At 34.2% G+C, this 57,671-nt stretch carries 52 protein-coding genes and 2 pseudogenes (2 of these 54 running past the window's edge); 21 read left to right on the forward strand and 33 right to left on the reverse strand.

Annotated elements, in window-relative coordinates; genetic code table 11:
- Positions 1-82, reverse strand: partial view of a glycosylasparaginase gene (locus tag GKR88_08560; GenBank protein QMU64332.1) — the 5' portion only. Its footprint begins 911 nt before the window's first position; the window shows 82 of its 993 coding nt (coding positions 1-82); it begins with the start codon at positions 80-82; its stop codon lies beyond the left edge, outside the window.
- A 427-nt stretch (positions 83-509) separates the two neighbouring features.
- Here GKR88_08560 and rimO point away from each other — a divergent pair, with 427 nt between their 5' ends.
- Positions 510-1,823, forward strand: coding sequence for a 30S ribosomal protein S12 methylthiotransferase RimO (rimO, locus tag GKR88_08565; protein QMU64333.1), 1,314 nt, complete (start codon positions 510-512; stop codon positions 1,821-1,823).
- 35 nt (positions 1,824-1,858) lie between these two features.
- Here the strand turns inward: rimO and GKR88_08570 are convergent, their stop codons facing one another.
- Positions 1,859-4,354, reverse strand: coding sequence for a zinc carboxypeptidase (locus GKR88_08570; protein QMU64334.1), 2,496 nt, complete (start codon positions 4,352-4,354; stop codon positions 1,859-1,861).
- A 601-nt stretch (positions 4,355-4,955) separates the two neighbouring features.
- Positions 4,956-5,177, reverse strand: coding sequence for a hypothetical protein (locus GKR88_08575; GenBank protein ID QMU64335.1), 222 nt, complete (start codon positions 5,175-5,177; stop codon positions 4,956-4,958).
- A 60-nt stretch (positions 5,178-5,237) separates the two neighbouring features.
- Between GKR88_08575 and GKR88_08580 the strand changes: the two genes are divergently transcribed.
- Positions 5,238-7,430, forward strand: coding sequence for a hypothetical protein (locus GKR88_08580; protein ID QMU64336.1), 2,193 nt, complete (start codon positions 5,238-5,240; stop codon positions 7,428-7,430).
- A 25-nt stretch (positions 7,431-7,455) separates the two neighbouring features.
- On the opposite strand, the gene GKR88_08585 is transcribed toward GKR88_08580, so the two are convergent.
- The gene (locus tag GKR88_08585) at positions 7,456-8,451 is read right to left on the reverse strand and encodes a transposase (protein QMU64337.1); all 996 of its coding nucleotides are present in this window, start codon (positions 8,449-8,451) and stop codon (positions 7,456-7,458) included.
- Between the two features lie 341 nt (positions 8,452-8,792).
- On the opposite strand from GKR88_08585, the gene GKR88_08590 reads away from it, so the two are divergent.
- The 3 genes from GKR88_08590 to GKR88_08600 are packed head-to-tail and all read left to right on the forward strand — an operon-like array spanning position 8,793 to position 11,960.
- Positions 8,793-9,383: a hypothetical protein gene (locus GKR88_08590; protein ID QMU64338.1), complete on the forward strand. Its 591-nt coding sequence runs from the start codon at positions 8,793-8,795 to the stop codon at positions 9,381-9,383.
- Between the two features lie 5 nt (positions 9,384-9,388).
- A complete protein-coding gene (locus GKR88_08595) occupies positions 9,389-11,287 on the forward strand; it encodes a hypothetical protein (GenBank protein ID QMU64339.1) in 1,899 nt (632 codons plus the stop codon).
- On the forward strand, positions 11,226-11,960 hold the full coding sequence (locus GKR88_08600; protein QMU64340.1) for a hypothetical protein: 735 nt from the start codon (positions 11,226-11,228) through the stop codon (positions 11,958-11,960). The genes GKR88_08595 and GKR88_08600 overlap by 62 nt, the downstream gene beginning before the upstream one ends.
- On the opposite strand, the gene GKR88_08605 is transcribed toward GKR88_08600, so the two are convergent.
- Complete coding sequence (locus GKR88_08605) at positions 11,936-13,189, reverse strand: IS3 family transposase (protein ID QMU64341.1); 1,254 nt, start codon at positions 13,187-13,189, stop codon at positions 11,936-11,938. The genes GKR88_08600 and GKR88_08605 overlap by 25 nt on opposite strands.
- 33 nt (positions 13,190-13,222) lie before the next feature.
- On the opposite strand from GKR88_08605, the gene GKR88_08610 reads away from it, so the two are divergent.
- On the forward strand, positions 13,223-13,879 hold the full coding sequence (locus GKR88_08610; GenBank protein QMU64342.1) for a hypothetical protein: 657 nt from the start codon (positions 13,223-13,225) through the stop codon (positions 13,877-13,879).
- A gap of 25 nt (positions 13,880-13,904) precedes the next feature.
- On the opposite strand, the gene GKR88_08615 is transcribed toward GKR88_08610, so the two are convergent.
- On the reverse strand, positions 13,905-14,900 hold the full coding sequence (locus tag GKR88_08615; protein ID QMU64343.1) for a transposase: 996 nt from the start codon (positions 14,898-14,900) through the stop codon (positions 13,905-13,907).
- Between the two features lie 380 nt (positions 14,901-15,280).
- On the opposite strand from GKR88_08615, the gene GKR88_08620 reads away from it, so the two are divergent.
- Together GKR88_08620 and GKR88_08625 are read left to right on the forward strand one after the other, a co-directional pair.
- Entirely contained in the window at positions 15,281-16,324 is a 1,044-nt protein-coding gene (locus tag GKR88_08620; GenBank protein QMU66677.1) for a hypothetical protein, read from the forward strand.
- Positions 16,308-16,862, forward strand: a complete 555-nt coding sequence (locus GKR88_08625) for a hypothetical protein (GenBank protein ID QMU64344.1) — start codon at positions 16,308-16,310, stop codon at positions 16,860-16,862. The genes GKR88_08620 and GKR88_08625 overlap by 17 nt, the downstream gene beginning before the upstream one ends.
- Positions 16,863-17,003: 141 nt before the next feature.
- Here the strand turns inward: GKR88_08625 and GKR88_08630 are convergent.
- The 9 genes and pseudogenes from GKR88_08630 to GKR88_08670 all read right to left on the reverse strand — a co-directional run bounded on the left by GKR88_08630 (position 17,004) and on the right by GKR88_08670 (position 26,518).
- A pseudogene (locus GKR88_08630) lies at positions 17,004-17,979 on the reverse strand (DDE transposase).
- A gap of 1 nt (position 17,980) precedes the next feature.
- The gene (locus tag GKR88_08635; GenBank protein QMU64345.1) at positions 17,981-18,328 is read right to left on the reverse strand and encodes a transposase; all 348 of its coding nucleotides are present in this window, start codon (positions 18,326-18,328) and stop codon (positions 17,981-17,983) included.
- Positions 18,329-18,357: 29 nt separating this feature from the next.
- Positions 18,358-18,624 (reverse strand): hypothetical protein, encoded by a 267-nt coding sequence (locus GKR88_08640; GenBank protein ID QMU64346.1) that lies wholly within the window; start codon positions 18,622-18,624, stop codon positions 18,358-18,360.
- A 1,170-nt stretch (positions 18,625-19,794) separates the two neighbouring features.
- The gene (locus GKR88_08645) at positions 19,795-20,349 is read right to left on the reverse strand and encodes a hypothetical protein (GenBank protein ID QMU64347.1); all 555 of its coding nucleotides are present in this window, start codon (positions 20,347-20,349) and stop codon (positions 19,795-19,797) included.
- Positions 20,333-22,039: a hypothetical protein gene (locus tag GKR88_08650; protein ID QMU64348.1), complete on the reverse strand. Its 1,707-nt coding sequence runs from the start codon at positions 22,037-22,039 to the stop codon at positions 20,333-20,335. The genes GKR88_08645 and GKR88_08650 overlap by 17 nt, the downstream gene beginning before the upstream one ends.
- A 319-nt stretch (positions 22,040-22,358) precedes the next feature.
- Entirely contained in the window at positions 22,359-22,538 is a 180-nt protein-coding gene (locus GKR88_08655) for a hypothetical protein (protein ID QMU64349.1), read from the reverse strand.
- Positions 22,539-22,999: 461 nt separating this feature from the next.
- Positions 23,000-23,899 (reverse strand): tyrosine-type recombinase/integrase, encoded by a 900-nt coding sequence (locus GKR88_08660; protein ID QMU64350.1) that lies wholly within the window; start codon positions 23,897-23,899, stop codon positions 23,000-23,002.
- 54 nt (positions 23,900-23,953) lie between these two features.
- A complete protein-coding gene (locus tag GKR88_08665) occupies positions 23,954-24,877 on the reverse strand; it encodes a tyrosine-type recombinase/integrase (GenBank protein ID QMU64351.1) in 924 nt (307 codons plus the stop codon).
- Between the two features lie 105 nt (positions 24,878-24,982).
- Positions 24,983-26,518 (reverse strand): hypothetical protein, encoded by a 1,536-nt coding sequence (locus tag GKR88_08670; GenBank protein QMU64352.1) that lies wholly within the window; start codon positions 26,516-26,518, stop codon positions 24,983-24,985.
- Positions 26,519-26,666: 148 nt separating this feature from the next.
- Between GKR88_08670 and GKR88_08675 the strand changes: the two genes are divergently transcribed.
- Complete coding sequence (locus tag GKR88_08675; protein ID QMU64353.1) at positions 26,667-27,023, forward strand: helix-turn-helix domain-containing protein; 357 nt, start codon at positions 26,667-26,669, stop codon at positions 27,021-27,023.
- A gap of 15 nt (positions 27,024-27,038) precedes the next feature.
- On the opposite strand, the gene GKR88_08680 is transcribed toward GKR88_08675, so the two are convergent.
- The 5 genes from GKR88_08680 to GKR88_08700 all read right to left on the reverse strand — a co-directional run bounded on the left by GKR88_08680 (position 27,039) and on the right by GKR88_08700 (position 30,382).
- Positions 27,039-27,230, reverse strand: coding sequence for a hypothetical protein (locus tag GKR88_08680; protein QMU64354.1), 192 nt, complete (start codon positions 27,228-27,230; stop codon positions 27,039-27,041).
- Between the two features lie 98 nt (positions 27,231-27,328).
- Complete coding sequence (locus tag GKR88_08685; GenBank protein ID QMU64355.1) at positions 27,329-28,051, reverse strand: hypothetical protein; 723 nt, start codon at positions 28,049-28,051, stop codon at positions 27,329-27,331.
- Between the two features lie 4 nt (positions 28,052-28,055).
- Complete coding sequence (locus GKR88_08690) at positions 28,056-29,042, reverse strand: hypothetical protein (GenBank protein QMU66678.1); 987 nt, start codon at positions 29,040-29,042, stop codon at positions 28,056-28,058.
- 378 nt (positions 29,043-29,420) lie between these two features.
- A complete protein-coding gene (locus GKR88_08695) occupies positions 29,421-29,675 on the reverse strand; it encodes a hypothetical protein (protein QMU64356.1) in 255 nt (84 codons plus the stop codon).
- Complete coding sequence (locus GKR88_08700; protein ID QMU64357.1) at positions 29,672-30,382, reverse strand: hypothetical protein; 711 nt, start codon at positions 30,380-30,382, stop codon at positions 29,672-29,674. Before GKR88_08700 ends, GKR88_08695 begins: the two co-directional genes overlap by 4 nt.
- Positions 30,383-31,681: 1,299 nt before the next feature.
- On the opposite strand from GKR88_08700, the gene GKR88_08705 reads away from it, so the two are divergent.
- The 4 genes from GKR88_08705 (at position 31,682) to GKR88_08720 (ending at position 34,310) form a co-directional block, all read left to right on the forward strand.
- Positions 31,682-32,392 carry a hypothetical protein gene (locus GKR88_08705; protein QMU64358.1) on the forward strand — a complete coding sequence of 237 codons (711 nt, stop codon included), beginning with the start codon at positions 31,682-31,684 and terminating at the stop codon, positions 32,390-32,392.
- A complete protein-coding gene (locus GKR88_08710) occupies positions 32,389-32,643 on the forward strand; it encodes a hypothetical protein (GenBank protein QMU64359.1) in 255 nt (84 codons plus the stop codon). Before GKR88_08705 ends, GKR88_08710 begins: the two co-directional genes overlap by 4 nt.
- Positions 32,644-32,904: 261 nt before the next feature.
- The gene (locus GKR88_08715) at positions 32,905-34,023 is read left to right on the forward strand and encodes a hypothetical protein (protein QMU64360.1); all 1,119 of its coding nucleotides are present in this window, start codon (positions 32,905-32,907) and stop codon (positions 34,021-34,023) included.
- 2 nt (positions 34,024-34,025) lie between these two features.
- Positions 34,026-34,310 (forward strand): hypothetical protein, encoded by a 285-nt coding sequence (locus GKR88_08720; GenBank protein QMU64361.1) that lies wholly within the window; start codon positions 34,026-34,028, stop codon positions 34,308-34,310.
- A gap of 361 nt (positions 34,311-34,671) precedes the next feature.
- Here the strand turns inward: GKR88_08720 and GKR88_08725 are convergent, their stop codons facing one another.
- Complete coding sequence (locus GKR88_08725) at positions 34,672-35,667, reverse strand: transposase (protein ID QMU64362.1); 996 nt, start codon at positions 35,665-35,667, stop codon at positions 34,672-34,674.
- Positions 35,668-36,126: 459 nt separating this feature from the next.
- Between GKR88_08725 and GKR88_08730 the strand changes: the two genes are divergently transcribed.
- Positions 36,127-36,462, forward strand: a complete 336-nt coding sequence (locus GKR88_08730) for a hypothetical protein (GenBank protein ID QMU64363.1) — start codon at positions 36,127-36,129, stop codon at positions 36,460-36,462.
- Positions 36,463-37,956: 1,494 nt separating this feature from the next.
- Positions 37,957-38,952 carry a transposase gene (locus GKR88_08735; GenBank protein QMU64364.1) on the forward strand — a complete coding sequence of 332 codons (996 nt, stop codon included), beginning with the start codon at positions 37,957-37,959 and terminating at the stop codon, positions 38,950-38,952.
- A 361-nt stretch (positions 38,953-39,313) separates the two neighbouring features.
- On the opposite strand, the gene GKR88_08740 is transcribed toward GKR88_08735, so the two are convergent.
- The 5 genes from GKR88_08740 to GKR88_08760 all read right to left on the reverse strand — a co-directional run bounded on the left by GKR88_08740 (position 39,314) and on the right by GKR88_08760 (position 45,383).
- Positions 39,314-39,598: a hypothetical protein gene (locus GKR88_08740; GenBank protein ID QMU64365.1), complete on the reverse strand. Its 285-nt coding sequence runs from the start codon at positions 39,596-39,598 to the stop codon at positions 39,314-39,316.
- A 2-nt stretch (positions 39,599-39,600) separates the two neighbouring features.
- Positions 39,601-40,548, reverse strand: coding sequence for a hypothetical protein (locus GKR88_08745; protein ID QMU64366.1), 948 nt, complete (start codon positions 40,546-40,548; stop codon positions 39,601-39,603).
- 631 nt (positions 40,549-41,179) lie between these two features.
- The gene (locus tag GKR88_08750; GenBank protein ID QMU64367.1) at positions 41,180-42,109 is read right to left on the reverse strand and encodes a tyrosine-type recombinase/integrase; all 930 of its coding nucleotides are present in this window, start codon (positions 42,107-42,109) and stop codon (positions 41,180-41,182) included.
- Positions 42,106-43,053, reverse strand: a complete 948-nt coding sequence (locus GKR88_08755) for a tyrosine-type recombinase/integrase (protein QMU64368.1) — start codon at positions 43,051-43,053, stop codon at positions 42,106-42,108. The genes GKR88_08750 and GKR88_08755 overlap by 4 nt, the downstream gene beginning before the upstream one ends.
- 170 nt (positions 43,054-43,223) lie before the next feature.
- Complete coding sequence (locus tag GKR88_08760; GenBank protein ID QMU64369.1) at positions 43,224-45,383, reverse strand: helix-turn-helix domain-containing protein; 2,160 nt, start codon at positions 45,381-45,383, stop codon at positions 43,224-43,226.
- 289 nt (positions 45,384-45,672) lie between these two features.
- Between GKR88_08760 and GKR88_08765 the strand changes: the two are divergent.
- Positions 45,673-46,667, forward strand: a pseudogene (locus GKR88_08765) (transposase).
- Positions 46,668-47,245: 578 nt separating this feature from the next.
- Here the strand turns inward: GKR88_08765 and recJ are convergent.
- Positions 47,246-48,931 (reverse strand): single-stranded-DNA-specific exonuclease RecJ, encoded by a 1,686-nt coding sequence (gene recJ, locus GKR88_08770; protein ID QMU64370.1) that lies wholly within the window; start codon positions 48,929-48,931, stop codon positions 47,246-47,248.
- A 465-nt stretch (positions 48,932-49,396) separates the two neighbouring features.
- Between recJ and GKR88_08775 the strand changes: the two genes are divergently transcribed.
- Positions 49,397-50,392 carry a transposase gene (locus tag GKR88_08775; protein QMU64371.1) on the forward strand — a complete coding sequence of 332 codons (996 nt, stop codon included), beginning with the start codon at positions 49,397-49,399 and terminating at the stop codon, positions 50,390-50,392.
- Positions 50,393-50,417: 25 nt separating this feature from the next.
- Here the strand turns inward: GKR88_08775 and GKR88_08780 are convergent, their stop codons facing one another.
- Complete coding sequence (locus GKR88_08780; protein ID QMU64372.1) at positions 50,418-50,714, reverse strand: hypothetical protein; 297 nt, start codon at positions 50,712-50,714, stop codon at positions 50,418-50,420.
- Between the two features lie 250 nt (positions 50,715-50,964).
- Here GKR88_08780 and GKR88_08785 point away from each other — a divergent pair, with 250 nt between their 5' ends.
- A complete protein-coding gene (locus GKR88_08785; GenBank protein ID QMU64373.1) occupies positions 50,965-51,555 on the forward strand; it encodes a carboxymuconolactone decarboxylase family protein in 591 nt (196 codons plus the stop codon).
- Positions 51,556-51,660: 105 nt separating this feature from the next.
- Here the strand turns inward: GKR88_08785 and GKR88_08790 are convergent, their stop codons facing one another.
- From GKR88_08790 to GKR88_08800, 3 genes are read right to left on the reverse strand one after another with little or no spacing between them, the layout of a single operon-like run.
- Positions 51,661-52,233, reverse strand: a complete 573-nt coding sequence (locus tag GKR88_08790) for a uracil-DNA glycosylase family protein (GenBank protein QMU64374.1) — start codon at positions 52,231-52,233, stop codon at positions 51,661-51,663.
- Between the two features lie 60 nt (positions 52,234-52,293).
- On the reverse strand, positions 52,294-52,965 hold the full coding sequence (gene rsmI / locus GKR88_08795; protein QMU64375.1) for a 16S rRNA (cytidine(1402)-2'-O)-methyltransferase: 672 nt from the start codon (positions 52,963-52,965) through the stop codon (positions 52,294-52,296).
- Position 52,966: 1 nt separating this feature from the next.
- The gene (locus GKR88_08800; protein QMU64376.1) at positions 52,967-53,326 is read right to left on the reverse strand and encodes a cupin domain-containing protein; all 360 of its coding nucleotides are present in this window, start codon (positions 53,324-53,326) and stop codon (positions 52,967-52,969) included.
- A gap of 253 nt (positions 53,327-53,579) precedes the next feature.
- Here GKR88_08800 and aspS point away from each other — a divergent pair, with 253 nt between their 5' ends.
- The 3 genes from aspS to hflX are packed head-to-tail and all read left to right on the forward strand — an operon-like array spanning position 53,580 to position 56,825.
- Complete coding sequence (aspS, locus tag GKR88_08805) at positions 53,580-55,334, forward strand: aspartate--tRNA ligase (protein ID QMU64377.1); 1,755 nt, start codon at positions 53,580-53,582, stop codon at positions 55,332-55,334.
- Between the two features lie 14 nt (positions 55,335-55,348).
- Positions 55,349-55,585 carry a hypothetical protein gene (locus GKR88_08810; protein ID QMU64378.1) on the forward strand — a complete coding sequence of 79 codons (237 nt, stop codon included), beginning with the start codon at positions 55,349-55,351 and terminating at the stop codon, positions 55,583-55,585.
- 34 nt (positions 55,586-55,619) lie between these two features.
- Positions 55,620-56,825 carry a GTPase HflX gene (gene hflX / locus GKR88_08815; GenBank protein QMU64379.1) on the forward strand — a complete coding sequence of 402 codons (1,206 nt, stop codon included), beginning with the start codon at positions 55,620-55,622 and terminating at the stop codon, positions 56,823-56,825.
- A gap of 55 nt (positions 56,826-56,880) precedes the next feature.
- Here the strand turns inward: hflX and GKR88_08820 are convergent, their stop codons facing one another.
- Entirely contained in the window at positions 56,881-57,465 is a 585-nt protein-coding gene (locus tag GKR88_08820) for a bifunctional phosphoribosyl-AMP cyclohydrolase/phosphoribosyl-ATP diphosphatase HisIE (GenBank protein QMU64380.1), read from the reverse strand.
- Positions 57,462-57,671, reverse strand: partial view of an imidazole glycerol phosphate synthase subunit HisF gene (gene hisF, locus GKR88_08825; GenBank protein QMU64381.1) — the 3' end only. Its footprint extends 543 nt past the window's final position; only the last 210 of its 753 coding nucleotides appear in the window; its start codon lies off the right edge, out of view — the gene reads right to left on this strand; the stop codon is at positions 57,462-57,464. Before hisF ends, GKR88_08820 begins: the two co-directional genes overlap by 4 nt.

Consider the following 57,671-nt stretch of genomic DNA (forward strand, 5'->3'; position numbering starts at 1 on the left):
TCTCACAGCCTATCACACTTACTGCCGTGACCACTCCTAAGGTTGATAAAGAGGTATTTTGAAGGAATTTTCTTCGTTTCATTGTTACTTAGTTGCCGGCAACCCACTCAAGGTATCTGGCATTTTGTAAATATATCTATATTTTTTATTAAAACAGGTTTTCTCAAAAGTTTAAATGAGTTCATTTTTAAATGAATTGTTATGGAGAAAATAGAATGTTAATATCTTTGCCTTCCGGTATTTTATACCATGAGACCTTTGCAGAATTGATTTGACAAAAAAATTCGACGCCCGAAGAACATTTTCAACCGGAATAACCCATTGGTTTTGAGGATTTAAAATTTTCGGGAAGGAAGAAATTTGAAGTCAAATCGATTCAAATACGGAATATATCACTATTTTGCAAAGGTCTCACCATTTTAATTTTACTCAATGAAAAACGATTGTTTTCTTAGTATCGCTACGATTGCTTTACATACTTTAACTTTCAAACTTGAAACAATATAAACATGCGTACGAAATCAGTAAAAAAGAATAAAATTAATGTAGTTACTCTGGGTTGTTCTAAGAATATTTATGATTCTGAGGTATTGATGGGGCAGTTACAAGCAAGTGGAAAAGAAGTTGTACATGAAGATGAGTATGATGATGGAAATATTGTGGTGATCAATACTTGTGGCTTTATAGGAAAAGCAAAAGAAGAATCTGTAGACACTATTTTGCATTATATAGAAAAAAAAGAAGCAGGAGAAGTAGATAAGATATATGTAACAGGTTGCCTGAGCGAGTGCTATAAACCTGATTTGGAAAAAGAAATCTCCGAAGTAGATCAATATTTCGGCACACGTGATTTGCCTAATCTGTTAAAAGTTCTGGAAGCGGATTATAAGCATGAATTAATAGGAGAGCGATTAACGACAACCCCGCCACATTATGTCTATTTAAAGATTGCAGAAGGTTGCGACCGCCCTTGTTCATTTTGCGCAATTCCGTTGATGAGGGGAAAGCACAGATCAACTCCAATAGAAGCTATTATTGCCGAAGCAACCCACCTGGCAAAAAAAGGAATCAAAGAAGTGATGCTCATTGCCCAGGATCTTACCTACTACGGATTGGACATTTATAAAAAGAGAGCATTAGGCGAGCTGTTGCAGGCACTTGCAAAAGTAGAAGGTATTAAATGGATTCGCATGCATTATGCCTTTCCTACAGGATTTCCGATGGACGTACCGGAGGTGATGAAAAAAGAACCTCATGTATGCAATTATATAGATATTCCGCTCCAACATATCAATACGGAAATTTTAAAATCCATGAAACGTGGAACCACGCATGAAAAAACAACCGAATTAATCCGTAAATTTCGAGAAACGGTTCCGGGGATAGCCATAAGAACTACACTGATTGTAGGCTATCCGGGCGAAACAGAAGCACATTTTCAGGAATTAAAAAACTGGGTAGAAGAGATGCGTTTTGAACGCCTGGGAGTTTTTGAATACTCACACGAAGAAAATACCGGAGCATATGCTCTAAAAGATGATGTTCCTGCAGATGTGAAATTTCGGAGAGTAAATGAAATTATGGAATTGCAATCCCGGATTTCCTGGGAGATCAATCAGAAAAAACTTGGAAAAACCTATGCTTGTTTATTCGACAGAAAAGAAGGGAATTATTTTTACGGACGTACGGAATTTGACTCCCCCGACGTGGATAACGACGTTTTGGTAGATACCGGAAAATACAATATTAAAATCGGTGAATTTGCAAACATTAAAATTTACGAAGCCGGTGATTTTGATTTGTATGGAGTACCTGTACTATAGTTTGAAAATATTCTCGGTAAAATACAGATGATAGCTTATCGTTTTATGATAGCTGAATTTCTAAAAAAAACAGCATTTACAAAAAACAGTTTTCCATTCTCCCAAAAAGATCTGAATAAAGGATTATCTACCATATAAATAATACTACCGCTACCTGCTTTTTCTTCGCCAATCAGTAAAGATTCGGGGATATTTTCTAACGCTTTTTTACCGGCATATCCGGAAATATGTTTGGCATCTTTTGTAAAATAAGCCACATTACCTCCATTTTTCAGATATTCGTAAGAACGGTTTCCCAGTTTTAAAGAAAAGTAAGAACCATCATATCCAAAAGCCAGAGGATGTGTAGCATCTACTTTGCTTCTAAAAATGGCACCTGTAATAAAATTTTCAGTACTTTTTCTTTTCAAGGAATCATAGGGTGTTAGGTTTGCCTCTGTTTTTTTCTTTTTATCCTCTTTTGCCTTCTCTGTTTTTATGGCAAACATGTTCTTATCCGCAAAATTTCGTATGGCATTGCCAATGACAATTACTGTTCCTCCGGACTGAGAAAAAAGTTTCACCTTTTCCAAACCTCTTTTGTCTAGTATGTTTTTATAATGCCCTTCAGGAATAATGAGCACATCATAATCGGTTAGATTTACCCCATTAAAGTAATCGGTATCCAATATCGTTAAAGGATATTTTAGTTGCGTTTCGAAAAAGTGCCAAAGTTCACCAAAGTTAAGAGAAGAAACTCCCTTACCGGATAAAATAGCTACTTTTTGTTTGTTAATCGGTTTTACGCTATAGGAACCAAAATCAGCTCCCTTACTTACAAAACCTGTTTGCACCGGTATTATTTTTCGCTCTAATCGGTTAGCAATATTCACTAACTGTCTGTCAAAATCCGGGTTATTTTTATGATCGTTTCTCAGCATAATCAAAGTTCCCTCACCATAGAAATTCTCTTCCAATGAAAACGCTTTCTCTGCATAACGAACCCGGATATCAGCATTCAGCATAGCCGCCAAAAAAGTAGCATCCTCTAGACTGTTCCACTTTGCCAGGTATGCATATGCAGACGTATTTACAAGATTATCAGAGAAACGAGGAGCTTCTTTTTTACCGGAAACTACTTTTGTTTTTGAAGCGACGGCCTTAAAACCATGAGCATAAGGAATAGACCAGGCAGTATTATCATAGGTCAACGAATCTGACAATTTTGTTGCGGGTTCAAACAATACTTTGACCATTTTTCCTTTTGGCTGGTCCGTGTGGATGACCATATCGCGTTCGGTAACAGGCATTTTGCTTTCCTTCCCGGTACTGTAGTGATAGCCTTTTACTTGTCCTTTTTTAGCAAACTCATACCTTATTTCGTGTATATCTAATAATTTTTTTAAGCGATTTATTTTGTCTTGATTTTCGTTTTTTAAGACATAACTTTTATAAATGAGGATTTTATTGTCAAAGAATTTTTTGAATTCCGTATTTAATTTGGTTGCATTTTTAGAAGCCATTTCTATAGTAGATAAACCGGTTGTTTTATGATGTAAAACGCGGTCTGTCAGCGTGAGTTCGTACCCGTGATCCGTATCAACGCCCAATCCGGCCATTCCGTGCCCCGCCTGTTCATAGGTCATTCCAATAGCACCCATAAATGTAGGGTACGTATCTCCGTAGCTCGGATATAACAGGTCAAAACTCTCTTTTGTAAAATATAACCAACCGTTTTTGTCAAAATATGCTGCGTGATTTTTCCCGATTTGTGTTTGAAAATCACGTTGCCAATCAGATATAATTTCGTGAAAAGGTTCGGCAGCAGGAGCAAAATAATATGGATTATTGATATACTGTTCATGAAAATCTACGTGAATATGCGGCATCCATTTATTATAAATGCGCAACCGCTGTACAGATTCTACCTGGGTAGCCCAAACCCAGTCCCTGTTTAGATCAAACAAATAATGATTAACCCTTCCTCCCGGCCAGGGTTCATGGTGTTCTTTTGCATCCTGAGCGGAGTTATAAGGTGTGCTTTTTACCTGACGAAACCAATTTACATACCGGTCACGCCCATCCGGATTCATACACGGATCTATCATCACTAATGTATTTTCCAGATACGCTTGTTTTTGAGTCAGCAGCTCATATAAAGTTTGCATAGCAGCTTCCGTACTCGAAGCTTCATTGCCGTGTACATTATAACTCAACCAAACAATGGCAATATTATTTTCTTTATGAGCGGTGTTTTTGATACCCGTTTGAGTGAGATGGGAAAGCCTGATATTTTCCAGGTTTTCCATATTTTTTTTTGAGGAAATATAACTTACATATAATGGGCGTCCTTCATTAGATACTCCGTATTTTTCCAATTGTACGTTGGGTAATGTAGTACTTACATATTTGAAATACTCAACCACTTTATGGTGCCTGGTAAATTGTGTTCCTATAGGATATCCTAAAAACGCTTCCGGAGACTTAATGGTTTGGGAAAATAACGTATTGCTAACTAATAAAAATGTAAGTAATACAATTCTGATATTCATATATAAAAATTTTGACGCTAGCCAAAAATAAGGATTTCTTATAGATTTTGAACGATATTACAAACGATATCACTTTGTTCTTGATGCTAATCAATAGAGGCTTTTTCAGCATTGATTTGGCAAAAACCCCATTTTCAAATAAAAAAGAAACCGTTTAATAGCTACAAGCTATATAATGTTAAATATTGCCTAACAAGGTATTGACATTAAAAAAAAATCTACTTTTGTTAGAAGTAATTATGAAAAAAGAAGCAAAAAGCACTCTTTTTTCCACACATAAATAGTAATTAACCCTTGGCAAATTGCTAGTCTAAAAATTTACCTACTATGATAAATGTATTGTTGAGCGCTGCTCTTTTACTGGTTTATTTTTTATCAGTTGCATAGGCTCCGGAATGAAAGAATATTGCCAAATAAAAATAGTATGAACCCTAAAAAGCTACACTATATGAGAAAAAGCGAAAAGTAAAAAAAGTACGTTTCAGGCGTACTTTTAGTACGGCTCGGCCGTACTGAAGTTTCAAAAAAAGCAAATAAGTTTGTCGTATTAGTTTATAAAAAATCAATATATGACAACCACTAAATCAACAAAATAGAAGTATCACTTAAAACAAATCAATATGAAAAACATATGTTTATCCTGTGCAATCGCTTTGCTATGCACACATCTTTTACAGACCCAATTGAATAGCAATAACGGCCTGCCCAATGTCATGCCTCCAAGCCCAACGGCTTTTGAGTTCTTAAAATATGGTGAGATTCCCGTTAGTAAATATACCGGAGTACCCAATATTTCAATTCCCATATATACTATTGAAGCCAAGGGGTTGAACATTCCCATTCCAACGGTTTCCGCGTTAGTGAAGAAGCCGGGTGGACCGGTTTGGGATGGACCTTACAGGCAGGCGGGAGTATCGTACAAATCGTCAATGGCTTTGATGATTTTGGTCGCTATAAGAATAGAGATATCATCAATATCGATCAAATTGCAAACATTGCTTCGGGAGGGAGTAGCCCAACCGGGATTCTCAGTACATGCACCGGAACAAATATGCAGATTACTTCTGATGAGTTTAACATTCCTTTAAACATGCCTTCGAGCAGCCCGACACATGAAGACCCGAATGCGCTAATTCCGGTAGGGCTAATGGTAGGTGATAAAGATTATGAGCCGGATGTATTCAAATTCAATGCCCTGGGATATTCGGGAACCTTTGTACTGGATTGGGCAACGGAAACCTATAGATGCTTAACGGATTCTAAAATTAAAATCAAAAAAATAGCAAACACTACGGACGAATTTGTCATCACCACTCCCGAAGGACATCATTTAGTCTTTGAACTCAAGGAAGAAACAACATTTTTAGATCAATCTTCTACTTCCTTTTCCTATGGAACCGGAAGCTTATCCACCTCCAGTAGATTGATCGGCGAAACCTCGTCAAGAGTATACAAGCTTACTCATATCTACACCAATCAAAATGACCATATCGAGTATTTCTATACCGTTACAAATCCGGTAGAAAATTTTTCGTCGGTATCCAAAAGTATTACCGATTATGAAGATCTGGGTCCCCACCCCTTAGTCAATCAAAATATATATCAAGGTTATAGTTCCGGGTTATCACCGTCCACCTCAACATCTTACTCCAGGACAGCACAATCTTTTTCTTACTTGAATAAGATTACATTTAATGCAGGAGTTGTATTGTTTACCTCATCAGACAGATTGGACAATGTCGGAGCAAAAAAACTTGACAAAATAGAAGTAAAATCCTCAGAGAGCAGTTCAAAGCTCATCAAAGCAGTTGATTTTAGTTATGACTATTTTATCGGACATACCAACGGCTCTTATTATTACGATACTAAAAGTACTAAAAGCAGTACGGAAAACACACATCGTTTAAAACTTACTTCCATCACCGAACCGGGAAAACCGGCTCATATATTTGAATACAATACCACTCCATTACCCCGAAAAACATCCACTGCCGTAGACTATTGGGGTTATTATAACGGACATTCAAATGCCGATACGTTTCCCAATATTTTCAGGTTTCACTATGATATTGCTACTCCTCATAACCTTTATTCATATTCTGCTAATAACAGGAGTTCAAGGGATACATATACCAAAGCAGGTATCCTGAAAAAGATCAGCTATCCTACAGGAGGCTATACCCGATTTTATTACGAATTAAATTCTTTTAATAATTATATAGTCCCCAATTATGAAGATACATCCAATACGGTATATACCGAAGGAAGAATATCTTACGGAGCCGGTCTGAGAATACAAAAAATAGAAAACTACAATTTTGACCATACAAAAATCAGTCAAAAAAAATATACCTACCAGAGAGGTAAGCTAATGACACCGCTACACTTCTTTAATAAATCATACATACCACGCTGGGATTATATCATTGCTCGGAGTGCTCAAGGTTTCCTTGTCCAAAATTTAGGCAGAGGCTTTAGAAGGTCATTGAATTCAAACAGTATGATGGCCCCTTCAACAAATGCTTCGGGAAATTTTGTAGGATATAACAGTGTTACAGAGCATTTGCTGGCCAACAATAGTCAAACCGTTACTATTGGAAAAATAAAAGATGTGTATGAAAATCACAATGATGAAGGAATTTTTCCCATTACCCACAACAATCAATGGTACGTACATGGTAATTTAAATGAATTAAATCTACCCACCAGGGAAGCCTCCTTAACAAGAAACGGTTCTTTACTGGAGCAGTATATGTATGACAAATATGATTCTCTTAAACAAAAAATCATCAATACCTATGCAAGTGCAATAAGGTATGATTGTGTAAATGGCTTTAAGTTTGGTCCGCAAATAAAAAAAGTAGGGTTCTCTCAAGAGTATACTACCGCTGTAGTAACCCATATGATAGGCGCATATCCAATCAGAGGCATAGACAGTTATATGACAAGCAGGGAAACCATTCAATATATGCCCGGCAGAGTAATAGCTACCAAACAGCAGTACAGTTATAACAGTTTGCAACAGCTAACAGAAAAGAAAACCACCACCTCCGTATTCTATGATAAAAACAAGTAAAAGTTGAGATATTATTTTTACTAATTTATGCAGCAAATTTAAAAGTATCTACATAGGGTGTTTGTCGTTTGACAACGGCAAACACTCTTGCTATTAATTTGTTTCTAATAATGTTAACGGTACTCATTTTACTTTTGCCTTGTTTTATTCTTTTATGATAGTATAATTTCATTTCTGGGTTATGTTGTATAGCAGAAATAGCGCACATATTAATAATTGCTTTCAATTTTTTATTAGCCAAATGAGAGACTTTTGTACGTCCTTTAATACTAGTTCCAGATTGGTAAGGAAAAGGAGCAACACCACAATAAGAGGCAAACTTTCTCCAGTTTTCAAATTTTGAAAAATTGTCAGTAAACACAATCATCATTATAGCAGTTTGCATTCCTATACCTTTAACACTAGTAACAAGTTTATAGGTTTCTTTTAACATTATATTTTGGTCAATAATAGCTTGCATTTGAGTATTAATCTTGTGTATTTGTTTGGTTAGTTCTGCAATCATTTTTTGTTGAACGTCAAAGATTATTTTATACTCTTTTGCTTTATAAATTCTTTTTTGTTCTTTCAAAGTAACTTTAAAACCAGCTCTTTGTTTGTTAAGTTTTGTCCTTAAAGATAAGAGACTTTTTAGTTGTAATATACTTCTTTTAGGTAGCTTACTGGGTTTAAGTTCTTCTTTTAATCGATACCCATATAGAGCAATGCGTTTGGCATCAATTTGGTCATCCTTTCCACGAGCAATACCAATAGATCTTTTAATTTCTAAACCAGAAGCTATGAAAAAAGATAATTTTTGTTCAGTTAAAGACACAGATAATAAATGAGAGTACATTCCTGTATGTTCAAATACAAACATGGTTTCTTCTTTAGAGAAAGACGAATTTTTAAAACTCCACTTTAGCATTAATTTAAATCCAGATTTACTGTTCTCAAACTGTTGAACAATTTGTTTAGAATAGATACAAACATCAATTAATAATTTACTGACATCGATTCCGATAATTTCATTTGTTTTCATAATTTTGTAATTAGATATTAATAATAGTTACTTAAACTAAGACCTTTAATAAGGGCAGAAACTGAAATTCTATATGGTTCTAAGTAACTTTTAAAAAGAACGGAGACTAATACGGGGGATGGCTCTAAAAAGCTAGCTGGCCGCTAAAGTTCACTCCGTTCTTTTGTGTTTTTGGTTATCAACAAAATAAGAGTTATTAACAAAGAAAAAAAGAAGCAAAAAAAGAAATTTCATCATAACTATTATGTTTTTATTTTAAGTAATTATTTCTATTTGCTAATCTAAAGGAAGGAGATGAAGTTGTTGAAACATTCAAGTATCCTTTGGAACGCAATACTTCTATGCTGAGCTATAACATACTTACGCCGGTGTTGGAGGCCAAAACCACAAAAAACGATGTGGTCATTGGGCATACAAACCATCACTACTACTTTCGGAATATCTCCGGTGGTTTTGACCCCAATCAGCCATACCCGAGAATATATTCACCCTCATATACGGAAGACCATATAGCAGACCAACAGGTCAACTTTACTCAATATGATGACAAAGGAAACCTGCTGGAGGCCTATGTAAAAGGCAGTAGTTTAAAAACCCGGTATATATGGGACTACCATAAAAAGTACCCCATAGCTAAAATTGCCGGTCAAGGCAATATCACCCCTGCTTCCGCACTGGTAACTGCTGCTGTAAATGCCTCTGAAAACGGAGATTCGCAACATCTCAGAGATGCCTTACAGGCGATCAGAGATGCACTACCCCATGCGCAGGTAACTACCTATACATACGAAAATCTGGTAGGAATAAAAACCATTACAGACCCCAGAGGGTATACCACCTATTATGATTATGACGCACAAAACCGACTGGAGTTTATAAAAGATGCCTACGGTAAAATTCTAAGTAAAACAACCTATAACTATAAAAACTAGCAGCTATGACACATTTTTTTAATCATAAAACCATCATATTTGTGCTGTGCCTCTTGAGCATTGGCATCAACAACGCTCAGAAATGGGCTTTTGAATCCAAAGAAAAAAAAGCAGACATCCCTGTTATTACAGGCAAAGAAAGTGTACATCCAAATGACCGGATGACCTATGAAGTTATTTTTCCAAGAAGGCTGGAAGTAGGAGCCTTTGAATGGTCCGTAGATGCAGATGCCGGAAAACTTATAACATATACCAAATCTTCCGCAGTGATTCAATGGCATAAAACCGGAGAGGCAAAAATCTACTATGATGTTTTGGAGTCTAGCAGCGGCAGAATGCAATCCGTATACCATGTGAACATCATCCGTACGGCAATTCCCAATCCGCCACCTCCACCGACCATTCTAAGTCAAAACTGTACCCGGGCGGTGCTGCAAAAAACAGGTACCATTCCTCAGGGAGAAATGTGGTATTGGCAGGGAACCAACAAATACGGAACCGATACTTCGCTTCCTGCAACCGACCCCTATACCGTAACAACATCCGGAACCTACCGTATAAGAGCAAGAAATACGGCAACCGGTAGCTGGAGCCTAAGAGGAAGCTCGGTAAGCGTTACCCTGAGCACTATTGGCGGCCCCACCTGGTATGCCGATTCGGATGAAGACGGCTTAGGAGACCCCGGTAATACAATCGTACAGTGTACGCAGCCCGAAGGCTATGTTTCCGATGATTCCGACCGGTGCCCCTATACAAACGGAAATGGCAGTACCACCGGATGCCCGCCGGGAGTTGAGTTTAGTAATATGAACTATATATATACCATCACCCCTCAAAAAGAAGTAAGCGATATTTCCCAGATTACGAAAAAAAAAGATGCTGTTAAGCAGGTGGTCTATTTTGACGGCTTAGGACGCCCCATACAAAATATTGCCGTCAACCAAAGTGCTTCGAGCAATAGCATCATCACACATATTGATTACGATGCATTTGGCAGGCAATCAAAAGAATACCTGCCATATGACGCCGGCGACGACCTTAGCTTTTACGATGTCAACAGCAAGGTAAAAACAGAAGCGTTTTACAATATTGCCGCATATCAGAACACTACAAACCCTTATTCTAAAAAGTCTTTTGACGATTCTCCGCTCAACAGGGTATTAAAACAAGCCGCTCCGGGAAATGACTGGGCCATGGAAAGCGGGCATGAAATACGTTTTGATTATTACTTAAACATGGCTGACGAAGTACGCTTATATACCGTTTCTCTGGATAGCAACCTGAAAGGAACATTGCAGCACAACACTGCCGTCAACAACGGATATTATGCGGCAGGAACACTCTTTAAAACCGTTACCAAAGACGAAAACTGGACTACCGCACACGGACACAACCACACTACCGAAGAATTTAAAAACAAAAGCGGACAGGTAGTCCTCAAAAGAGCTTACAATAATGGCCAAAAGCACGATACCTACTATATCTATGACGATTATGGAAACCTTAGCTTTGTGCTACCTCCCAAAATGGAGGCCGGTACAGCGGCATTAAGTACCGTACAAAATGCTTTGGACCACCTTGCATATCGTTATACTTACGACACTCAAAAAAGGCTGGTAAAAAAGAAAATTCCCGGCAAAGGAGAAGAGGTGATCATCTATGACAAGCTCAACAGGCCCGTACTGACCCAGGATGCCAGGCAAAAACCGTTAAAACAATGGCTCTTTAACCAAATACGATGTCTTTGGAAGGGTGGCTTATACCGGTATCTACACCCACGATTCACAGATCAGTCAAAGTGCCATGCAGCACTATTTTATCAGTCAAAATACCATACACCCCATGCCTCCCATTCCCTATGTGCTGATAAAAGAAGACAAGGTAAGCAGTGGTACCGGATTTGAAAATACCTACTATTCCAATACCTCATTTCCGAGAACCAATATAGAGGTACTAACGGTAAACTACTATGATGATTATAATTTTGACCTGGCAGGGTCTGTTCTGCCCGGTGCTATGGGAGCCGTATACAATCATACGGTAACAGAGAAGGTAAAAGGCCTGCCTACGGGCAACAGGGTAAGAGTGCTGGAAAGCAACCCCGCTAAGTGGATCACTACAGTAAATTATTACAATAACAAAGGACAGGTCATTTATGTATACAGCAAAAATGAGTTTTTGCAAACCACAGACATCGTAAAATCCAACCCGGATTTTGTTGGAAAAGTACTAGAGACTACCACTTTTCATACAAAAACCGACGACCATCTGTTAGGAACCCAAATCATAACGGATACCTTTACCTATGACCATGTGGGAAGGTTGGTTTCGCAAACTCAAAATATCAATGGAGCGCGAGCTAGTGAGCAACTACTGAAAAACACCTATGACGAATTGGGGCAGCTGACCGCTAAGGCAGTAGGTGGAAAAACGTATGCCGCAGGGCCTTTGCAACAGGTAGATTATACGTACAACGTACGCGGATGGTTGCAAAACATCAATCAAGATACAATGTCTCGTCCTAAAATAGGGCTACAGTTAATTATTAAAATTTATGCTACATTTTTGTGCACGTAATTAGGTGTTTTATAATCTAAAGATAAATGTAATCTTTTATTATTATATAATTTGATTGCATTTTTTGTTGCTTTTTTGGCGTGATTGATATTTGTAAATGTTTGGTCGAGGAAGAATTCATCTTTTAAAATTCCGTTAACTCTTTCGGCCATTGCGTTTTCGTAGCAATGATTTTCTTGGGTCATACTGATTTGTATCTTTTTTCTTTTCAAAATTTGAGTATAAACATTGCTACAATATTGTATTCCTCTATCAGAATGATGTATGATTTCTTCGGTATTTTTAGTTTGATAAATAGCTTTATTTAAAGCTCTAACACAGCCTTTAAGTTCTAAACTATCACTAATATCATAGCCTACTATTTTTCTTGAATACATATCAGTAATAAGTGCTAAATAACAAAATCCATTTATAGTTCTTATATAGGTAATATCCGAAGCCCAAACTTGGTTAGGTCTATTAATGATCAGGTCTTTTATGATATTTTTATATTTATAAAAACGATGGTAAGAGTTGGTTGTTTTAGAAGAATATTTTTTCCTTCTAATTAACAAATTATTTTCTTTTAAGATTCTAAATAACTGGTCTCTACCTATATTTATATTCTGTTTCCTAAAATCATTATGTAAGGATTTCATTAGCTTTCTAGTACCTTCTCTGGGTAATGTTTTCCTGCTTTTTTTAACAAGCATTATTACATTTTGTTCTATTTGTTTTTTAAGAACAAACCTTTTTTGATATTTGTAATAAGCATCTCTTTTTAACTCGAAAGCATTACAAATAGTAGCGATGGCGTACCTTCTTTTTTTTCTATTAATCGGTGCTATTTTCATTAAGGCTTTATGTTTAAGTTTTTTTTTTAATTCTTCAACATTTTTATAGCCAAGATTTTCAGCAGCTACTTCAAGATAACTATCATTCACAAGTTTATCTAGATCCTTTTTAATAAGAAGATCTTTGAGTTGTTTTAGCTCTTTTTGAAGGGCTTTAATACGGGATAATTCGTCGTCTGTTTGCACGGTTACACGGGTGTTCATTAAATCTTTACGGTCATATTTTTTAATCCATACGTTTATCGTACTAGATTGTATGCCGTAAGTTAAGGCAATTTGTCTTTTGGAATGGTTTCCTTTGGTAAGTTCTGCTAATACTTTGAGTTTAAAACTCTCACTATAACGTCTTACATATCCATCATTTTTATACATATACTTGTTGTTTTTTGTATACATATTTCAGGACGGGTCACAAAAGACGACAACGATTTGTTTAACTTTACTTTGCGTTATAACAAACCTGCGGCGGGTGCCACAGCGCTTTTTAACGGAAATATCAGTCAAACTCATTGGAATACGCTCAATACCGATAGCAGTACCAAAACCTATTCGTATAGCTACGATCATCTGAACAGGATTGTAAGCGCTATAGATAATACCGGAAAATACAACCTTAACAGTGTGGATTATGATAAAAACGAAAATATTCTTGCCTTGCAAAGGCAAGGACACCTAAACCCCGATGCCACCGCTTTTGGACTGATGGATGATTTGACCTATACATATAACAGTGGAAACCAACTGCTAAAAGTAGCGGATGCTTCGGGGGTTACCGAAGGATTTAAGGATGGAAATACTTCGGGAGATGATTATACCTATGATGTGAATGGTAATATGATATCGGATAAGAATAAAGGAATTACAGATATATGGTACAACCATTTAAACCTACCTGTTGGAGTACGTTTTGAAGATGATAGTAGTATTTCATATAAGTATGATGCAACAGGAGTAAAGATGTCAAAGTTTTTAGTTAATGAAACAACAGGAGAAGAAAGACATACAAGCTATGCAGGTAGTTTTGTATATGAAAACAACGTTTTGCAGTTTTTTGCTACTCCCGTATTCTATGATAAAAACAAGTAAAAGTTGAGATATTATTTTTACTAATTTATGCAGCAAATTTAAAAGTATCTACATAGGGTGTTTGTCGTTTGACAACGGCAAACACTCTTGCTATTAATTTGTTTCTAATAATGTTAACGGTACTCATTTTACTTTTGCCTTGTTTTATTCTTTTATGATAGTATAATTTCATTTCTGGGTTATGTTGTATAGCAGAAATAGCGCACATATTAATAATTGCTTTCAATTTTTTATTAGCCAAATGAGAGACTTTTGTACGTCCTTTAATACTAGTTCCAGATTGGTAAGGAAAAGGAGCAACACCACAATAAGAGGCAAACTTTCTCCAGTTTTCAAATTTTGAAAAATTGTCAGTAAACACAATCATCATTATAGCAGTTTGCATTCCTATACCTTTAACACTAGTAACAAGTTTATAGGTTTCTTTTAACATTATATTTTGGTCAATAATAGCTTGCATTTGAGTATTAATCTTGTGTATTTGTTTGGTTAGTTCTGCAATCATTTTTTGTTGAACGTCAAAGATTATTTTATACTCTTTTGCTTTATAAATTCTTTTTTGTTCTTTCAAAGTAACTTTAAAACCAGCTCTTTGTTTGTTAAGTTTTGTCCTTAAAGATAAGAGACTTTTTAGTTGTAATATACTTCTTTTAGGTAGCTTACTGGGTTTAAGTTCTTCTTTTAATCGATACCCATATAGAGCAATGCGTTTGGCATCAATTTGGTCATCCTTTCCACGAGCAATACCAATAGATCTTTTAATTTCTAAACCAGAAGCTATGAAAAAAGATAATTTTTGTTCAGTTAAAGACACAGATAATAAATGAGAGTACATTCCTGTATGTTCAAATACAAACATGGTTTCTTCTTTAGAGAAAGACGAATTTTTAAAACTCCACTTTAGCATTAATTTAAATCCAGATTTACTGTTCTCAAACTGTTGAACAATTTGTTTAGAATAGATACAAACATCAATTAATAATTTACTGACATCGATTCCGATAATTTCATTTGTTTTCATAATTTTGTAATTAGATATTAATAATAGTTACTTAAACTAAGACCTTTAATAAGGGCAGAAACTGAAATTCTATATGGTTCTAAGTAACTTTTAAAAAGAACGGAGACTAATACGGGGGATGGCTCTAAAAAGCTAGCTGGCCGCTAAAGTTCACTCCGTTCTTTTGTGTTTTTGGTTATCAACAAAATAAGAGTTATTAACAAAGAAAAAAAGAAGCAAAAAAAGAAATTTCATCATAACTATTATGTTTTTATTTTAAGTAATTATTTCTATTTGCTAATCTAAAGGAAGGCTATGTAAAACCCAATTACAGTATTGGTAGAGACGGTAATCCGGAGTATTTGCTGAATTATCAATATGTATATCAATATAAAGACCACTTGGGGAATATTAGACTATCATACACAGATACCGATGATTCGGGGGATATATCTCAAGATGAGATTGTAGAGGAGAGCTCGTATTATCCCTTTGGACTCAAACATAAAGGGTATAATAATGTTGTAAATGGCGTTAAAAACAACTACAAAACGTTCCAAGGACAGGAAATTTCAAAAGAGCTTGGATTGAATGTTTTGGAATTTAGATACAGAATGCACGACCCAGCAATTGGAAGATTTTGGCAAATAGATCCATTAGGAGAAGAGTATAGTTATCAATCACCTTACAATTTTGCTGAAAATAGAGTTATTGATGGTATTGAACTTGAGGGGTTAGAATGGATGAGTATAAAGGACGATGATGACAATATAACAGGATATAATTGGGTTGGTTATAATGATAATGGAACAGCAGTCGAAGGAAGTGTTGGTGATGCAGCATTAGTTATGGGTAATGGGTCTGTTGTGCATTTTACCACGCAGTCTGGTGAAAATGGAAGAATGGAAAGTGCTGTTAACATTTTAACACCAAATGAAAACGGTATGGTGGAAATGCCTGAAAGCGGAACAACTTTTACTTCATACAATAGAAATGATGGACAAAGAAATGGACAAACTATTCAAGATGGTTGGGGAACGGCAGGAAATGTAGCCAATTTTATAAATCTATCTGGACAATATGAATCTCAATTTAGAGGAGATAGACTTCAATTTGGTGATTTTTCTACAGAAACAGGAGACTCTCCTTTTTTTAGGACAAGAAGGGGGTGGGCGCAACACTCCACTCATTATAATGGAAGTCAAGCAGATTTTAGATATACAAATTCTTCAGGTCAAACTATAATAGGTCAAGGAAAAAGAGCTGCAGGGCTTTCTGATCCAAGCAGAGTTCAAACATTAGTTAATATAGCTAATAGTCTTGGAATGGATCACATCCATTTAGGCACTCCATTACAAGACAAAATAAAAGGGCAAGGAGTAAAATTTAATAGTGGACATAATAACCATATACATATAGGAACTGGAAATGGGAAAAAGAAATAAAATAATTATCGCATTCTTAATATTTTTGGTAATCATTTCTTGTAATAAAAAACCTAATATAAGAAATATTAATTTTGATAAGTTTTATATTAAGGAATTAGGTTTTAAAGGGTTTAATATTGATAGTCTAGATAGTGTATATCCTGACAAATTAATTGAAGTTGATAGCTCTGATTTGGCGTTTAAAAAAATATTAAAAAATAATACTTCTGCAAAATATTACTATTATTCTGTTTTAGACACAACAAACCATTATTCTTATGTTTATTACTTTTATAATGAAGGCAAAGAATATTGTTTAAGTATCATAAACTATTCTAAAAAAGGAGAATTAATTGATTCTCATCCTTTAATTTGTAATGGAGGTGAAGATTTTTATGAAATTAAATCAAAATTCATCAATGATAGTATTATTGAACAAGTAAGTATTGAAGGCTATTACTCATATGACCCTGATTCATTAATTATTGATAAATCGGAAAAATCGATTATTAAATTAAAATCTACAGGAGAGATTTTAGTTAATCCTAGTAATTGATAGATAAGGGTAATGCCCTACAGATTCTTATTAAAAATAAGGAAAAATAAATAAAAACCACTTCTAACGAGGTGGTTTTTTAGTTTCAAAGCACGTTTTCAAAAAAACGGGTCAAGCAAAAAAGTTGTGGGATTTAGATTTTTACGCATAAATTTTAGATAGTCTGAATAGGAAGAAAGGAACAGATCTTACGCCTCTAAATTGTAGTCTAAAAGTTTTTATTTTAGCATTAAAAGATTCAGCAGAAGCATTGGTACTTCTATTATCAAAGAAATTTAAGATGCTTCGATAATGACTTTGTATTGATCTAGCTACTGTTCCAAAACTTTTACTGAACTCTGATTTTTCTACCTTATCATACCATCTAGCTAGTTTTGTATATGCTACCGCCTTGTCTTTTGTCTTTTGATAAATCGTTGCCAGTTCTCTAGTAAGCTCATAAGCTCGTTCCAAGTTGGGGTATCTTTCAAAGAGTAATTCTGCTCTAAATTTTTGTTTGGCTGTCCATTTGTTAGGGGCTTTAAAGAGTAAATACCTACTTCTAGCTAGTAGTTGTTTGGGAGTATCTCCATTGTCAAGGATATTCGGTTTAAAGTTTTTTCCTGTTTCTTTAGCCAATGCTATTTCATTATTTTCTTGTTCTATGGTTTTCCATCTATACTGTATTCGAATTTCTTGCAAGGCATCATAAGCTCGTTTTTGTACATGAAATCGGTCTGTGACCTGAGTAGCTTTAGGAAAGGCTTTTTTAGCAATCTTTTCCATAGTAGGTGCCATATCCAAAGTGATTTCTTCTACTAAATATCGGTCTTTACTTGGAATTTTCCTTAACACTTCTATGACTCGTTCACTTTGTGTGGTAGCTACTATGGCTACTAAACTGCCTCGTTTTCCTTTACCTGCTTTGTTGGTAATCACTGTATAGAGCTCGCCTTGAGTATGCTACTTCATCAATACTTAAATGAGTTCCTATATTCTTCTTAAAAAGCAGCCATTGGTCGGCATGAGCTAATTGATCCCAAGTCAAAAAGTTACTTAAATGATTGCGATATTGTTCTTCTAATCGCTTGCCGTTAAGGTGATAGTAGGTAGATAAACTTTTACAACTTACTGGAATACTATCTAACAAGCCTCTTTAAAAAAAGAGAGAACTCTTCTGTCATTCGAGTTCCCTTTGCTACCAAATTCCAATCTCTTGAGAATACTTCTGAGGTATCAACATCTAACCATCGTCTACGTTTTACTTGTAAAAAACAAGCCTTGTTACGTACTGGAAAATCTTGAATATCTACTACTGGGTAAAATCCTTTGGAATGTAATTTACGATGAGATAACTCATCTGGTTGTATAGGTTTTTCTTCTAAAACCAAAGTAAGTTTGTTCGTTGAATCTTTTACCTCTTTAAGTTCAAAGTAATCTAAAATACCTTCGGGTAAAAAATGCTTCAGGAGCTCTTGTGTATGCATTTGAGTTTTTAAACCAAAACTCTAAAAAATTAACCTACTCCACAAACTTTTTGCTTGATCCAAAAAAACTTATCAACAATTCTTTTTTCGTCTCTATCCCTTACTGTGACTAGCCTCTCGCTGTTTTTTCTTTGTTTTTCTTTTCTGCCCCATTCCGTCCTCATTTCAGGGGTTTTTGTGGGGGATTTTTTGTGTTTTGGGTTTGGTTTTTTAGTTTTTTTGGTGGTGGTTTTTCTTGGGCTTTTTTTCGTTTCGTTTTTGGTCTTTTTAAAGCATTTTTTTACGTTAAATTTCATTTTTTTATTGCCGTAAGCAAAAGTTTTTTTTGACTGGAACAGTCATTTATGTATCCTTTTTTGAGCCGATTATTAGGCTCCATCACGCCAAAGGCGAGTTGTTTTTTTGGGCTTTTTGTGGTGAGCCACCACAGGCATTTTTTTTGGCTTTTTTTTCTTTTCTTTTTTTGCTCTGTATTACAGTTCTATTTTTGGGGCTTTTTTGTGGGTTTTTTGTAACTATTTTGTCAATTATTTGTTAGTTTTTCAGTCAATTATTCGATTTCATCACGTCAAAGACGAGAATTTTTGGACTTTTTTACCGCTTTGCGGTGGGGCTTTTTTGTTTTCTGCTGACCAAAATCCTTTTATCTGTTTATGTATAGTTTTTTATAATTTTTAAATATTTATTATCAGTATTTTATAATAAAATTGTATAATTTTAATTGTGTTTTTTTAGTGTATTTTTTGATTTTCGCCAAAAATGTCGGTGGTTTTCCTTTCTATTTTTGGGCTTTTTACCGCCTTGCGGTGGGGCTTTTTCGACTGTAATTTTGTATGTTAATTTTTGCCTTATTTTTTGGTTTTATCACAACAAATAAAATTCGTTTTTGGGCTTTTTTACCGCTTTGCGGTGGGGCTTTTTTCTTTTTTTTTGTGCTGTTTTGTTGGGGCATTTTTTGAGGTTTTTTTTAGGGTTTTTAACCCAATTTATTTTCGTTTTTAAACGAACTATTTTTGATATTTCGGCAAACTCAATACAAGTTTTAGGCGGTTCTTATTTGTTCCCTTTTTTGTCAATTTAGTATTTGATTTTTAAAAGCAATTTTAAGCCTGTTTTTTGCTCTTTTTTAGCCGTTTTTCGGCTCTCAGATTTAGGGCTTTGTTTCTGTTCTTTTTTGTGCTTTTTCTTCTCTTTTTTGCGTTGGTTTTGGGCTGTTTTTGGTTTCGTTTTTCTGTGTTTTTCGCCCCCACAAAAACCCCTGAAATGAGGACGGAATGGGGCAGAAAAGAAAAACAAAGAAAAAACAGCGAGAGGCTAGTCACAGCAAGGGATAGAGACGAAAAAAGAATTGTTGATAAGTTTTTTTGAAAACGTGCTTTGAAACTAAAAAACCACCTCGTTAGAAGTGGTTTTTATTTATTTTTCCTTATTTTTAATAAGAATCTGTAGGGCATTACCCTTATCTATCAATTACTAGGATTAACTAAAATCTCTCCTGTAGATTTTAATTTAATAATCGATTTTTCCGATTTATCAATAATTAATGAATCAGGGTCATATGAGTAATAGCCTTCAATACTTACTTGTTCAATAATACTATCATTGATGAATTTTGATTTAATTTCATAAAAATCTTCACCTCCATTACAAATTAAAGGATGAGAATCAATTAATTCTCCTTTTTTAGAATAGTTTATGATACTTAAACAATATTCTTTGCCTTCATTATAAAAGTAATAAACATAAGAATAATGGTTTGTTGTGTCTAAAACAGAATAATAGTAATATTTTGCAGAAGTATTATTTTTTAATATTTTTTTAAACGCCAAATCAGAGCTATCAACTTCAATTAATTTGTCAGGATATACACTATCTAGACTATCAATATTAAACCCTTTAAAACCTAATTCCTTAATATAAAACTTATCAAAATTAATATTTCTTATATTAGGTTTTTTATTACAAGAAATGATTACCAAAAATATTAAGAATGCGATAATTATTTTATTTCTTTTTCCCATTTCCAGTTCCTATATGTATATGGTTATTATGTCCACTATTAAATTTTACTCCTTGCCCTTTTATTTTGTCTTGTAATGGAGTGCCTAAATGGATGTGATCCATTCCAAGACTATTAGCTATATTAACTAATGTTTGAACTCTGCTTGGATCAGAAAGCCCTGCAGCTCTTTTTCCTTGACCTATTATAGTTTGACCTGAAGAATTTGTATATCTAAAATCTGCTTGACTTCCATTATAATGAGTGGAGTGTTGCGCCCACCCCCTTCTTGTCCTAAAAAAAGGAGAGTCTCCTGTTTCTGTAGAAAAATCACCAAATTGAAGTCTATCTCCTCTAAATTGAGATTCATATTGTCCAGATAGATTTATAAAATTGGCTACATTTCCTGCCGTTCCCCAACCATCTTGAATAGTTTGTCCATTTCTTTGTCCATCATTTCTATTGTATGAAGTAAAAGTTGTTCCGCTTTCAGGCATTTCCACCATACCGTTTTCATTTGGTGTTAAAATGTTAACAGCACTTTCCATTCTTCCATTTTCACCAGACTGCGTGGTAAAATGCACAACAGACCCATTACCCATAACTAATGCTGCATCACCAACACTTCCTTCGACTGCTGTTCCATTATCATTATAACCAACCCAATTATATCCTGTTATATTGTCATCATCGTCCTTTATACTCATCCATTCTAACCCCTCAAGTTCAATACCATCAATAACTCTATTTTCAGCAAAATTGTAAGGTGATTGATAACTATACTCTTCTCCTAATGGATCTATTTGCCAAAATCTTCCAATTGCTGGGTCGTGCATTCTGTATCTAAATTCCAAAACATTCAATCCAAGCTCTTTTGAAATTTCCTGTCCTTGGAACGTTTTGTAGTTGTTTTTAACGCCATTTACAACATTATTATACCCTTTATGTTTCAGTCCAAAAGGATAATACGAGCTCTCCTCTACAATCTCATCTTGAGATATATCCCCCGAATCATCGGTATCTGCATAGGATAATCGTACATTCCCCAAGTGGTCTTTATATTGATATACATATCCGAACTTGCCATCCTCGTTTTTTACATACCCCTCCGGCTGATTAAAGAACTGTAGTTTATCATTTTCATAAATATGATTCCCTGCATAGTCTGTTGTTGTAAAACTACTAGCATAACCATCATCAACTACTTTTCTTAACTTTACTCCACTTGCATCATAAGTATACAAAATTTTACCTGTTTCTAATTGTACTAAAGTTGGTAAATTCAAGTGATTGTAATCTATATGTATAATGCCTTTATTCTTATCTGCAATCATATTTCCATTGGTATCATAGGTGTAATCTACAGTTGAAGTATTTCCATCTTTAAAGCCTTGTGTAATTTCAGATTTATCCAATACTCCTAGTAATTTATTCCCTGTATCATAACGATAATGTAAATCGTCCATCACCCCAAACTCTGTTGCTTCTTCATTTACGTGTCCATATCTTTCAAGACCTAAAATATTTCCATTCTTGTCATAATTTACTCCTTTTAAATCATAATTTGATGAAGTTGAGCCTGTTGCCCCTGTGATTCTATTTAACGCATCATAAGGATACCTTATGCAAAAAAAATGAACACCGGTCGCTTTTTTTTGCGATGTCTTTCTACAAAGAAAAAAATTACGGTATCTCAGCATGCTTACTCTCATAACTTACCCAAATATAAAAAAAAATTCCGGGTATCTGTTGGTTCATTGGTGAATTAGTAATTAGTAATTGGTCATTGGTAGTGGAGTAGTAAGTATGGAGATGTGAGTATTAAGTATTAGGGGGAACTTCATTTTAAAAAGATGAGGATTTATAGTGGGGCCGAAGCCAGGAGATAAATCGTCAGCTTTTTAAAATCGACAAGCGATAGCGCGTTCAGCTTCACAACTACATCGTTTGTTGTAAATTCTTCCGTCTGTGATATCTAAAATGATTTCCGTACTGCTTTTAAAAACAAACGATAGTGCGTTAGCTTTTCATCTAAAAACGTTTACTATATTTCCCTTTTTTTGATTTACCCTTACTGTTTGTAGAGGCCAACGCCGATTGAGTGTTCTGCGTTGTACGCAAAACCAGCGCAGCAAAAGCGCAGCGCCAAAGCCGACGTGGACACAGGAGCTGTGAACGATTAAGTGAGCAGCGTGGACGCGCCACAAGCATTTTTTTTTCTCCTTTTTCTAAAAATTAATAAATCCGTTTAAAAAAAATGCGCAGTAGGCTTTGGCACCAGCGGCTGCGCCAGATAAGCAGCGGTGGATTTTTGTAGGCGACCCATAGGAGCCGTTCACAAAAATACAGAGGAGCTGCGGGTGAGCGGAGCAGAAGCCGGGAGGCAGCAGCTTTTTTTTGACCAAAAGGAACGCCCGGAGGGACCCTTTTTGGACAAACAAAAGTGCTGCACAGAGGGGCGTAGCGAACACCTTATAACCGCTCGTATAGTTGGTTTAAAGTTCCAGGTTTAAAATTTAAGATGCAATGCTAAATCACCCACTAGAAGCCTTATACTATCCATTTTTCTTATAGCACTATCAAAAAAATTGATGATAGAGAAGCTCCGGGTTTCAGTTTCAGATTTTGGATTCAATTTTTAAACCCGCAACTTTGAAGCTTTTACAGTGAATTTAACTTAATGGATGGTATGTATTAATAATTTCCTGCAATTGATTTAAATCTTCTTGCTGATATCTTTCTGTAGTGCTAATCCTTTTATGTCCTGCTAATATTTGTACTTTCCTTAAATTGTATTTCTCTAACCAATGCACAATAACACTTGAACGTATTTGATGTATGTTGGTAACTTTATGATTTATCTTTTTTAGTTTCTTTATAATATGGGCTACCGTATCTGTTATTCTGCCTCCGGAAGCTATAAAAACGTAAGGGTTCTCCGGGTGATCTTTAGGTAGTAATTCAGGCCGTACTTGCGTTACATATTCTAAAAACCCTATCACTTGCCAGGGTTTTAGTTCTAATGTTCTATGATTGCCTATATTTCCTCCGGGTATATGAATCTTTCCCTGAGAAAGCTCTAAATGTTCTAATTCCAAGCGTTTTAAATCCGAAGTAGTAAGCCCCTGATAGACCAATAAACCTATAATTACTTTATTTCTTTTATTTGCCAGTATTCTTACCGGGTGCTTGTCTTGTTCTGTGTCATAAGAATAATAGATATCTTCTAATTCATCTAAGGAAAGTAAATCGTGTAATACTGTTTTTCTCTTCTCTCCTTGTATTCTAAGCCCTGTAAATGGGTTCCTCTCCAAACTTGCCATATGCACAAGATAATTACAATAACAGTTTGTTGAATTTAGTATATGATTAACTGTTGCGGGTTTATTATAGAACTTCTGTAAGTATGCTACGTATTTTAATGCTGTTTTATAATCTAATGCTATACCTTTTATATTTTCTATGGTAAGCCATGCTATAAATTTATCAGCTAAAAACAGATACGATTTGACAGAGGATTTGGCATAGTTTTCTTGTTTCAGGTATTCTCTGTAATGGTCCAATGTATTCATGGTAATAATTAATGATCTCTTGTCATTGCCAGGTGCGTGTATGGGAATGACAAATTATTGTTCTTGCTTTGCAAGGTGTGTATAGAGTTGTGTGGTTTCCAATGAAGCGTGTCCTAAAAACTGCTGTATACTTTCCATAGGTGCGCCTTGTTTCAAAAGATGTGTGGCAATAGAATGTCTAAGGGTATGCGGGGTAATTTTCTTATGGTTTAATCCTTCATCATTTGTCAGTGCTACCAGTACCCGTATTCTTGCTCTAAGGCTTTGTACTCCCAGTCTTTTACCTTGGGAGCCAATAAAAAAAGCTTCTGTTTGATTTGCTTTGTAAAACGCTAAGCGCCCATCATATAAATATTCCTCTAAGATGTTTAAGTTATAAGTGTTGAGAGGTACAAAACGCTCTTTATAATTCTTCCCTTTTCTTACATAGGCTAATTGCTTATCAAATAAAATATCTTTTCTATCGAGCTGTGAGGCTTCATTGGCTCTAAGGCCTAAACTATACAAACACACTAACATGGCTTTATCTCTTAGGCGGATTCTTACCATTTCACTGCTATGATCAGTTGCCTTGAATAAAGTCTTTATTTGCTGTTTTGTAAGAATTTGGATAGCTCTGTCGTCTTTTGTGGTTTCTGCTTTTAAATGAATTGGAATAGGGCTTGTATGGTGTTTTTTCAGATATTCATTGAACTTTCTAAGTGCTTGTTGATGTTGGTTTAAAGTGGCTTTCATTAATGCGCCTTGTCTAACCTGGTTTGGCCTTTGTTGTAAATACCTGTAGTAATCTTTTACGGTCTCTACACTATTGTGATGTATTTTTTTTATGCCCTTAGTCTCTAAATAATGTAAAAATTCTTGCAGATACCTGGTGTAGTTCTCACACATACTGCTGCTAAAACTTAAAATATCCAGCCACTCTTTATATGATTTTACCAAGGTTTTATAACTCTGATTGTGTAATTTTAATTTCTGCATGACTATTTTTTTTTACTTCGGTATGTGTTTTTTTAGCATTTATGGTTTGGTAGTCATAAAGTATTGACTATCTGTTTATTAACCGGTTCAAATAGAAGTGGTTCGTTATGAACCGCTGGCTCGATTGATTTTATCTATACAATCCTGCAAGGCCTTTGCTATGGTGGCTTTCAGGGTAGCGTAGTCATCTGTAACGGTCAGCTCATAGCGGTAGATTTTCTTTTCTTTGGTAGCTACTCTTTGCATCACATCAGCATCGAGGAGTTCCAAAAAACGACGACGAACAGTGGATTTGGCAAGCCGTAACCAACTTCTTACTTCTGCATTGCTAAAGTTCTTTTGTTTGGTTTTCTTTAGATGACTTTTGAGTCTTTCAAAAAAATCTCTACAAGCTCCACTTAGCAGATCACTTTTTCTAAGCAATACTTCTGTTATTAAATGGTTAGCTTCTTGTATGTCTTCTGTTGTTGTTTCTATATGGATTTCTCCTGTGGCCTCGTTTACTTTTTCCTCTCTTTGGTATTGATGATAGAATGTAATAGCCTCTATTAATTGTAAATAGTGGGAGTTGGTTCTGCGGGGTTTGAATACGGATTGGGGTAGCTCCAGGTATTCTGCAAAGGGGTTGATAACCTTTATGGGTTTGAGCACACGTTGTGTATTTCTAAGTAGTGCCGCAGCCTGTAGCTGTCCTTCTTCATTGACCTTTCCGGCAGAGATAGCACGCTGATAATCCATGATCTTTTTATCCTGTATTTCGGATTCATCGATATAGAGTAAGAAGCTCCGGTTACTATTATCTTCATAAACAGATTCTCTGGTAGTACAGCCTGCTACCGATACCGGGCCTTCTACGGTCAGGTGAATGGTTTTGGTAGTCCCTTTGCTATCTTTATGAACCACCGTTTTGGTGATTCTTTTTTTACTTTGTAATTCTCTAAGTGGATAGAGTACCGATTCTGCTCCGTCTAAATCTTCAATGAGTATCAGTTTGTGTTGTAATTCCGTTCTGTTAAAATAATAAAAGGCATTTGCTGATAATACGGTAATTTCTACCTTGTCTTCCTCTGGGATGAGTTCTGCTACTTTTGATTGCAAGTGGGTTTTTCCAACGCCTGAACTTCCCAGAGAGATACAATGTAGCGGATTATTGGTTTTCCGGGAAGTAAATAACAAGTACATCAGAAGGCGATTGGTTTCTTCTCCTATCACACCTGACCTTCCGATGTACCGGTTTGTTAAGCTTAACAGGTGCTGCTTTTTCAAAAAGGCGGTAGCTTCCCGGGTAGCTTTAGCTGTTAGGGGTTTTATTTCCGGGCCGGCCTGTTGTTGTTTTTCACGCTCCAATAAAATAAAACGGTAATTCTCTAACTCCCGGGTAAGCTCCTGCAGAGTTGGCCTCACTACAGAAGTCCCAATCTCTAATCTTTCTGCTATTCTTCTTACAAATTTTTCTACCTGGTTGTCATTATACAGATCGATACTGTGCCTTAAAATATGGGTGGACTCTATTTTTTGGATGCTTAGGGTTACTCTGAGGCTTTCCAACTTTCCAACTTTTAGGCCTCCTAAAATCCGGATGTCTAAATGTTTGGTTTTATATTGGTAGTTGTTGGAGTTGGTAGTATTTAGTTTGTTCATAAGTTTTTGTTTTATTCATATCTGCACAAACATACCATTTTGGCTTTAATACACAATACTCTTTTTAAAACTTTTTATTCACATTAGTATTTAAAAAATTTATAAAATAGTTCGTTTTAGCTACTTTTGGATTGTTAATAAACTAAAAATGCATTTAATGAGTCTTGGAAGAAGATTGAAAGAAGAAAGGATCAAAAAAGGGGTATCACAACAAAAATTAGCAGAGATAACGGATACTCATTATAGCAATATTGGCCGTTATGAAAGAGCAGGTGCCAAACCTTCGGCAGAAGTATTAAACCGTATTGCACAGGCTTTGGAGGTTTCCCCGGATTATCTAATCAATGGAACTTTAGAAGATAAAGCCAACGTAAATATCACTGATGAAAAATTGTTATCTCAATTTAAGAAGATAGAGAAAATGCCGGAAGATAAAAAGCAACTTCTGGTTGAGTTCCTAGACGGTTTTATTTTTAAGACTACCGTACAAAAACTTGCACAATAAAAACAGAAAACCACCCTAAACCTCCAACTCCTTTATATTCTCTATATCCCGGAAATTTGTATTACACTTAAAAAAGTAGTTGACCAGTGCCTGCTGATCTTTATACAGACAACCATTGTAGATCACACAACCGCCAAAAACAATATACCGGGTAGGATATTTAAGACTAAGCTTACGTAATTTCTTTAAGGATATTTTTTCTTTCATAACAATATGGGCTTTTATTACAAGTAAGCCACAGCTATTTTACTAACTATGGCCTACTTTTTTACTATTTACTTTTTGTTAATTCTTAACCTTAATAACTAATTTGAAGTACTATTAATTTTATATTCTTCAACAATCTCTCCATTAGAATACAATATCTTTTCGCTAATTCTACCTTTTTCATCAAAAAGGAAAGACCAACCGTCTAATTTAGGACTATAGATACTATCTCGCTTACGAGAGTTTATTTGTTTGATAACTCCATTTTCATAAAATTTCACTGTTTGAATATAAAGTTCATCACTACTATGATCTTTTAAATAATTCAAAGTGCCATTTTTATTAAACTTCATTACTAAGCCATTTTTAGTTCCTCCATCTTCATCTATCTTTAAGATAGTTTTTGCAAAGCCAGATTCTATATCATAGGTTACTCCTATTCCTTTTTGATGACCAAATTCATAGTTGAGTGAGCCTTCAATATTACCTTGTTTACCGAAATAATAAACAATACCATTCAATTTTCCTTCTTTCAATGCACCTTCAAATCTTTTGAAACCATCCTTTGTATAGAAAGTAATAAAATCATCTTTTACAAAACCGGTACCTAAATAGTATGTGTTTTCAAATCTTCTTCTAAACTTTTGAATACTATCCAGCTTTCCATTATTCCAAAAATGTAACTCAAATACTTTTGATTTTTCAAATCTTACCGTATCTATTCGTGTTAGAGGTTTTTGCTCTTTGCTTTGCTTTTGTTGAGATTTATTGCCACAACTGAGAAAAAGAATAGACAATAAAATAATAATTATATTTCTCATCTGACTAGTCTTTTAATTCGTACGTTTTTAAAATATACACTTGATCACCTATCTGTGTTGCTACATTTGCATATTTCCATTCGGTTGCAGTATATGGGGAATTAATAATATTGCTATCTCCCGAACTTATGGTACTAGTGGTAGTTAGTAATTCATTAGAGTATATAATGACAATATTATTAAAATCCTCTATACCTAATAATGAATTAAAGCTATCCATAGCATTGTCCCAAGTTACCTGATAATCTGCCATTCTAAAGTTTCTTTGGATATCATCATCTAAAATATCTACCATAGTGCCTAACGGAAAAGGAGCATTGGCAAGGAAATTATCATTAGTAGAAAGCCCTATAAGCGAGGATATGGCATCATAGTTTTTTGAACTTAAAAACTTTAATATTTTAGAAGCTTTTTTACCAACAATACCTAATCTTTTTAATAATGCTAATTTTAGTTTGTTATCTTCCAAAGCATTGATAGCATCGTATAACGCATTGATGTGCAACTCTGCTTGATGTTTAGGATCATAGTGATATCCTACAATATCCTCATAACTATTATATTTATCAGTATGTCTGACACTTAATTTATCTCCGATAAAGAAGGCATTGAAGATTTCGTATTTACAATCTTTACATTGTGCTGTTTGCCCATCGCTACTGGAAAAAGTACCATTGTTATTATTGGTCCAAGTAGTCTTTCCCGAGCCCGATTTATTCCAAAGATCATTTATCAGACTGGTTGCGTCTGCTCCACTGGGATCTGAAAAGAAAACAGGATTGTTATCAAAAGCATTATATGTTGATGTTGAATGATGCGTAACAGGATCAATAGCTGTCCACCTTGCAATAGTTGGGTCATATTGCCTAAGTTCCATTTCATACAAATTCATCCCTAAAGCTTGCTCATATTCAATTCCATTATATTTAAATTTTTGAGCCACATGATTCCCATTAGCACTTACTGTGGTATTGTATCCTTTTTGGAGCATGCCAAAAGGTAAATAACTACGTGCTTTTAAATCACTTTTCTTTGAGGTCAGTGCTTTTTTATTCCAAACTAATTTTAGTTCAGTACTTTGATGATATTTCAGTTTTAGACAGCTCAAATTTTTTAAAAACTTTTTGTAAAAAGAATTGTTTCAAAACTACAAAAAAAATATCGTAAGAGAAAAAAAAGGAAAAAGACAAAAAAACCGCTTTAAAAAGACCAAAAATAAACTAAAAAAACATCTGAAAAAAGCCCCACCGCAAAGCGGTAAAAAACCTGTATTGAGCTTGTCGAAATAAGCCCAATCGCCTTTGGCGGATAAGGCACAAAAAAACACGCCGTTAGGCGTGTTAAAAGCAATCCAAAGTAAAAGAGTGTTTTAATGATTAAATTCTTCGTTTAAACGGTAGATTTTCATTCCCCAGTGGTCTGTTCCTGTACAAAGAACGGCTTTGTGTTGTATGAGGCGGTGCAGTACCTTATTGATTAGTTTTTTGCTATGTACGGTATCATAAGCAACCTGCTCGGAAGTAAAACAATCTTGGTCGTAAAAATCCAACAAATCGCCGTAGAGTTCCCAAATGATTTGTTTGTTCTCAAAATCGTTAAAAGTATCTTGGTCTAGTGTTTTCATTTTACATCGGTTTTTACTATTTGATAGCGATAACAAGCCCCTATTTTGCGACAACGTTTTATCTTGTTTTCTTCTTTAAATTGGTTTAAAAACTGATTTACGGTACTACGGTCTATAGCTGTTTTCGCAAAAAGTTCTTTGGTTTCAAAAGGTTCGGTAGGAAAATATTTAAGTATCAAACTCCATATTTGCTCTTTTTGATTGATGCGTTGTTGTTTGGGCTGTTTATGTTGTAATTTAAAAAGTTTAAAAGTGGTTAAAAAATCTTCATCATCAGTTTGTAAAACATCGCTCATCAGTTCAGGTCTGTTGGTGCTTCGTATCATAGCAAAGGTTTTTACCCAATCTAAAAACAACAAAGCGTGTTTTTTGTGATAGGTGCTAAAAATAGCGTTTACGTAGTCCGTATTGTGAAAAACTACTTTTGTCTGTTGCAGTTCATCAAACAAAAGCGGAACGGTTTGTAAAAAATCATTTTCTACTACTTTGCGTAATTTAAAAATTGATTTTTCAGTAATTTTTGTAAAATCAAAATTGGCTTCACGTGTGCGTGTGTGCGTGCGAGGGTTTTGGTTTGGTTGTCGTCCTACTGTCAATCCCTTTGTTTTAGGGAATTTAAGGGTTGGAATAGGGGTTTTGACTAACTGTCCTACTGAATTTAAAAAAGGAACTGCGTTTTGTGAGGTTTTTGCATTAAAATTTTCCATAAAAAAGGGGTTAAAAAGATTAAAATAAAACGCTAAATAAGGCAAAATAAAAAGGCAAAAAAGCAAGAGATATACACAAAGGGCAAAAGAAGAAAAGCCCCATTCCGTCCTCATTTCAGGGGTTTTTGTGGGGCTTTTTTGTGTTTTTCGTTTGGGTTTTTAGGTTTTTTTGGTGGTGGTTTTTCTTGGGCTTTTTTTCGTTTCGTTTTTGGTCTTTTAAAACGTTTTTTATCTTAAATTTCATTTTTTTATTGCCGTAAGGCAAAAGGGCTTTTTTTTGACTGAAACAGTCATTTATTTGTTATTTTTTTGAGCCGATTATTCGGCTTCATCACGCCAAAGACAAACTGTTTTTTTGGGCTTTTTTTACCGCTTTGCGGTGGGGCTTTTTGTGGTAATCAACCACAAACATTTTTTTTGTTTTTTCTTCTTCTTTTACACTGCTTTGCAGGGCAATTTTTGAACTTTTTTAGTGAGCCGACACAGGTTTTTTTTGCGATTTTCCGCAATTATTTTGACAAATCTTGCGCCTAATTTAAGATTTTATGACCTAAATTTTTGTTCTTATTTTAAGGCTGAATTATTTTTTGGTTTTAGGCGTTTTACTTCTCATTTCTCTCTAAATATTGACTGTTTTTTGACTTTGAGTTATTAACAATTACGCCATTTTGTCGGTGTTGGTTGGTTGTGGTTCTGCAACCCATTTTATAAGCTGATTTTTGTCAATTTATTAGCAAAATTGATTTTTATGCTCCGAAAATCGGAGTATTTTTTTGGGCTTTTTTTCCGCCAAAGGCGGTGGGGCTTTTTTTATTACTGCCGTAGGTAGTAAAGGATTTTTTATTTTTCTTTTTTTGCTCTGCTCCGCAGTGCAATTTTTGGGGCTTTTTTTTTGGGTTTTCAACCCATTTTTTTAGTTTTTAAACAAACTATTTTTGATATTTTGGCAAACTCAATACAAGTTTTAGGCGGTTCTTATTTGTTCACTTTTTTGTCAATTTAGTATTTGATTTTTAAAAGCAATTTTAAGCCTGTTTTTTGCTCTTTTTTAGCCGTTTTTCGGCTCTCAGATTTAGGGTTTTGTTTCTGTTCTTTTTTGTACTTTTTCTTCTCTTTTTTGCTTTGGTTTTGAGCTGTTTTTGGTTTCGTTTTTCTGTGTTTTTCGCCCCCACAAAAACCCCTGAAATGAGGACGGAATGGGGCTTTTCTTCTTTTGCCCTTTGTGTATATCTCTTGCTTTTTTGCCTTTTTATTTTGCCTTATTTAGCGTTTTATTTTAATCTTTTTAACCCCTTTTTTATGGAAAATTTTAATGCAAAAACCTCACAAAACGCAGTTCCTTTTTTAAATTCAGTAGGACAGTTAGTCAAAACCCCTATTCCAACCCTTAAATTCCCTAAAACAAAGGGATTGACAGTAGGACGACAACCAAACCAAAACCCTCGCACGCACACACGCACACGTGAAGCCAATTTTGATTTTACAAAAATTACTGAAAAATCAATTTTTAAATTACGCAAAGTAGTAGAAAATGATTTTTTACAAACCGTTCCGCTTTTGTTTGATGAACTGCAACAGACAAAAGTAGTTTTTCACAATACGGACTACGTAAACGCTATTTTTAGCACCTATCACAAAAAACACGCTTTGTTGTTTTTAGATTGGGTAAAAACCTTTGCTATGATACGAAGCACCAACAGACCTGAACTGATGAGCGATGTTTTACAAACTGATGATGAAGATTTTTTAACCACTTTTAAACTTTTTAAATTACAACATAAACAGCCCAAACAACAACGCATCAATCAAAAAGAGCAAATATGGAGTTTGATACTTAAATATTTTCCTACCGAACCTTTTGAAACCAAAGAACTTTTTGCGAAAACAGCTATAGACCGTAGTACCGTAAATCAGTTTTTAAACCAATTTAAAGAAGAAAACAAGATAAAACGTTGTCGCAAAATAGGGGCTTGTTATCGCTATCAAATAGTAAAAACCGATGTAAAATGAAAACACTAGACCAAGATACTTTTAACGATTTTGAGAACAAACAAATCATTTGGGAACTCTACGGCGATTTGTTGGATTTTTACGACCAAGATTGTTTTACTTCCGAGCAGGTTGCTTATGATACCGTACATAGCAAAAAACTAATCAATAAGGTACTGCACCGCCTCATACAACACAAAGCCGTTCTTTGTACAGGAACAGACCACTGGGGAATGAAAATCTACCGTTTAAACGAAGAATTTAATCATTAAAACACTCTTTTACTTTGGATTGCTTTTAACACGCCTAACGGCGTGTTTTTTTGTGCCTTATCCGCCAAAGGCGATTGGGCTTATTTCGACAAGCTCAATACAGGTTTTTTACCGCTTTGCGGTGGGGCTTTTTTCAGATGTTTTTTTAGTTTATTTTTGGTCTTTTTAAAGCGGTTTTTTTGTCTTTTTCCTTTTTTTTCTCTTACGATATTTTTTTTGTAGTTTTGAAACAATTCTTTTTACAAAAAGTTTTTAAAAAATTTGAGCTGTCTAAAACTGAAATATCATCAAAGTACTGAACTAAAATTAGTTTGGAATAAAAAAGCACTGACCTCAAAGAAAAGTGATTTAAAAAGACGTAGTTATTTCCTCTTTGGACTTCTCCAAAAAGGCTACAACAATGTAGTAAGCTCCAATGGTAACAGTACCGCACAGAAGAGGAAATTTATAGGAATGGAATTACAAGATGAATTGAATTTACAATGGTACGATGTTTCTGCTAGAAATTATGACCCTGCTTTAGGTAGATGGTTTAATATTGATCCTGCTGCAGACGTTTTAGAATCTTCCTCTCAATATGTATATGCATTAAATAGCCCAATAATTTATTTAGATCTTGATGGAGAGCTTCCAATTTTAATTAATGGGAGAACTAGTTCAGATTCTGAACGAGGAGATTCAAGCTATTGGAATGCTGAAATAATAGCAACGATAAAAGGTTCTGGAATTGCAAATCCAGGAGGAACTTTTCATTATGTTGATGGTAATAGAGGTGCTGACCAATATTATGCGTATAACAGAAAAACAGGAAAAGGAGTATGGAAAGATGCTAATTTATCAACAAAGAAAGCTTTGACTGCTTCAAGTAGAGCAGCTGGAGGGAGAATAGCAGCAAGTAATGATTTTGAGAAAATTTTAGCACAGTTAGAAAAAGACCCAGAGACAGGTAAAATTGTAGAGAAAATACAAATCTACACTCATAGCCGTGGAGGAGCTTTTGGTATGGGCTATACATCTAGGTTGTTGCAGTTAATAAAGAAAAATTCACATCTGTTTGCTGATGCAAATAATGTTATTGAATACATATTACATATGGCTCCTCACCAATCTAATTCTATTAATGGAAACAAAGGAGTAAAAACTTTCGGAATTAGTCATACCTCTGACATATTATCAGGAAATGATATAGAAAACGCTGACAACGTACATTCAAATGTAGGAAATGCAGCAACATCCCATCAAAATGGTTCATTTGTAAAAGAATTGAATGCTTTTTTATCTGCTATTTCAAGTCAAGGAGGTGCAACACAAGAAGCTATTGATCAGTTTAAAAAGACACTAGAAGAAATGGGAATTAAGTTTACTTATAAAGAAAAATAATCATGAAAAAAACAGTAATTATCTTAGCTGTAAACTTAGGGGTTTTTATTTTATTGAGAATAATAAATATACTCATTGCTTTTGTTTTTTTTGGTATTGGGTCTAGTGCTTCTAGTGAAGAATACACTCCATACATACTCATACCAAGTTTGATTTTACATTTATTTTTAATATTATTTTTATACTTGAAAAAGAAGTTTATTCAAGAAAAAAAGAGTTTTGTTCTGCAATTAGTATTTGTTTTGATATTGTTTTACTTAGGTAGTATTGGAGCTATTCCTTTTTGAGTAAATTTTTTTTAAATATAATATACATACTAAAAGGCACTCTAAATTATTTTTGGAGTGCCTTCCATATTAAGATGAACTTAGAAAATCTGATAACAACAGGAAAGTTAAAGACTTACGAAATCACAGGCGGATTTATCAATGTATTTTGGGAACATAAGGACATCCCAAAAGGTGGTTTATTGCTTTTTAAATTTACCCAGTCACAGGAAAATTTGGTCGATATAAAAACAGTCTATCAAAGATATTTGCCAGTAAAATATAAGCCACGAGTTTACAGTAGCCGAATGATAACTTTGGTAACTTCCCCCTGTATTCTATGATAAAAACAAGTAAAAGTTGAGATATTATTTTTACTAATTTATGCAGCAAATTTAAAAGTATCTACATAGGGTGTTTGTCGTTTGACAACGGCAAACACTCTTGCTATTAATTTGTTTCTAATAATGTTAACGGTACTCATTTTACTTTTGCCTTGTTTTATTCTTTTATGATAGTATAATTTCATTTCTGGGTTATGTTGTATAGCAGAAATAGCGCACATATTAATAATTGCTTTCAATTTTTTATTAGCCAAATGAGAGACTTTTGTACGTCCTTTAATACTAGTTCCAGATTGGTAAGGAAAAGGAGCAACACCACAATAAGAGGCAAACTTTCTCCAGTTTTCAAATTTTGAAAAATTGTCAGTAAACACAATCATCATTATAGCAGTTTGCATTCCTATACCTTTAACACTAGTAACAAGTTTATAGGTTTCTTTTAACATTATATTTTGGTCAATAATAGCTTGCATTTGAGTATTAATCTTGTGTATTTGTTTGGTTAGTTCTGCAATCATTTTTTGTTGAACGTCAAAGATTATTTTATACTCTTTTGCTTTATAAATTCTTTTTTGTTCTTTCAAAGTAACTTTAAAACCAGCTCTTTGTTTGTTAAGTTTTGTCCTTAAAGATAAGAGACTTTTTAGTTGTAATATACTTCTTTTAGGTAGCTTACTGGGTTTAAGTTCTTCTTTTAATCGATACCCATATAGAGCAATGCGTTTGGCATCAATTTGGTCATCCTTTCCACGAGCAATACCAATAGATCTTTTAATTTCTAAACCAGAAGCTATGAAAAAAGATAATTTTTGTTCAGTTAAAGACACAGATAATAAATGAGAGTACATTCCTGTATGTTCAAATACAAACATGGTTTCTTCTTTAGAGAAAGACGAATTTTTAAAACTCCACTTTAGCATTAATTTAAATCCAGATTTACTGTTCTCAAACTGTTGAACAATTTGTTTAGAATAGATACAAACATCAATTAATAATTTACTGACATCGATTCCGATAATTTCATTTGTTTTCATAATTTTGTAATTAGATATTAATAATAGTTACTTAAACTAAGACCTTTAATAAGGGCAGAAACTGAAATTCTATATGGTTCTAAGTAACTTTTAAAAAGAACGGAGACTAATACGGGGGATGGCTCTAAAAAGCTAGCTGGCCGCTAAAGTTCACTCCGTTCTTTTGTGTTTTTGGTTATCAACAAAATAAGAGTTATTAACAAAGAAAAAAAGAAGCAAAAAAAGAAATTTCATCATAACTATTATGTTTTTATTTTAAGTAATTATTTCTATTTGCTAATCTAAAGGCTCGTCCTAGTATGTCACGCAACCGCTACCGCTAGCATTTGCTAGTGGCGTTTGTGAGTAAAACAACGAAAAAAACTATTTTAAGAAATTAAGATATTTTTTTCGTTGTTTTTAGCAAATTACAGTTTACAAAAACGCTTGCAATACCTGTTCTAAAGCGGTTATTTTATTTTGGTTTTAAAACCTGCTCCGTTCACACCCCAAAATTTACCGAAAACAAAAAAGTTATTAACATTCCTTTTTTTCTTCTCTACCCCTTTATACGCCTATCTTTCTTCCGTTTTTTCTTTGTTTTTGTTTTCCGCCCCATTCCGCCCTCATTTCAGGGGTTTTTGTGGGGGCGAAAAACACAGAAAAACGAAACCAAAAACAGCTCAAAACCAAAGCAAAAAAGAGAAGAAAAAGTACAAAAAAGAACAGAAACAAAACCCTAAATCTGAGAGCCGAAAAACGGCTAAAAAAGAGCAAAAAACAGGCTTAAAATTGCTTTTAAAAATCAAATACTAAATTGACAAAAAAGTGAACAAATAAGAACCGCCTAAAACTTGTATTGAGTTTGCCAAAATATCAAAAATAGTTTGTTTAAAAACTAAAAAAATGGGTTGAAAACCCAAAAAAAAAGCCCCAAAAATTGCACTGCGGAGCAGAGCAAAAAAAGAAAAATAAAAAATCCTTTACTACCTACGGCAGTAATAAAAAAAGCCCCACCGCCTTTGGCGGAAAAAAAGCCCAAAAAAATACTCCGATTTTCGGAGCATAAAAATCAATTTTGCTAATAAATTGACAAAAATCAGCTTATAAAATGGGTTGCAGAACCACAACCAACCAACACCGACAAAATGGCGTAATTGTTAATAACTCAAAGTCAAAAAACAGTCAATATTTAGAGAGAAATGAGAAGTAAAACGCCTAAAACCAAAAAATAATTCAGCCTTAAAATAAGAACAAAAATTTAGGTCATAAAATCTTAAATTAGGCGCAAGATTTGTCAAAATAATTGCGGAAAATCGCAAAAAAAACCTGTGTCGGCTCACTAAAAAAGTTCAAAAATTGCCCTGCAAAGCAGTGTAAAAGAAGAAGAAAAAACAAAAAAAATGTTTGTGGTTGATTACCACAAAAAGCCCCACCGCAAAGCGGTAAAAAAAGCCCAAAAAAACAGTTTGTCTTTGGCGTGATGAAGCCGAATAATCGGCTCAAAAAAATAACAAATAAATGACTGTTTCAGTCAAAAAAAAGCCCTTTTGCCTTACGGCAATAAAAAAATGAAATTTAAGATAAAAAACGTTTTAAAAGACCAAAAACGAAACGAAAAAAAGCCCAAGAAAAACCACCACCAAAAAAACCTAAAAACCCAAACGAAAAACACAAAAAAGCCCCACAAAAACCCCTGAAATGAGGACGGAATGGGGCGGAAAACAAAAACAAAGAAAAAACGGAAGAAAGATAGGCGTATAAAGGGGTAGAGAAGAAAAAAAGGAATGTTAATAACTTTTTTGTTTTCGGTAAATTTTGGGGTGTGAACGGAGCAGGTTTTAAAACCAAAATAAAATAACCGCTTTAGAACAGGTATTGCAAGCGTTTTTGTAAACTGTAATTTGCTAAAAACAACGAAAAAAATATCTTAATTTCTTAAACTCCTTTTTTTCGTTGTTTTACTCACAAACGCCACTAGCAAATGCTAGCGGTAGCGGTTGCGTGACATACTAGGACGAGCCTTTAGATTAGCAAATAGAAATAATTACTTAAAATAAAAACATAATAGTTATGATGAAATTTCTTTTTTTGCTTCTTTTTTTCTTTGTTAATAACTCTTATTTTGTTGATAACCAAAAACACAAAAGAACGGAGTGAACTTTAGCGGCCAGCTAGCTTTTTAGAGCCATCCCCCGTATTAGTCTCCGTTCTTTTTAAAAGTTACTTAGAACCATATAGAATTTCAGTTTCTGCCCTTATTAAAGGTCTTAGTTTAAGTAACTATTATTAATATCTAATTACAAAATTATGAAAACAAATGAAATTATCGGAATCGATGTCAGTAAATTATTAATTGATGTTTGTATCTATTCTAAACAAATTGTTCAACAGTTTGAGAACAGTAAATCTGGATTTAAATTAATGCTAAAGTGGAGTTTTAAAAATTCGTCTTTCTCTAAAGAAGAAACCATGTTTGTATTTGAACATACAGGAATGTACTCTCATTTATTATCTGTGTCTTTAACTGAACAAAAATTATCTTTTTTCATAGCTTCTGGTTTAGAAATTAAAAGATCTATTGGTATTGCTCGTGGAAAGGATGACCAAATTGATGCCAAACGCATTGCTCTATATGGGTATCGATTAAAAGAAGAACTTAAACCCAGTAAGCTACCTAAAAGAAGTATATTACAACTAAAAAGTCTCTTATCTTTAAGGACAAAACTTAACAAACAAAGAGCTGGTTTTAAAGTTACTTTGAAAGAACAAAAAAGAATTTATAAAGCAAAAGAGTATAAAATAATCTTTGACGTTCAACAAAAAATGATTGCAGAACTAACCAAACAAATACACAAGATTAATACTCAAATGCAAGCTATTATTGACCAAAATATAATGTTAAAAGAAACCTATAAACTTGTTACTAGTGTTAAAGGTATAGGAATGCAAACTGCTATAATGATGATTGTGTTTACTGACAATTTTTCAAAATTTGAAAACTGGAGAAAGTTTGCCTCTTATTGTGGTGTTGCTCCTTTTCCTTACCAATCTGGAACTAGTATTAAAGGACGTACAAAAGTCTCTCATTTGGCTAATAAAAAATTGAAAGCAATTATTAATATGTGCGCTATTTCTGCTATACAACATAACCCAGAAATGAAATTATACTATCATAAAAGAATAAAACAAGGCAAAAGTAAAATGAGTACCGTTAACATTATTAGAAACAAATTAATAGCAAGAGTGTTTGCCGTTGTCAAACGACAAACACCCTATGTAGATACTTTTAAATTTGCTGCATAAATTAGTAAAAATAATATCTCAACTTTTACTTGTTTTTATCATAGAATACAGGGGGAAGTTACCAAAGTTATCATTCGGCTACTGTAAACTCGTGGCTTATATTTTACTGGCAAATATCTTTGATAGACTGTTTTTATATCGACCAAATTTTCCTGTGACTGGGTAAATTTAAAAAGCAATAAACCACCTTTTGGGATGTCCTTATGTTCCCAAAATACATTGATAAATCCGCCTGTGATTTCGTAAGTCTTTAACTTTCCTGTTGTTATCAGATTTTCTAAGTTCATCTTAATATGGAAGGCACTCCAAAAATAATTTAGAGTGCCTTTTAGTATGTATATTATATTTAAAAAAAATTTACTCAAAAAGGAATAGCTCCAATACTACCTAAGTAAAACAATATCAAAACAAATACTAATTGCAGAACAAAACTCTTTTTTTCTTGAATAAACTTCTTTTTCAAGTATAAAAATAATATTAAAAATAAATGTAAAATCAAACTTGGTATGAGTATGTATGGAGTGTATTCTTCACTAGAAGCACTAGACCCAATACCAAAAAAAACAAAAGCAATGAGTATATTTATTATTCTCAATAAAATAAAAACCCCTAAGTTTACAGCTAAGATAATTACTGTTTTTTTCATGATTATTTTTCTTTATAAGTAAACTTAATTCCCATTTCTTCTAGTGTCTTTTTAAACTGATCAATAGCTTCTTGTGTTGCACCTCCTTGACTTGAAATAGCAGATAAAAAAGCATTCAATTCTTTTACAAATGAACCATTTTGATGGGATGTTGCTGCATTTCCTACATTTGAATGTACGTTGTCAGCGTTTTCTATATCATTTCCTGATAATATGTCAGAGGTATGACTAATTCCGAAAGTTTTTACTCCTTTGTTTCCATTAATAGAATTAGATTGGTGAGGAGCCATATGTAATATGTATTCAATAACATTATTTGCATCAGCAAACAGATGTGAATTTTTCTTTATTAACTGCAACAACCTAGATGTATAGCCCATACCAAAAGCTCCTCCACGGCTATGAGTGTAGATTTGTATTTTCTCTACAATTTTACCTGTCTCTGGGTCTTTTTCTAACTGTGCTAAAATTTTCTCAAAATCATTACTTGCTGCTATTCTCCCTCCAGCTGCTCTACTTGAAGCAGTCAAAGCTTTCTTTGTTGATAAATTAGCATCTTTCCATACTCCTTTTCCTGTTTTTCTGTTATACGCATAATATTGGTCAGCACCTCTATTACCATCAACATAATGAAAAGTTCCTCCTGGATTTGCAATTCCAGAACCTTTTATCGTTGCTATTATTTCAGCATTCCAATAGCTTGAATCTCCTCGTTCAGAATCTGAACTAGTTCTCCCATTAATTAAAATTGGAAGCTCTCCATCAAGATCTAAATAAATTATTGGGCTATTTAATGCATATACATATTGAGAGGAAGATTCTAAAACGTCTGCAGCAGGATCAATACTTAACCATATCCACTCAAATTTTTGCTCGCGCGAGTGTTTGCGATAGGCTATTTTTAGCCTTGGTTTTTCAGATTTTAATATGTGTAATTGTAAGCAACCCATTTGGGGTTTTAAAGATAAGATTTTTTTTTCAGTTGATTTTTTTTCAATTGAAAATAAAAAATCAAATTGATGATAATGATGATGATGGAATGTTAAACTGGAAATAAATCTTTGTAAGGCTGGTGCGGTGGGGATTTATTCCATTTTAACATTCTGCAAACAACGCAAAACCAAAATCCCCCAAAACAAAAGGATACCTTATTTTGGGTGGGAAGCGTTGGGAAAAAGTTATTACAGGTAAGTTTGCTGTGGCTATTTGGGCTTGTCCCCTTGAACATAAAATGAATTATGGTACAAAAGCAATACCTTTAAAAATCAATTATCTCATTGTTTTTGTACCATAATGGAAGCGATTTTATGTTAAATAGCTTCCTCCATTTTTTTTCTGGCATAAACGCAACGATGGTGGTGGTTGGAGTGTAGTGTCTTTTTGCTAAAGTTTTTTAGCCTTGGCAACAGCTTTTTATTTTTTTTCAGTTGACCTTTAAAAATCAATTGTATTTTCAACTGAAAAAAATAATGTGCTGTAGTGTGGTTGGTAAAAACTTTTGCAAAAAGTATGACAGAAAAAAATGGGGGCACAGTAAACTTGTCTGTAATAGCTTTTCAGCCTCGGGGGTGGGTTATTATCTCATCCTTTTGTTTTGGGGGATTTTGGTTTTACCGCTTCTTTTATCGGATGATATTGATGAATTGCACGTTGTAATATTTCCAGTTCACTTTGTTTATACTGTACCGTTGTAGAGGCTCTTTTATGTCCTGCAAAAACTTGTACTATTCTCGTGTCGTTTTCTTTTTTTAATAGATTAGCAATTACACTCTGACGGATTTTTAGAGGTTGTATTTTTTCATTCTCTTTTCGGTTTTCATTAATAATTCTACTTATTCCGTGTGGTTGTATAGCTTCTCCGTATTGTCCTAAAACAAACCTGGTATCATTTGGATTTTTACGATTGTATTTCAACAATTTCTTTCTGTCTTTTTCTAAATAATTGTAAATCAAAAGCACTTGTTTGGCTTGTAGTGGTAAGGTTCTACTTTTAGGGCTTTTTGAGGTAATTTCTTGTTTTCCTTTGATAAAGATTTCGCCTTTGTCTAAATCAATGTCTTTGAGTTCTAATTCTGTAATTTCATTTACTGTTAAGCCTTGATAAATCAATAGACTAATCATGATTTTGTTTCTATTTTGAAGATATTTTTTTCTTTTGATTTGATAGTTTTCAAAAAACTGTTCCAGGGTTTCAGAGCTGTATAGATTATCAACTTGTATTTGTTTGTTGATTTTATCTTTTAGATAGAGTTCGCTACAAGTATGGTCTTTTCGTTTTCCTATTTCTAATAAATAATTGAAGTAAATTTTAACAGCAGACAAACAATGACAGAGTGTTTTTGGGTTTAAGTCATAGTTCTTTCGTAAGTGTTCAATGTAGTTTAAAACGTCTTTATATGTGGCTTTTTCTGCTTTGTTTTGGTAATAATCTGTAAATTTTTTGATATTGTACAGATTGCTATTCAAAGTACTTTTACTGTATTTCTTTTGTAAATATTCTTTTAGGGTCATTTCATAGTATTGATTTGGTTTTGAGTGATATGTGTGTAAATTTCTGTGCTTTCAATATGGCTGTGTCCTAAAAATTGTTGTACTTGTTCTAGCTTCATTCCATTTTCTAAAAGATGTGTTGCTATGCTATGGCGTAATGTATGTATGCCAATTTTATTAAGTTCTTCAGTTGTAAATTGATTGCCGAAGTTGGTTCGTTTTAGTAGTTTCTTGAGTAGTTTATTTAATGTCCAAGATTTCATTCTTCCTCCTTTACTATGTGTAAAAACAGGTAAGCCATCGTTAGCAATTGTTTTTTTGTCTTTGTCTTTTTCAGTTGAAAAAATAAATGCTTGTAATTCATGGCTTATAATGGTATTGATTGGAACTAATCTTCGTTTATTATTCTTGCCTCTTTGTACAATAATTAAGTTTTCTGTTAATCGTAAGTCTGTTCTATTTAACTGGCTAATTTCATTTACTCTTAATCCGCAACCATATCCCATATGCAATACTGCTTTTTCTTGTTCGGTGTTTGTTGCTTGGTAAAGTTGATTGATCTCTTCTTGTGTAAATATGCTTCGTTCTACTTTTTCATTTAAATAGGTAAATTTTAAATGTGAAGCTGGATGGTTTGTTATTTTTCCTAAATCAAGTAGGTAGCCTAAATAGGTTTGTACGCAACGCATGATATCGTATACTGTTTTTTGCTTTAGCTTTTCTTGGGTTTTAATGCTTTTTCTGTTTGCTGTTTTTTCATAAAAATTCCCAATTTCAACAGCGGTGATGTCTTGTAATTTGTAAACTCCTACGGCTTCCAACGAGTTAAAAAATTCTTTTAAATATAAGTATTTTGATTGGCAGGTTTCTTTGGCATAACCTAATAATAGTAAATAGTTTCGGTATGTTATGGCTTCTTTTTGGTATGCTTGATTATAAATAATATGCTTGCTTGGTTTGCCCATCTTATGACAGTTTTATAGGTATGATACTTTTACGCTTGTCTTTTTATGGAATTAGGAACACTAGCTACAATACGACAGATAGTTGTTTTATTTTCAATTATTTAGGGTTTATTCTAGCGTTCCACTGGTGTTCTCTAGCGTTTCAGTGGTGAGCCACCACAGGCAATTTATCATTGAACCAATTCTGATATTTTCTTATGTTTTGGCTTACTTGGTGCTGTTTGGTTTTTGGATTTGAGTTGTTGGATTTGTAGCATTAAAAAATCTTTGATTTCTACTCGTATTTTTTGGTAGTTGTCCCAATAACTAATTTTATACTTGATGCCTTTATTGGCATAACCGCCTATTTGTTTTAGATACTCCAGTTCTGTAAGTGTTTGAACGTATCTAAAGACTTGGGTTTTGCTGATGTTTAAATGTTGTCTGATTTCTCTTAATATAAAGTCTTGGTTCTCGTTCTTGACGTACTTTTTTAAGTGTTCAAAAAACTGGCGTAGGCTTCCATCAAGTTCATCTACTTTTAAAATAATACTTTCAAAAAGAATTTCGGTTGCTTGTTCTATGTCTTCTATTTCGGCAACTAATTGCTCTTTGGTATTTAACTTTCGATTGTACTGGTTTAAAAAAGTAACTTGTTTAATAACGGCTTGATACATTTCGTTCAATCGTCTTATTTTATGTACTTTGTCTGGTAAGTTTAGTTTTGTTGCATAGGGATTGACCACTTCATAATCTTTTAAGTTTCTAACCAATTGTTGTATAAAGTGTATTGCTTTTTGTTGTTCGTTTGGGTCTATTTCTCCTGCATTTCTTTGGTTTTGGTAGTTGATGATTTTAGTAGTTTGTGTCTTGCTCTCATCGACTGCTATTAAAAAACTTCGGCTCATATTGTCTTCGTAGGTTTCGCCTTTGGTGGTGGCACTTAAACTGCTGAACTGTCCTTTTACTATTTTATGACGGCTTTTGTTATTGCCTTTTTTGTCTTTTATGGTTACGGAGCTTCGCAATACTTGATTGGATATAAACTCTCGTAAAGCATACAAAGCATCTTCTTTTAATCCGTCTAAATCTTCAATGACCACTACTTTTTTAAATAGGTCAAATTCGCCCCAATTGTACAAACTGCTTTCTGTTATTCTTGTAAATCGTAAAACGTCTTCTTGGGGCATCATATCGGCTATTCTACTAATAATATGTGTTTTCCCACTTCCAGAGCTTCCTTGTACTAATGCGTGTAAGGGGTTTTTATTAAGGTAGCTAACAATGATTAAAAAAAGTAACATCCTGCTGTTTTGTTCGCCTACTATTCCTGCTTTGCCAATGAGTTGATTTAAGTTCTTCAGTAGATGCTTTCTTTTCAAAAAATCAATACTGTTACTTGCGTTCGGTCTTTCGATTGTTTTGTTTTCAGTGGGTTTCTCATTTGAAAAAACAAGTGCTGTTCTTTTGTTTAACAGTTCTATAAATATTTCTTCTGTATGGGCTTGTAATGTTTCGTTGATGTCTTTGTTTATAGGTTCTACGCTACTCATTTTTAGTTTTGGATATTCTGATTGTAGCATTTCGCTATATTTCGCTATCGCTTTGCGACCAGCTTCGTCATTGTCAAAGAAAAATATAATCTCTTCTAGTTGTTTTAATTGGCTCAGTGCCTCGCTGTGTTCTGCGGTTAGTCCATTGGTTCCGTAACAGCTTAATACTTCGTATTCCTTTGTGATGGTTTTTATTTGTAATAATGAAGCTGCATCGATAATTGCTTCGGTAAGGATTAGTTTTTTAGTCGTTGGTTTGGGATAATTTGGATAAAGTCCTTTTCTGTCTTTCAAATAAAAGTGTTTGCTTTTCTTGTCATTTAATGTACTTCTAAAATACAAACTCGTTATTTCATTGTTCTTATTTTTTAAAGCAAAACAGATACTCCATTTCCCAAAAACACCGTAGGCTTTGTTGCCTGTTCTGCTTAAAATATTCTTGTCTATCAACAGTCCATAGTTTACACATCGTTGTATTAATTGCTCGTCTCGCCGAGAACCATGGTGGAACTGTCCTGCATTGTAACCTACTGGAGATCCACTAGAGGTAAGTTTTTTAAAGTCTAGGTTTCTACTTTCTAAATAGGTTTTGGCAGGAGTGCTATTGTAAACGGCATTACAGAAATACTGAAATATATTGGCCAGGAACTGGCTTTTGCTTAAATCTGGTTGGTAACGCTCCTTGTTATTGGTTTTTTGATAGCCTAAAATTTCTTTGCATTTGTTGATGGCTTGATGTTTTGTAATGGGCTGTCCGCCTACGGACTCTTTGTGCATTACAAAATCTATCACATCCATACCTTTAGATTAGCAAATAGAAATAATTACTTAAAATAAAAACATAATAGTTATGATGAAATTTCTTTTTTTGCTTCTTTTTTTCTTTGTTAATAACTCTTATTTTGTTGATAACCAAAAACACAAAAGAACGGAGTGAACTTTAGCGGCCAGCTAGCTTTTTAGAGCCATCCCCCGTATTAGTCTCCGTTCTTTTTAAAAGTTACTTAGAACCATATAGAATTTCAGTTTCTGCCCTTATTAAAGGTCTTAGTTTAAGTAACTATTATTAATATCTAATTACAAAATTATGAAAACAAATGAAATTATCGGAATCGATGTCAGTAAATTATTAATTGATGTTTGTATCTATTCTAAACAAATTGTTCAACAGTTTGAGAACAGTAAATCTGGATTTAAATTAATGCTAAAGTGGAGTTTTAAAAATTCGTCTTTCTCTAAAGAAGAAACCATGTTTGTATTTGAACATACAGGAATGTACTCTCATTTATTATCTGTGTCTTTAACTGAACAAAAATTATCTTTTTTCATAGCTTCTGGTTTAGAAATTAAAAGATCTATTGGTATTGCTCGTGGAAAGGATGACCAAATTGATGCCAAACGCATTGCTCTATTGGGTATCGATTAAAAGAAGAACTTAAACCCAGTAAGCTACCTAAAAGAAGTATATTACAACTAAAAAGTCTCTTATCTTTAAGGACAAAACTTAACAAACAAAGAGCTGGTTTTAAAGTTACTTTGAAAGAACAAAAAAGAATTTATAAAGCAAAAGAGTATAAAATAATCTTTGACGTTCAACAAAAAATGATTGCAGAACTAACCAAACAAATACACAAGATTAATACTCAAATGCAAGCTATTATTGACCAAAATATAATGTTAAAAGAAACCTATAAACTTGTTACTAGTGTTAAAGGTATAGGAATGCAAACTGCTATAATGATGATTGTGTTTACTGACAATTTTTCAAAATTTGAAAACTGGAGAAAGTTTGCCTCTTATTGTGGTGTTGCTCCTTTTCCTTACCAATCTGGAACTAGTATTAAAGGACGTACAAAAGTCTCTCATTTGGCTAATAAAAAATTGAAAGCAATTATTAATATGTGCGCTATTTCTGCTATACAACATAACCCAGAAATGAAATTATACTATCATAAAAGAATAAAACAAGGCAAAAGTAAAATGAGTACCGTTAACATTATTAGAAACAAATTAATAGCAAGAGTGTTTGCCGTTGTCAAACGACAAACACCCTATGTAGATACTTTTAAATTTGCTGCATAAATTAGTAAAAATAATATCTCAACTTTTACTTGTTTTTATCATAGAATACGGGGTCAGTAGGTCTTTCAAACTTCAGTTTGGGTAACAGAATCTTCTGTGCACGTGAAATGTTAATGTCGACTGGCTCGGTCGTACTTTTGTTGTCCTTGTCCTGTTTGGATTTTGTTAACCCTTTAACGATGTCTAAGAATCCCAAAGTCTGTCTTTTTTAATGTTTGCCAACTTGTTTATATACAGAACTTTCTTCCTCTTATTCTGCCATTATGGTGGTATATACAGAAGTTTTGATTGCTTTTGTGTTTTTTAGCTCTTGTCGTAAAAACAAGAAAATTCTAAAAATTTTCTCGCAGTTTAACTATTTTTTATAAACTGCCAAAAAGGTTCTTAATTTTCGCTTAAATCCAAAAAGTTTAAATGAGTTCATATATAAATTATTGTAATTTAGGAAATAATTATATCTCTTTCTCACCTTACCCTCTTATAAAGATAATGATTCTTTCGGTGTTTTTATAAGAATTGAGTTCCTTAAAAGTTGGTATTTCCAAGTTGTTAAAAAAACTTTCAAACTCAAAACAGTATTAGCTAATATCTTTTAGTATGAGCTGCATAGATTTTATTCCATTCCACTCATTCTCACTCAAAGAGTATGCAATGTCAAAATCATTATGGATGCTACTTATTTTTTCTCCCAAACCAAAGCCAATAGCATGATACGTTTTTCTGTCTGCTCCCTGAATGATGTGTAATCGTAAGTGATTTTTATCAGTTCCTACCTGTTTTCCGTAACCATTATCTCTTACGGCAGAAGTTTTAAAAACCGGATTCATATTCTGTGGGCCAAATGGTGCCATTTGTTGAATAATTCTGAAAAATTTCGGAGTAATTTCATAGAGATCTATTTCAGTATCTATCAAAACTTCTCTGGTTAATAATTTTTTATCGATGGTTTTGGAGACAACCTCTTCGAATTTCTTTTTAAAACCAGCATATTTTTCGGGAAGTAATGTCAAACCGGCAGCATAGGTATGCCCTCCAAACTGTTCTATAAATTCCGAACATTGCTCCAGTGCATGGTATATATCAAAACCTTTTACCGATCTTGCAGAAGCAGTGAACCTATCTTTACTTTTCGTAAAAACTAGGGTAGGCCTGTAATAGGTCTCTATCAATCTGGAAGCAACAATTCCAATAACTCCTTTATGCCAGTTTTCATTAAAAACAACTGTAGTAAAATTATTTTCCTCATTATTCCTTTTAATTTGCCATAAAGCCTCTTCCGCAATTTTTTTATCTGCTTCTTTCCTGGCTATATTATATTTTTCTATCAAAGCAGCATGATGAACGGCAGTATCAAAATCAATGGTTGTCAATAATTCAACAGCATGATTTCCGTGTTTCATCCTTCCGGCAGCATTAATTCTCGGAGCGATGATAAATACCACATCCGTAATGGTCAATTTGCTTTTTTTGAGTTGGTGGGTCATTGCTTTAATACCACTTCTCGGCTGTGTATTGATAACCTGTAATCCAAAATGGGTTAAGATTCTGTTTTCGCCTGTCATGGGCACAATATCCGCAGCAATGGCCACCGCTACCAAATCCAAATACAATTTCATGTCTTCTATGACTTGCCCTTTTTTAAAAGCCATAGCTGTAATCAGTTTAAAACCGATTCCACAACCACACAGTTCATCATAAGGATAGCTACAATCTTTTCTTTTTGGATTTAGAACGGCAATAGCCCGAGGTATTTCATCTCCCGGTTTATGATGATCACAAATAATAAAATCAATATTCTTTTCAGAAGCATATGCCACTTTTTCAATAGCTTTAATACCACAATCCAAAGCAATTATCAAAGAAAAATGATTGTCGGCAGCAAAATCGATTCCCTGATAAGAAATCCCATAACCTTCTTCATAGCGATCAGGGATATAGGTAACTACCTTATCATAAATCGTTTTTAAATACAAAAAAACCAGAGAAACAGCAGTCGTACCATCCACATCATAATCGCCATATACTAAAATAGATTCATTGGCAGCAATGGCCTTTTCAATCCTATTTACCGCATATTCCATATCTTTCATTAAAAAGGGGTCGTGTAGATCTTCCAAACTTGGTCGGAAAAATTTTTTGGCTCCTTCGAAATTTGAAATATTTCGTTGAGCCAATAATTTTGCCAACGTTTTATTGATAGACAAGCAGCTAGCCAACTGGGTTACGATATCTGAATGAGGTTCCGGTTTTAGTTTCCAACGCATAACAATTTATCTTTAGTGTTCAATACTATTTTTCGTGAAGATACACCGTTGTATGTATATTTGCAAATTGACGAAACATTTCCATCACCCCACAGTATTTTTCTATGGAGAGATCTACTGCTTTTTTAATTTTACCTTCTTGTAAGCCGGTTCCGGAAAAATGATATTCAACAGTTACCTTTAGATTAGCAAATAGAAATAATTACTTAAAATAAAAACATAATAGTTATGATGAAATTTCTTTTTTTGCTTCTTTTTTTCTTTGTTAATAACTCTTATTTTGTTGATAACCAAAAACACAAAAGAACGGAGTGAACTTTAGCGGCCAGCTAGCTTTTTAGAGCCATCCCCCGTATTAGTCTCCGTTCTTTTTAAAAGTTACTTAGAACCATATAGAATTTCAGTTTCTGCCCTTATTAAAGGTCTTAGTTTAAGTAACTATTATTAATATCTAATTACAAAATTATGAAAACAAATGAAATTATCGGAATCGATGTCAGTAAATTATTAATTGATGTTTGTATCTATTCTAAACAAATTGTTCAACAGTTTGAGAACAGTAAATCTGGATTTAAATTAATGCTAAAGTGGAGTTTTAAAAATTCGTCTTTCTCTAAAGAAGAAACCATGTTTGTATTTGAACATACAGGAATGTACTCTCATTTATTATCTGTGTCTTTAACTGAACAAAAATTATCTTTTTTCATAGCTTCTGGTTTAGAAATTAAAAGATCTATTGGTATTGCTCGTGGAAAGGATGACCAAATTGATGCCAAACGCATTGCTCTATATGGGTATCGATTAAAAGAAGAACTTAAACCCAGTAAGCTACCTAAAAGAAGTATATTACAACTAAAAAGTCTCTTATCTTTAAGGACAAAACTTAACAAACAAAGAGCTGGTTTTAAAGTTACTTTGAAAGAACAAAAAAGAATTTATAAAGCAAAAGAGTATAAAATAATCTTTGACGTTCAACAAAAAATGATTGCAGAACTAACCAAACAAATACACAAGATTAATACTCAAATGCAAGCTATTATTGACCAAAATATAATGTTAAAAGAAACCTATAAACTTGTTACTAGTGTTAAAGGTATAGGAATGCAAACTGCTATAATGATGATTGTGTTTACTGACAATTTTTCAAAATTTGAAAACTGGAGAAAGTTTGCCTCTTATTGTGGTGTTGCTCCTTTTCCTTACCAATCTGGAACTAGTATTAAAGGACGTACAAAAGTCTCTCATTTGGCTAATAAAAAATTGAAAGCAATTATTAATATGTGCGCTATTTCTGCTATACAACATAACCCAGAAATGAAATTATACTATCATAAAAGAATAAAACAAGGCAAAAGTAAAATGAGTACCGTTAACATTATTAGAAACAAATTAATAGCAAGAGTGTTTGCCGTTGTCAAACGACAAACACCCTATGTAGATACTTTTAAATTTGCTGCATAAATTAGTAAAAATAATATCTCAACTTTTACTTGTTTTTATCATAGAATACCCGGTGATAGTATTTAGGGTGTTCTTCCGTAAGTTCTCCCGTAACAACTATTTTAAAATCAGCTACTTCTGCCCGCATTTTTTTTAACAGCGAAACGACATCCAATCCCGAACAACCGGCTAAGGATGAAAGCATCAATGCTTTTGGGCCCAAGCCTTTGTTTTCTCCTCCGTATTTGGAAGAAGTATCTATGGGTAGTGTATGTCCGTTAGGGTTATCCGATTCAAACAGCATATTTTCTTTCCAAACGGTAGTTACGATATCTATTGTCATATGATATTATTTAAAGAGACCTTTGCAAAATAAGGATATATTCCATATTTGAATTGATTTGGCTTCAAATTTCTTCCTTCTCGAAAATTTTAAATCCTCAAAACCACCTGATTACTCCGGTTCAAAATTTTCTTCGAGCGTTAAACTTTTTTGCCAAATAAATTCTGCAAAGGTCTCTTAAAATTATTTTGTCCATAAAATGTATCTTAGCTTATTGCAAAATTAATCTAAAAAACATAATCTAAAACATATGCCATTAGTAACACCTTTATCAGCAGAACACGATTTGGAAACGAAAGAGCTAGCAACATTTTTTAATGAAACTTTAGGCTTCTGCCCGAATTCCGTATTGACGATGCAGTACAGACCGGCTATCTCAAAAGCTTTTATTAACCTGAATAAAGCCGTAATGGCCAATGAAGGGCTTGTAACCTCTGCGCTGAAAAGAATGATTGCCTGGGTATCCAGCAATGCCACCGGATGTAGATATTGCCAAGCTCATTCCATAAGAGCTGCGGAACGTTACGGAGCCACAGAGGAGCAATTAGATAATATTTGGGAATACAAAACACATCCTGCCTTTTCCGACGCAGAAAGAGCTGCATTGGATTTTTCGTTAGCAGCGAGCCAGGTTCCGAATCAGGTAGATGCGGAAATTCAAACCAGATTATATAAATACTGGAATGAAGAAGAAATTGTGGAAATGCTTGGTGTTATCTCCTTGTTCGGGTATTTAAATCGATGGAATGATTCTATGGGAACTACCTTGGAAGCACCTGCTATTGAAAGCGGTCATCGATATTTGGGAAAACACGGGTTTGAGGCAGGAAAACACATATAACACTAAAAAGAATACTAAAATAACCCAATCTTGCTATGAAATTTGAAATTTTCCTTACACAATCTTTAGATCACTTTAGTATTCATTTCGGTATAATTTTGTGAATTAATCCAAGAGTACATGTATTTTTTTCTGCAGTTCCGGAACCACATTTTCTTCAAACCAGGGATTTTTCATTAGCCAAAATCGATTTCTGGGCGATGGGTGTGGCAGTACAAAGTAGGTAGGCAAATAGTCAGGGTAATTATCTACGGTTTCTGTCAATGTACGCTTGGCTTTTTTACCTAAATAGTAATGTTGAGCATACATACCTATCAAAACCATTAATTTGATGTTCGGCATTTTGTCAAATAAAGCCTGATGCCACAAAGGAGCACATTCCTTACGGGGAGGCAAATCGCCACTGGATCCTTTTCCGGGATAACAAAACCCCATTGGAACTATGGCAAACAATTCTTTATTATAAAAAACAGCATCGGTAACATCTAACCATTTTCTGAGCTGTTTTCCACTTGCATCATCCCAGGGAATCCCTGAAGCGTGTACTTTCGTACCCGGAGCTTGTCCGATAATGGCGATCTTTGAATTTGGACTGGCAGCAAGTACCGGCCTTGGCCCTAAAGCCAGGTGTTTGGCACAGACCGTACAATTTTTTATATCTGATAACAGTTGCTTCATGAGGTAAAATCAGGAATTAAAGATACAAAGGTGATATTAAAATTAAGGGTTTTCTATGATTTATCTCTTTCCTTTTACAACCACAACAAGCTCCCCTTTTGGAGGGTTATTTGTATAGTGAACCAAAGTTTCCGCAATTGTGCTTCGAAAGGTCTCTTCAAACTTTTTCGATAATTCTCTTGAAACAGCAACCTGCCTGTCCGGGCCAAAGTACTCTATAAAATGAGTCAGGGTTTTCAATAATCGGTGAGGTGATTCGTAAAAAATCATGGTACGCATTTCTTCCGCTAAAAATTTCAATCGGGTTTGCCGTCCTTTTTTTACCGGAAGAAATCCTTCAAAGACAAATGTATCAGTTGGCAAACCGGAATTTACCAGAGCAGGAACAAAAGCGGTAGCACCGGGAAGACAATCAACTTCTATATGATTTTCTATACAGGTTCTGACTAATAAAAACCCCGGATCGGAAATTGCGGGAGTCCCCGCATCGGAAATCAGTGCAAAAGATTCGCCGGTTTGCATACGGTTGACAATATTTTTTACGGTTTTATGCTCGTTGTGTATGTGATGGCTTTGCATCCGCGTTGTAATATCAAAATGTTTTAGAAGTTTTCCGCTGGTTCTGGTATCTTCCGCTAAAATAGTATCTACCTCTTTTAAAACGGCAACAGCTCTGAAAGTCATATCCTCTAAATTTCCAATAGGCGTAGGGACGATGTAAAGTTTAGACATCTTAAATTTCTTCGTAGGTTTCTACTGTAATATCCGCCACAACATCGCCGGTATGTTTTGTACTCAAAGGCTCAAAAAGCAGCAAATGTGTTTCTTCTTTGGCAACAGGCTTATGTTCAACTCCTTTGGGAACAATAAAAAACTCTCCGGGATTCACCGTTACGGTTTTATCTCTTAATTCCAATAGTAATTGGCCTTTTATCACCATAAACAGTTCATCTTCATGATCGTGTTTATGAAAAACAAATTCGCCTTGAATTTTAGCTAATAAAATCTGCTGCCCGTTGAGTTCTCCAATTTTTTTAGGTGCCCATTGCTCTGAAAAAAGAGCCAGCTTTTCTTGAATATTAATGACGCTCATACTACAAATTTACAAAGATTTTACAGTAACAAATGATCTGTTTGAAAATAGCCTTGTTCTAAGGATTTGATTAAATTTGCAACCGATAATTAGTTTTGTCATTTACTGAGTAGTATTGTTTGAAAGGTTGAAAAATTTGAAAGGATTACTTAACGAATGTAAATATTTGAAAAAAGGACTTCGTCTTTTGAGTAAAACAATCATTCATATGATATAAAAGTAGCAATGAAAATTGATATTCTAAAACAGCACTATGTATAGAACACATTCTTGTGGCGAATTAAGAACGTCACATATCAATACGGAAGTTACACTATCGGGGTGGGTACAAAAATCGAGGGATAAAGGGTTTTTGATTTGGGTAGACCTTAGGGATCGGTACGGAATTACGCAATTGATTTTTGACGAGGAAAGAACTTCATCTGCTATTATGGAAAAAGCAAAAAATCTGGGGCGGGAATTTGTAATTCAAGCTACGGGAACAGTAATTGAGCGCCAATCGAAGAACCCAAACATGAAAACAGGCGATATAGAAGTGTTGGTCACTCAGTTGAATATTTTGAGTGAATCATTATTACCACCATTTACTATTGAAGATGAAACAGACGGTGGTGAAGATATTAGAATGAAGTATCGCTATCTGGATATTAGAAGAAACCCGGTAAAAGAAAACCTGCTGCTTCGTCATAAAGTTGCTATGGAAGTCCGAAAATACTTATCTGATAAAGGGTTTATTGATGTGGAAACCCCATATTTAATAAAATCCACTCCGGAGGGAGCGCGTGATTTTTTAGTGCCAAGTAGGGTGAATCAAGGGCAGTTTTATGCATTGCCACAATCACCGCAAACCTTTAAACAATTGCTAATGGTCAGTGGAATAGATAAATATTTCCAGATTGTAAAGTGTTTTAGAGATGAAGATTTACGTGCCGACCGCCAGCCGGAATTTACACAAATTGACTGTGAAATGGCTTTTGTAACACAGGATGGTGTTCTGGATACTTTTGAAGGATTGATACGGCATTTATTAAAAGAAATTAAAGGAGTTGATCTTGCTAAATTCCCCAGGATGCAGTATGATGATGCCATGCGTATCTATGGGAATGACAAACCGGATATACGCTTTGGAATGGAGTTTGGCGAATTGAATGCAGTGGCCCAACACAAAGAGTTTACCGTATTTAACAGTGCTGAACTGGTAGTTGGTATCGCAGTTCCGGGCGGAGCAGCATATACGAGAAAGGAAATTGACAAACTCATTGACTGGGTACGTCGCCCGCAAGTAGGAGCTTTGGGAATGGTTTATGTCAAATGTAATGAAGACGGGACATTTAAATCATCCGTAGATAAATTTTACGATCAGGAAGACTTGGCAAAATGGGCTGGGATTACCGGTGCTAAAGCAGGAGATTTAATTTGTATTTTGTCAGGAGAAACCCATACGGTAAGAGTACAGTTAAGTGCACTACGTATAGAACTGGCCGAACGATTGGGTCTGCGCAAACCCGCTGAATTTGCACCGTTATGGATAACGGATTTTCCACTACTGGAGTTAGATGAGGATACGGGGCGCTACTATGCCATGCATCATCCGTTTACATCACCAAAACCGGGGCAATTGGAGTTATTGGACACAAACCCCGGAGCGGTAAAAGCAAATGCTTATGACTTAGTACTGAACGGAAATGAAATAGGCGGAGGTTCTATTAGAATCCATGACAAAGAAACACAAGCAATAATGTTTAAGCATCTTGGGTTTACGGAAAAAGAAGCTAAAGAGCAGTTTGGATTTTTGCTGGATGCTTTTCAATACGGAGCACCGCCACATGGCGGAATTGCTTTTGGACTGGATAGATTGGTAGCTATTTTAGGAGGGCGGGAAACCATTCGCGATTTTATTGCTTTTCCGAAAAACAATTCGGGAAGAGATGTAATGATTGATGCTCCTGCTACGATTGATGCGTTACAATTAAAAGAGCTCAATATCAAGTTAGAGGAGAAAGAATGAAATAACCGTTTCTTATGAAAACCTTTGTTAAAATACTCTTTGTTATTTTTGTTGTTTGGATGCTTGTAGGAGCTTGTTTCCTATATGTAGAACATGAAAAAGCTCAAGTTGTAATGGGGTTAGGTGTTTTCTTTTTCTCTTTTATTTTTATGCCTTTTTTTATTTATCATCGATATAGAGCCGGGAAATACAAAAAATACATAATTGACGGTAAAACTTTTTTTGGCAAAATGAATCAGGACTCAAAATAAGTATGAAAAGGTTTTTTATGTACTTTTATTGCTTATGATTGACCAGAGAGAAGCAAAATCGGAAAAGGCAGTTTTAATAGGAGTTATTACCCAACAACAAGATGAGGATCAGGCTAAAGAATTTTTAGATGAACTGGAATTTTTAACCTTAACAGCCGGTGGAATTTCCGTAAAACGATTTGTACAAAAACTTGAAAAACCTAATCCGAAAACATTCTTAGGAATCGGGAAACTGGAAGATGTAAAAGCATATATAGAAACACATCATATCGGAACGGCTATTTTTGATGATGAATTATCTCCTGCCCAATTGCGGAATATTGAAAAGATTCTGGATTGTAAAATTTTAGACAGAACAAATTTAATTCTGGATATTTTTGCACAGAGAGCAAAAACCAGTGCTGCCAAAACACAGGTTGAATTGGCACAACACCAATATTTGTTACCTCGCTTAACACGTTTGTGGACTCACCTGGACAAGCAAAAAGGAGGTATAGGAATGCGTGGCCCGGGAGAGACAGAGATCGAAACCGACAGACGTATTATTCGAGATAAGATTGCATTACTGAAAAAAAAATTAGTAGCCATTGACAAACAAATGGCTGTGCAGCGTAAGAATCGGGGTAAGATGGTTCGTGTTGCCTTGGTAGGATATACCAACGTAGGAAAATCTACCCTGATGAATGTAATCAGTAAAAGTGCGGTTTTTGCAGAAAACAAGTTATTTGCTACTTTAGATACCACGGTTAGAAAAGTGGTTATTAAGAATATTCCGTTTTTAATGACCGACACGGTTGGATTTATTCGAAAACTGCCGACACAGTTGGTGGAATCATTCAAATCTACATTAGATGAAGTTCGCGAAGCAGATATATTATTGCATATAGTAGATATCTCGCATCCTAATTTTGAAGCACATATAACTTCCGTAAATACTATTTTAAGCGAAATTCATTGTGGAAATAGACCCACTGTAATGGTATTCAATAAAATGGATGCCTATACATACGAAACCATTGACGAAGATGATTTGGTCACAGAAAAAACAAAAGCTCATTATACGTTAGAGGATTGGAAAAATACTTGGATGAATGATATGGAAAAAGAATCTGTCTTTATTTCCGCACTTAACAAAAAAAATCTGGAAGTTTTTAAAGAACAGGTATATGAAGAGGTGAAAAAGATTCACATCCAACGTTTTCCTTATAATGATTTTTTGTATGAAAATACTGTGGTTTGATGGGGCAATGTAGCAATGAATTACTTTTTCCAGTCTGTTATCACCTTTAACTATTCTATTTTCTCTCTTTTAATACACTTTCAATGTCTTCAAATGTAAAGCCTTTTGCTTTTAGTATAATTAAGTAATGGTACAATAGATCAGCGGCTTCGTTTTTAAACAATTCATCATGGTCATCCTTCGCTTCAATAATCAGTTCAACAGCTTCTTCGCCCACCTTTTGAGCTACTTTGTTTATCCCTTTTCGATATAATTTATTCGTATAAGAATTTTCATCATTAGTATCTATTCTTTGATGGATAGTAGCTTGTAAATCGTATACAAATCCTTTGGCTGTTTTTTCTTTAAAGCAAGAAGTACTTCCCGTGTGGCAGGTTGGTCCGGACGGAATAGCTTTTATCAAAATAGTATCGTTATCACAATCTATTTGAATATCGATTATATCCAGATAGTTCCCGGACTTTTCGCCTTTGGTCCATAATTTGTTTTTAGTTCTGCTAAAAAAAGTAACCCGGCTTTCAGCTTTGGTTTTTGCCAAAGCCTCTTCATTCATATAGCCTAGCATAAGGACTTGAAGGGTGTTATTATCCTGGATAATTACAGGTACTAATCCATTTCCTTTCTTAAAATCTATGTTCATCGTATGGGTATATTTTTTGTTTTTAAATAATTTTTCAATTCCGGTATCGGGATTTCTCCAAAGTGAAAAATACTGGCAGCCAAACCGCCGGTTACTCCGGTTTGCCTAAATACCTCTTCAAAATGTTGTTTGCTTCCGGCACCTCCGGATGCAATAACCGGGATATTGACTGCTTCAGTGACCTGATTCGTAATGGCTATTGCAAA

This window comes from Flavobacteriaceae bacterium (assembly GCA_014075215.1).
Classification (GTDB): Bacteria; Bacteroidota; Bacteroidia; order Flavobacteriales; family Flavobacteriaceae; genus Polaribacter.

Excerpts from the sequence above, each read along its gene's own strand:
- rimO (QMU64333.1), top strand. The coding sequence starts at position 510 with ATGCGTACGAAATCAGTAAAAAAGAATAAAATTAATGTAGTTACTCTG.
- GKR88_08570 (QMU64334.1), bottom strand. The coding sequence starts at position 4,354 with ATGAATATCAGAATTGTATTACTTACATTTTTATTAGTTAGCAATACG.
- GKR88_08585 (QMU64337.1), bottom strand. The coding sequence starts at position 8,451 with ATGAAAACAAATGAAATTATCGGAATCGATGTCAGTAAATTATTAATT.
- GKR88_08590 (QMU64338.1), top strand. The coding sequence starts at position 8,793 with ATGCTGAGCTATAACATACTTACGCCGGTGTTGGAGGCCAAAACCACA.
- GKR88_08595 (QMU64339.1), top strand. The coding sequence starts at position 9,389 with ATGACACATTTTTTTAATCATAAAACCATCATATTTGTGCTGTGCCTC.
- GKR88_08600 (QMU64340.1), top strand. The coding sequence starts at position 11,226 with ATGCCTCCCATTCCCTATGTGCTGATAAAAGAAGACAAGGTAAGCAGT.
- GKR88_08605 (QMU64341.1), bottom strand. The coding sequence starts at position 13,189 with ATGTATACAAAAAACAACAAGTATATGTATAAAAATGATGGATATGTA.
- GKR88_08615 (QMU64343.1), bottom strand. The coding sequence starts at position 14,900 with ATGAAAACAAATGAAATTATCGGAATCGATGTCAGTAAATTATTAATT.
- GKR88_08625 (QMU64344.1), top strand. The coding sequence starts at position 16,308 with ATGGGAAAAAGAAATAAAATAATTATCGCATTCTTAATATTTTTGGTA.
- GKR88_08635 (QMU64345.1), bottom strand. The coding sequence starts at position 18,328 with ATGCATACACAAGAGCTCCTGAAGCATTTTTTACCCGAAGGTATTTTA.
- GKR88_08640 (QMU64346.1), bottom strand. The coding sequence starts at position 18,624 with ATGAAATTTAACGTAAAAAAATGCTTTAAAAAGACCAAAAACGAAACG.
- GKR88_08645 (QMU64347.1), bottom strand. The coding sequence starts at position 20,349 with ATGGGAAAAAGAAATAAAATAATTATCGCATTCTTAATATTTTTGGTA.
- GKR88_08650 (QMU64348.1), bottom strand. The coding sequence starts at position 22,039 with ATGAGAGTAAGCATGCTGAGATACCGTAATTTTTTTCTTTGTAGAAAG.
- GKR88_08655 (QMU64349.1), bottom strand. The coding sequence starts at position 22,538 with ATGCTTGTGGCGCGTCCACGCTGCTCACTTAATCGTTCACAGCTCCTG.
- GKR88_08660 (QMU64350.1), bottom strand. The coding sequence starts at position 23,899 with ATGAATACATTGGACCATTACAGAGAATACCTGAAACAAGAAAACTAT.
- GKR88_08665 (QMU64351.1), bottom strand. The coding sequence starts at position 24,877 with ATGCAGAAATTAAAATTACACAATCAGAGTTATAAAACCTTGGTAAAA.
- GKR88_08670 (QMU64352.1), bottom strand. The coding sequence starts at position 26,518 with ATGAACAAACTAAATACTACCAACTCCAACAACTACCAATATAAAACC.
- GKR88_08675 (QMU64353.1), top strand. The coding sequence starts at position 26,667 with ATGCATTTAATGAGTCTTGGAAGAAGATTGAAAGAAGAAAGGATCAAA.
- GKR88_08680 (QMU64354.1), bottom strand. The coding sequence starts at position 27,230 with ATGAAAGAAAAAATATCCTTAAAGAAATTACGTAAGCTTAGTCTTAAA.
- GKR88_08685 (QMU64355.1), bottom strand. The coding sequence starts at position 28,051 with ATGAGAAATATAATTATTATTTTATTGTCTATTCTTTTTCTCAGTTGT.
- GKR88_08690 (QMU66678.1), bottom strand. The coding sequence starts at position 29,042 with ATGCTCCAAAAAGGATACAATACCACAGTAAGTGCTAATGGGAATCAT.
- GKR88_08695 (QMU64356.1), bottom strand. The coding sequence starts at position 29,675 with ATGAAAACACTAGACCAAGATACTTTTAACGATTTTGAGAACAAACAA.
- GKR88_08700 (QMU64357.1), bottom strand. The coding sequence starts at position 30,382 with ATGGAAAATTTTAATGCAAAAACCTCACAAAACGCAGTTCCTTTTTTA.
- GKR88_08705 (QMU64358.1), top strand. The coding sequence starts at position 31,682 with ATGGAAAATTTTAATGCAAAAACCTCACAAAACGCAGTTCCTTTTTTA.
- GKR88_08710 (QMU64359.1), top strand. The coding sequence starts at position 32,389 with ATGAAAACACTAGACCAAGATACTTTTAACGATTTTGAGAACAAACAA.
- GKR88_08720 (QMU64361.1), top strand. The coding sequence starts at position 34,026 with ATGAAAAAAACAGTAATTATCTTAGCTGTAAACTTAGGGGTTTTTATT.
- GKR88_08725 (QMU64362.1), bottom strand. The coding sequence starts at position 35,667 with ATGAAAACAAATGAAATTATCGGAATCGATGTCAGTAAATTATTAATT.
- GKR88_08735 (QMU64364.1), top strand. The coding sequence starts at position 37,957 with ATGAAAACAAATGAAATTATCGGAATCGATGTCAGTAAATTATTAATT.
- GKR88_08740 (QMU64365.1), bottom strand. The coding sequence starts at position 39,598 with ATGAAAAAAACAGTAATTATCTTAGCTGTAAACTTAGGGGTTTTTATT.
- GKR88_08745 (QMU64366.1), bottom strand. The coding sequence starts at position 40,548 with ATGGGTTGCTTACAATTACACATATTAAAATCTGAAAAACCAAGGCTA.
- GKR88_08750 (QMU64367.1), bottom strand. The coding sequence starts at position 42,109 with ATGACCCTAAAAGAATATTTACAAAAGAAATACAGTAAAAGTACTTTG.
- GKR88_08755 (QMU64368.1), bottom strand. The coding sequence starts at position 43,053 with ATGGGCAAACCAAGCAAGCATATTATTTATAATCAAGCATACCAAAAA.
- GKR88_08760 (QMU64369.1), bottom strand. The coding sequence starts at position 45,383 with ATGGATGTGATAGATTTTGTAATGCACAAAGAGTCCGTAGGCGGACAG.
- recJ (QMU64370.1), bottom strand. The coding sequence starts at position 48,931 with ATGCGTTGGAAACTAAAACCGGAACCTCATTCAGATATCGTAACCCAG.
- GKR88_08775 (QMU64371.1), top strand. The coding sequence starts at position 49,397 with ATGAAAACAAATGAAATTATCGGAATCGATGTCAGTAAATTATTAATT.
- GKR88_08780 (QMU64372.1), bottom strand. The coding sequence starts at position 50,714 with ATGACAATAGATATCGTAACTACCGTTTGGAAAGAAAATATGCTGTTT.
- GKR88_08785 (QMU64373.1), top strand. The coding sequence starts at position 50,965 with ATGCCATTAGTAACACCTTTATCAGCAGAACACGATTTGGAAACGAAA.
- GKR88_08790 (QMU64374.1), bottom strand. The coding sequence starts at position 52,233 with ATGAAGCAACTGTTATCAGATATAAAAAATTGTACGGTCTGTGCCAAA.
- rsmI (QMU64375.1), bottom strand. The coding sequence starts at position 52,965 with ATGTCTAAACTTTACATCGTCCCTACGCCTATTGGAAATTTAGAGGAT.
- GKR88_08800 (QMU64376.1), bottom strand. The coding sequence starts at position 53,326 with ATGAGCGTCATTAATATTCAAGAAAAGCTGGCTCTTTTTTCAGAGCAA.
- aspS (QMU64377.1), top strand. The coding sequence starts at position 53,580 with ATGTATAGAACACATTCTTGTGGCGAATTAAGAACGTCACATATCAAT.
- GKR88_08810 (QMU64378.1), top strand. The coding sequence starts at position 55,349 with ATGAAAACCTTTGTTAAAATACTCTTTGTTATTTTTGTTGTTTGGATG.
- hflX (QMU64379.1), top strand. The coding sequence starts at position 55,620 with ATGATTGACCAGAGAGAAGCAAAATCGGAAAAGGCAGTTTTAATAGGA.
- GKR88_08820 (QMU64380.1), bottom strand. The coding sequence starts at position 57,465 with ATGAACATAGATTTTAAGAAAGGAAATGGATTAGTACCTGTAATTATC.